General features: G+C 64.6%; 54 protein-coding genes and 3 pseudogenes (2 of these 57 cut by a window edge). 19 read left to right on the top strand and 38 right to left on the bottom strand.

The window, feature by feature from the left end; genetic code table 11:
• The 3 genes in view from ShzoTeo12_RS08365 to ShzoTeo12_RS08375 are tightly spaced (at most 43 nt apart) and all read left to right on the top strand, a layout consistent with a single transcriptional unit that may run on beyond the window.
• A protein-coding gene (locus tag ShzoTeo12_RS08365) for an adenosylcobinamide-GDP ribazoletransferase (protein ID WP_413251125.1) crosses the window boundary here: on the top strand, positions 1-647 show its 3' portion. 187 nt of this gene lie to the left of the window's left edge; the window shows 647 of its 834 coding nt (coding positions 188-834); its start codon lies off the left edge, out of view; the stop codon is at positions 645-647.
• Positions 648-690: 43 nt separating this feature from the next.
• On the top strand, positions 691-885 hold the full coding sequence (locus ShzoTeo12_RS08370; protein ID WP_318912176.1) for a DUF1289 domain-containing protein: 195 nt from the start codon (positions 691-693) through the stop codon (positions 883-885).
• A complete protein-coding gene (locus ShzoTeo12_RS08375) occupies positions 882-1580 on the top strand; it encodes a TIGR02281 family clan AA aspartic protease (protein WP_119256157.1) in 699 nt (232 codons plus the stop codon). Before ShzoTeo12_RS08370 ends, ShzoTeo12_RS08375 begins: the two co-directional genes overlap by 4 nt.
• Before the next feature lie 52 nt (positions 1581-1632).
• Here ShzoTeo12_RS08375 and ShzoTeo12_RS08380 read toward each other — a convergent pair whose 3' ends face one another.
• From ShzoTeo12_RS08380 to ShzoTeo12_RS08405, 6 genes are all read right to left on the bottom strand, one after another.
• Positions 1633-2010, bottom strand: coding sequence for a VOC family protein (locus ShzoTeo12_RS08380; RefSeq protein ID WP_318912179.1), 378 nt, complete (start codon positions 2008-2010; stop codon positions 1633-1635).
• A 141-nt stretch (positions 2011-2151) separates the two neighbouring features.
• Positions 2152-2913 (bottom strand): ABC transporter permease, encoded by a 762-nt coding sequence (locus tag ShzoTeo12_RS08385; protein ID WP_313192930.1) that lies wholly within the window; start codon positions 2911-2913, stop codon positions 2152-2154.
• Positions 2910-3836, bottom strand: a complete 927-nt coding sequence (locus tag ShzoTeo12_RS08390) for an ABC transporter ATP-binding protein (protein ID WP_318912181.1) — start codon at positions 3834-3836, stop codon at positions 2910-2912. Before ShzoTeo12_RS08390 ends, ShzoTeo12_RS08385 begins: the two co-directional genes overlap by 4 nt.
• Positions 3837-4253: 417 nt before the next feature.
• Positions 4254-5030, bottom strand: a complete 777-nt coding sequence (locus tag ShzoTeo12_RS08395) for an aminoglycoside adenylyltransferase domain-containing protein (RefSeq protein ID WP_318912418.1) — start codon at positions 5028-5030, stop codon at positions 4254-4256.
• 5 nt (positions 5031-5035) lie between these two features.
• Positions 5036-6202: an extensin family protein gene (locus ShzoTeo12_RS08400; protein WP_413251126.1), complete on the bottom strand. Its 1167-nt coding sequence runs from the start codon at positions 6200-6202 to the stop codon at positions 5036-5038.
• Positions 6203-6451: 249 nt separating this feature from the next.
• Complete coding sequence (locus ShzoTeo12_RS08405) at positions 6452-8272, bottom strand: methyl-accepting chemotaxis protein (RefSeq protein WP_318912183.1); 1821 nt, start codon at positions 8270-8272, stop codon at positions 6452-6454.
• Positions 8273-8461: 189 nt separating this feature from the next.
• Between ShzoTeo12_RS08405 and ShzoTeo12_RS08410 the strand changes: the two genes are divergently transcribed.
• Both ShzoTeo12_RS08410 and ShzoTeo12_RS08415 read left to right on the top strand, forming a co-directional pair.
• The gene (locus ShzoTeo12_RS08410; protein WP_119256151.1) at positions 8462-8848 is read left to right on the top strand and encodes an acyl-CoA thioesterase; all 387 of its coding nucleotides are present in this window, start codon (positions 8462-8464) and stop codon (positions 8846-8848) included.
• 15 nt (positions 8849-8863) lie between these two features.
• On the top strand, positions 8864-9454 hold the full coding sequence (locus tag ShzoTeo12_RS08415) for a hypothetical protein (RefSeq protein ID WP_119256394.1): 591 nt from the start codon (positions 8864-8866) through the stop codon (positions 9452-9454).
• A 5-nt stretch (positions 9455-9459) separates the two neighbouring features.
• Here the strand turns inward: ShzoTeo12_RS08415 and ShzoTeo12_RS08420 are convergent, their stop codons facing one another.
• Entirely contained in the window at positions 9460-9813 is a 354-nt protein-coding gene (locus ShzoTeo12_RS08420) for a DMT family protein (RefSeq protein ID WP_318912186.1), read from the bottom strand.
• 174 nt (positions 9814-9987) lie between these two features.
• Between ShzoTeo12_RS08420 and ShzoTeo12_RS08425 the strand changes: the two genes are divergently transcribed.
• Both ShzoTeo12_RS08425 and uvrB read left to right on the top strand, forming a co-directional pair.
• A complete protein-coding gene (locus tag ShzoTeo12_RS08425; protein WP_318912188.1) occupies positions 9988-11976 on the top strand; it encodes a putative bifunctional diguanylate cyclase/phosphodiesterase in 1989 nt (662 codons plus the stop codon).
• A gap of 95 nt (positions 11977-12071) precedes the next feature.
• Positions 12072-15113 (top strand): excinuclease ABC subunit UvrB, encoded by a 3042-nt coding sequence (gene uvrB, locus ShzoTeo12_RS08430; RefSeq protein ID WP_318912189.1) that lies wholly within the window; start codon positions 12072-12074, stop codon positions 15111-15113.
• Between the two features lie 53 nt (positions 15114-15166).
• On the opposite strand, the gene ShzoTeo12_RS08435 is transcribed toward uvrB, so the two are convergent.
• Both ShzoTeo12_RS08435 and ShzoTeo12_RS08440 read right to left on the bottom strand, forming a co-directional pair.
• Positions 15167-16240, bottom strand: a complete 1074-nt coding sequence (locus ShzoTeo12_RS08435) for a DUF262 domain-containing protein (RefSeq protein ID WP_318912191.1) — start codon at positions 16238-16240, stop codon at positions 15167-15169.
• Positions 16237-16812: a hypothetical protein gene (locus ShzoTeo12_RS08440; RefSeq protein ID WP_318912193.1), complete on the bottom strand. Its 576-nt coding sequence runs from the start codon at positions 16810-16812 to the stop codon at positions 16237-16239. The genes ShzoTeo12_RS08435 and ShzoTeo12_RS08440 overlap by 4 nt, the downstream gene beginning before the upstream one ends.
• A 793-nt stretch (positions 16813-17605) precedes the next feature.
• Here ShzoTeo12_RS08440 and ShzoTeo12_RS08445 point away from each other — a divergent pair.
• The gene (locus tag ShzoTeo12_RS08445; RefSeq protein WP_318912195.1) at positions 17606-18028 is read left to right on the top strand and encodes a hypothetical protein; all 423 of its coding nucleotides are present in this window, start codon (positions 17606-17608) and stop codon (positions 18026-18028) included.
• Between the two features lie 21 nt (positions 18029-18049).
• Here ShzoTeo12_RS08445 and ShzoTeo12_RS08450 read toward each other — a convergent pair whose 3' ends face one another.
• Both ShzoTeo12_RS08450 and dusA read right to left on the bottom strand, forming a co-directional pair.
• Positions 18050-18625 carry a J domain-containing protein gene (locus tag ShzoTeo12_RS08450; protein ID WP_318912420.1) on the bottom strand — a complete coding sequence of 192 codons (576 nt, stop codon included), beginning with the start codon at positions 18623-18625 and terminating at the stop codon, positions 18050-18052.
• A gap of 181 nt (positions 18626-18806) precedes the next feature.
• Entirely contained in the window at positions 18807-19880 is a 1074-nt protein-coding gene (dusA, locus tag ShzoTeo12_RS08455; protein WP_318912196.1) for a tRNA dihydrouridine(20/20a) synthase DusA, read from the bottom strand.
• 102 nt (positions 19881-19982) lie between these two features.
• Here dusA and ShzoTeo12_RS08460 point away from each other — a divergent pair, with 102 nt between their 5' ends.
• Positions 19983-20513, top strand: a complete 531-nt coding sequence (locus tag ShzoTeo12_RS08460; RefSeq protein ID WP_242223427.1) for a gamma carbonic anhydrase family protein — start codon at positions 19983-19985, stop codon at positions 20511-20513.
• Here the strand turns inward: ShzoTeo12_RS08460 and ShzoTeo12_RS08465 are convergent.
• From ShzoTeo12_RS08465 to ShzoTeo12_RS08475, 3 genes are read right to left on the bottom strand one after another with little or no spacing between them, the layout of a single operon-like run.
• The gene (locus ShzoTeo12_RS08465; RefSeq protein ID WP_318912197.1) at positions 20510-20905 is read right to left on the bottom strand and encodes a Fur family transcriptional regulator; all 396 of its coding nucleotides are present in this window, start codon (positions 20903-20905) and stop codon (positions 20510-20512) included. The genes ShzoTeo12_RS08460 and ShzoTeo12_RS08465 overlap by 4 nt on opposite strands.
• Positions 20902-21723, bottom strand: coding sequence for an iron chelate uptake ABC transporter family permease subunit (locus ShzoTeo12_RS08470; protein ID WP_318912199.1), 822 nt, complete (start codon positions 21721-21723; stop codon positions 20902-20904). The genes ShzoTeo12_RS08465 and ShzoTeo12_RS08470 overlap by 4 nt, the downstream gene beginning before the upstream one ends.
• Complete coding sequence (locus ShzoTeo12_RS08475; RefSeq protein WP_413251127.1) at positions 21716-22639, bottom strand: ATP-binding cassette domain-containing protein; 924 nt, start codon at positions 22637-22639, stop codon at positions 21716-21718. Before ShzoTeo12_RS08475 ends, ShzoTeo12_RS08470 begins: the two co-directional genes overlap by 8 nt.
• A 98-nt stretch (positions 22640-22737) precedes the next feature.
• On the opposite strand from ShzoTeo12_RS08475, the gene znuA reads away from it, so the two are divergent.
• The gene (gene znuA, locus ShzoTeo12_RS08480) at positions 22738-23772 is read left to right on the top strand and encodes a zinc ABC transporter substrate-binding protein ZnuA (RefSeq protein ID WP_318912200.1); all 1035 of its coding nucleotides are present in this window, start codon (positions 22738-22740) and stop codon (positions 23770-23772) included.
• 96 nt (positions 23773-23868) lie between these two features.
• A complete protein-coding gene (zigA, locus tag ShzoTeo12_RS08485; RefSeq protein ID WP_318912202.1) occupies positions 23869-25074 on the top strand; it encodes a zinc metallochaperone GTPase ZigA in 1206 nt (401 codons plus the stop codon).
• Positions 25075-25079: 5 nt separating this feature from the next.
• On the opposite strand, the gene mgrA is transcribed toward zigA, so the two are convergent.
• Complete coding sequence (mgrA, locus tag ShzoTeo12_RS08490) at positions 25080-26111, bottom strand: L-glyceraldehyde 3-phosphate reductase (RefSeq protein ID WP_318912203.1); 1032 nt, start codon at positions 26109-26111, stop codon at positions 25080-25082.
• Between the two features lie 213 nt (positions 26112-26324).
• A pseudogene (locus ShzoTeo12_RS08495) lies at positions 26325-26803 on the bottom strand (Gfo/Idh/MocA family oxidoreductase); the annotation flags it as partial.
• Between the two features lie 188 nt (positions 26804-26991).
• On the opposite strand from ShzoTeo12_RS08495, the gene ShzoTeo12_RS08500 reads away from it, so the two are divergent.
• Positions 26992-27924, top strand: a complete 933-nt coding sequence (locus ShzoTeo12_RS08500; protein WP_318909409.1) for an IS110 family transposase — start codon at positions 26992-26994, stop codon at positions 27922-27924.
• Positions 27925-27939: 15 nt separating this feature from the next.
• On the opposite strand, the pseudogene ShzoTeo12_RS08505 reads toward ShzoTeo12_RS08500, so the two are convergent.
• Together ShzoTeo12_RS08505 and ShzoTeo12_RS08510 are read right to left on the bottom strand one after the other, a co-directional pair.
• A pseudogene (locus ShzoTeo12_RS08505) lies at positions 27940-28182 on the bottom strand (gfo/Idh/MocA family oxidoreductase); the annotation flags it as partial.
• Positions 28183-28431 (bottom strand): annotated as a pseudogene (locus ShzoTeo12_RS08510) (glycoside hydrolase family 2 protein); the annotation flags it as partial. It lies immediately after the preceding pseudogene.
• A 419-nt stretch (positions 28432-28850) separates the two neighbouring features.
• Here ShzoTeo12_RS08510 and ShzoTeo12_RS08515 point away from each other — a divergent pair.
• Positions 28851-29885 carry a LacI family transcriptional regulator gene (locus ShzoTeo12_RS08515; RefSeq protein ID WP_413251128.1) on the top strand — a complete coding sequence of 345 codons (1035 nt, stop codon included), beginning with the start codon at positions 28851-28853 and terminating at the stop codon, positions 29883-29885.
• Positions 29886-30019: 134 nt separating this feature from the next.
• Entirely contained in the window at positions 30020-31273 is a 1254-nt protein-coding gene (locus ShzoTeo12_RS08520) for an MFS transporter (RefSeq protein WP_318912206.1), read from the top strand.
• Positions 31274-31347: 74 nt separating this feature from the next.
• Here the strand turns inward: ShzoTeo12_RS08520 and gndA are convergent, their stop codons facing one another.
• The 5 genes from gndA to ccoG form a co-directional block, all read right to left on the bottom strand.
• Positions 31348-32778 (bottom strand): NADP-dependent phosphogluconate dehydrogenase, encoded by a 1431-nt coding sequence (gndA, locus tag ShzoTeo12_RS08525; protein WP_318912207.1) that lies wholly within the window; start codon positions 32776-32778, stop codon positions 31348-31350.
• Positions 32779-32946: 168 nt separating this feature from the next.
• Positions 32947-33102: a cbb3-type cytochrome oxidase assembly protein CcoS gene (gene ccoS, locus ShzoTeo12_RS08530; protein ID WP_313192907.1), complete on the bottom strand. Its 156-nt coding sequence runs from the start codon at positions 33100-33102 to the stop codon at positions 32947-32949.
• Positions 33099-35393: a cation-translocating P-type ATPase gene (locus tag ShzoTeo12_RS08535; protein WP_318912209.1), complete on the bottom strand. Its 2295-nt coding sequence runs from the start codon at positions 35391-35393 to the stop codon at positions 33099-33101. The genes ccoS and ShzoTeo12_RS08535 overlap by 4 nt, the downstream gene beginning before the upstream one ends.
• Positions 35390-35890, bottom strand: coding sequence for a FixH family protein (locus ShzoTeo12_RS08540; protein ID WP_413251129.1), 501 nt, complete (start codon positions 35888-35890; stop codon positions 35390-35392). Before ShzoTeo12_RS08540 ends, ShzoTeo12_RS08535 begins: the two co-directional genes overlap by 4 nt.
• Positions 35887-37458, bottom strand: a complete 1572-nt coding sequence (ccoG, locus tag ShzoTeo12_RS08545; protein ID WP_318912213.1) for a cytochrome c oxidase accessory protein CcoG — start codon at positions 37456-37458, stop codon at positions 35887-35889. Before ccoG ends, ShzoTeo12_RS08540 begins: the two co-directional genes overlap by 4 nt.
• A gap of 213 nt (positions 37459-37671) precedes the next feature.
• On the opposite strand from ccoG, the gene ShzoTeo12_RS08550 reads away from it, so the two are divergent.
• From ShzoTeo12_RS08550 to ShzoTeo12_RS08560, 3 genes are all read left to right on the top strand, one after another.
• The gene (locus tag ShzoTeo12_RS08550; RefSeq protein ID WP_318912215.1) at positions 37672-38088 is read left to right on the top strand and encodes an SRPBCC family protein; all 417 of its coding nucleotides are present in this window, start codon (positions 37672-37674) and stop codon (positions 38086-38088) included.
• The gene (locus tag ShzoTeo12_RS08555; RefSeq protein WP_318912217.1) at positions 38085-38441 is read left to right on the top strand and encodes a VOC family protein; all 357 of its coding nucleotides are present in this window, start codon (positions 38085-38087) and stop codon (positions 38439-38441) included. Before ShzoTeo12_RS08550 ends, ShzoTeo12_RS08555 begins: the two co-directional genes overlap by 4 nt.
• A gap of 214 nt (positions 38442-38655) precedes the next feature.
• Positions 38656-39393: a GGDEF domain-containing protein gene (locus tag ShzoTeo12_RS08560; protein ID WP_318912219.1), complete on the top strand. Its 738-nt coding sequence runs from the start codon at positions 38656-38658 to the stop codon at positions 39391-39393.
• 310 nt (positions 39394-39703) lie between these two features.
• Here the strand turns inward: ShzoTeo12_RS08560 and ccoP are convergent, their stop codons facing one another.
• Genes ccoP through ccoN form a run of 4 tightly spaced genes read right to left on the bottom strand, consistent with a single transcriptional unit; the run spans position 39704 to position 43100 of the window.
• Positions 39704-40567: a cytochrome-c oxidase, cbb3-type subunit III gene (gene ccoP / locus ShzoTeo12_RS08565; RefSeq protein ID WP_318912221.1), complete on the bottom strand. Its 864-nt coding sequence runs from the start codon at positions 40565-40567 to the stop codon at positions 39704-39706.
• A 2-nt stretch (positions 40568-40569) separates the two neighbouring features.
• A complete protein-coding gene (locus ShzoTeo12_RS08570; protein WP_119256127.1) occupies positions 40570-40722 on the bottom strand; it encodes a cbb3-type cytochrome c oxidase subunit 3 in 153 nt (50 codons plus the stop codon).
• 12 nt (positions 40723-40734) lie between these two features.
• Positions 40735-41466, bottom strand: a complete 732-nt coding sequence (gene ccoO, locus ShzoTeo12_RS08575; protein ID WP_119256126.1) for a cytochrome-c oxidase, cbb3-type subunit II — start codon at positions 41464-41466, stop codon at positions 40735-40737.
• Between the two features lie 11 nt (positions 41467-41477).
• The gene (gene ccoN, locus ShzoTeo12_RS08580) at positions 41478-43100 is read right to left on the bottom strand and encodes a cytochrome-c oxidase, cbb3-type subunit I (protein ID WP_318912225.1); all 1623 of its coding nucleotides are present in this window, start codon (positions 43098-43100) and stop codon (positions 41478-41480) included.
• Positions 43101-43310: 210 nt separating this feature from the next.
• Between ccoN and ShzoTeo12_RS08585 the strand changes: the two genes are divergently transcribed.
• Positions 43311-43793, top strand: coding sequence for a hemerythrin domain-containing protein (locus ShzoTeo12_RS08585; protein WP_318912227.1), 483 nt, complete (start codon positions 43311-43313; stop codon positions 43791-43793).
• A 3-nt stretch (positions 43794-43796) separates the two neighbouring features.
• Here the strand turns inward: ShzoTeo12_RS08585 and ShzoTeo12_RS08590 are convergent, their stop codons facing one another.
• The 8 genes from ShzoTeo12_RS08590 to hemN form a co-directional block, all read right to left on the bottom strand.
• Complete coding sequence (locus ShzoTeo12_RS08590) at positions 43797-44507, bottom strand: PAS domain-containing protein (protein WP_318912228.1); 711 nt, start codon at positions 44505-44507, stop codon at positions 43797-43799.
• A 237-nt stretch (positions 44508-44744) separates the two neighbouring features.
• Positions 44745-45674, bottom strand: coding sequence for a lipid A biosynthesis lauroyl acyltransferase (locus ShzoTeo12_RS08595; RefSeq protein ID WP_318912230.1), 930 nt, complete (start codon positions 45672-45674; stop codon positions 44745-44747).
• A gap of 11 nt (positions 45675-45685) precedes the next feature.
• Positions 45686-46714, bottom strand: coding sequence for a zinc-binding dehydrogenase (locus tag ShzoTeo12_RS08600; RefSeq protein WP_160784505.1), 1029 nt, complete (start codon positions 46712-46714; stop codon positions 45686-45688).
• 13 nt (positions 46715-46727) lie between these two features.
• A complete protein-coding gene (locus ShzoTeo12_RS08605) occupies positions 46728-48014 on the bottom strand; it encodes a beta-ketoacyl-ACP synthase (protein WP_119256120.1) in 1287 nt (428 codons plus the stop codon).
• Between the two features lie 10 nt (positions 48015-48024).
• Complete coding sequence (locus ShzoTeo12_RS08610; RefSeq protein WP_318912233.1) at positions 48025-49224, bottom strand: beta-ketoacyl-ACP synthase; 1200 nt, start codon at positions 49222-49224, stop codon at positions 48025-48027.
• Between the two features lie 2 nt (positions 49225-49226).
• Positions 49227-49709, bottom strand: coding sequence for a 3-hydroxyacyl-ACP dehydratase FabZ family protein (locus tag ShzoTeo12_RS08615; RefSeq protein WP_318912235.1), 483 nt, complete (start codon positions 49707-49709; stop codon positions 49227-49229).
• A 112-nt stretch (positions 49710-49821) separates the two neighbouring features.
• Positions 49822-50106, bottom strand: coding sequence for an acyl carrier protein (locus tag ShzoTeo12_RS08620; protein WP_119256117.1), 285 nt, complete (start codon positions 50104-50106; stop codon positions 49822-49824).
• 123 nt (positions 50107-50229) lie between these two features.
• Positions 50230-51579, bottom strand: coding sequence for an oxygen-independent coproporphyrinogen III oxidase (gene hemN / locus ShzoTeo12_RS08625; protein WP_318912241.1), 1350 nt, complete (start codon positions 51577-51579; stop codon positions 50230-50232).
• Between the two features lie 208 nt (positions 51580-51787).
• Between hemN and ShzoTeo12_RS08630 the strand changes: the two genes are divergently transcribed.
• Positions 51788-52513, top strand: coding sequence for a Crp/Fnr family transcriptional regulator (locus tag ShzoTeo12_RS08630; RefSeq protein ID WP_119256115.1), 726 nt, complete (start codon positions 51788-51790; stop codon positions 52511-52513).
• A 9-nt stretch (positions 52514-52522) separates the two neighbouring features.
• Here ShzoTeo12_RS08630 and ShzoTeo12_RS08635 read toward each other — a convergent pair whose 3' ends face one another.
• The 3 genes from ShzoTeo12_RS08635 to cobD all read right to left on the bottom strand — a co-directional run.
• Positions 52523-52951, bottom strand: a complete 429-nt coding sequence (locus ShzoTeo12_RS08635) for a L,D-transpeptidase (protein ID WP_119256114.1) — start codon at positions 52949-52951, stop codon at positions 52523-52525.
• 141 nt (positions 52952-53092) lie between these two features.
• Positions 53093-54073 (bottom strand): adenosylcobinamide-phosphate synthase CbiB, encoded by a 981-nt coding sequence (cbiB, locus tag ShzoTeo12_RS08640; protein ID WP_318912245.1) that lies wholly within the window; start codon positions 54071-54073, stop codon positions 53093-53095.
• On the bottom strand, positions 54070-54670 hold the 3' portion of the coding sequence (gene cobD, locus ShzoTeo12_RS08645) for a threonine-phosphate decarboxylase CobD (RefSeq protein ID WP_318912246.1). The gene runs 410 nt beyond the window's last position; the window shows 601 of its 1011 coding nt (coding positions 411-1011); the start codon falls outside the window, past its right edge; the stop codon is at positions 54070-54072. The genes cbiB and cobD overlap by 4 nt, the downstream gene beginning before the upstream one ends.

Genomic DNA, 54670 nt, shown 5'->3' on the forward strand with positions numbered 1-54670 from the left:
TGCTGATCGCCCTGCCGGCGGCGGCCCTTGCCGCCGTGCTTTCCGCCATCCATGCTCCGCCCGCGCTGCTGGCCTTCGCCGCCCTCGCCCTACAGGTGCTCGTCACCGGCGCGCTGCATGAAGACGGGCTTTCCGACAGCGCCGACGGCATCGGCGGCGGGCGGGACCGCGACAGCGCGCTGGCGATCATGAAGGACAGCCGCGTCGGCTCCTACGGCGCCGTGGCGCTCATCCTCTCCTTCGGCCTGCGCTCTTCCGCCATCGCCGCGCTTGCGACGGTGCTCACGCCCTCCGGCCTCGGCATGGCGCTGCTTGCGGTCGCCGCCGCCAGCCGAACCGCCATGGTCTGGCACTGGTCGCTGCTGCCGCCCGCCCGCCGCGACGGCGTCGCCGCCTCCGTCGGCGAACCGGACGGCAGCGCCACCATCTTCGCGCTGGCAAGCGGCATCGCGATCGCCACGCTCCTCCTCCTGCCGCACGGCACGGTCCTCGCGCTGCTCCTCGCGCTCGCCGCCGCCGTCGCCGCCGTGCTGGTCTTCAACCGTATCACCGGCCGCAAGATCGGCGGACATACGGGCGACACGATCGGCGCGACCCAGCAGCTCGCGGAAATGTCAGTGCTCTTCGCCCTTGCCCTGGCGCTCTGAGCCGCCGATATAGAACCGAAACGCAACGAAGCCCGGAGCCGCGATGGAATCGCCCTGCATCCTCGTCTGTTCGATCGATACGGAGACCGGCTATTGCCTCGGCTGCGGACGCACGCGCGAGGAGATCGGCGCCTGGTCGCGCTACACCTCCGACGAGCGCCGAAGCCTGATGGCGACATTGCCGGCCCGACTCGCCGCGATGCCCCGGCAGGCCCCGATGACGGAGCGCAGCGCATGAGGCTCTATATCCTTCTTGCCATCCTCGCCGGGGGCCTTGCGCTCCTCATCCTCAACCATGACGGCGGGCGCACGCTCGGCCTTGCCAACGACGATTTCGGCCGGCTCGTCTCGCTCTCCGCCATCGGCGCGATGCTCGCCGCCGGCATTCTGGCCGGCCGCCGGCAATGGGGCGAAAGCCTGCGGCAGGCGGCGATCTGGCTGGTGATCATCATGGCGCTGGCGACGGGCTATCTCTATCGCTTCGACCTGCAGGAGGTCGGCAACCGGCTGACCGCCGGCCTCATCCCCGGCCGCGCCGTGGTGACGACGAATGCCGAGGGCGAGCAGATCCTGGTCATCCACAAGGGCGTCTCCGGCCATTTCGAGGCGGATGTGAGCATCGACGGCATCCCCATGCGCATGCTGGTCGATACCGGCGCAAGCTCGGTGGTGCTCTCCTACGAGGACGCCATGCGCCTCGGCATCAACCCGGACAACCTCGTCTTCTCCATCGACGTCTCCACCGCCAACGGCCGGGCGCTCGCCGCGCCCGTGACGCTGCGCCAGATCGCCATCGGCCCCATCCTGCGCGGCACGATCCGCGGCATGGTCACCGAACAGGGCCGGCTCGACCAGAGCCTCCTCGGCATGAGCTTCCTGGAAACCCTCGGCTCCATCGAGATCACCCGCGACGAGCTGCGGCTGAAGGACTGACGTTTCGCGACAGACGAAAACGGGGCGGACCATGCCGCCCCATTCATTCGCCTCAGATCGGCTGCCCCACATCGATGCGGTTGCCGTCCGGGTCCTCGAACACGAAGGCCCTGAGGCCGTAGCCCTTGTCCTGGAGGCGCTTGATGATCCTCAGGCCGTGGCGCTGGCACAGGGCATGCAGCGCATCGGCATCGTCCACCATCAGATGGGCGACGTTGAAATTCGCCGCCTCGTGCGAGGGCTGCAGGGTGAGGTGCAGCTCCCCCGCATCGCGCTTCAGGATCATGAAGCCGACGGGATTTCCGTTCTCGAAGACTTTCGTGAAACCGAGAACGCGCGTGTAGAAGTCGTGGGCCTTGCCCATGTCCCTGACCGGCAGCATGGCCGCAATCCGTCCGAACCGGACACCGTGATCGGCGATGTCGTTCATCGCAGAACCTCCGTTTGCAACGACGCGACACCGTGCCGGACGGTGCCGGCGGAAGGTGTGCCCGTTGATGTTTGGGTCAGCAGGACGGTGCCCACGATGCCGAGACTAGCGCGGCCGGGACCGCAAGGAAATGGGGCGGTCTCAGTTCTTCAGCTTGTATCCGGTCTTGAAGATCCAGGCCGTGATCGACAGGCACGCGACGAGGAAGCCGAGCACGATCACGAGGCTGACGACGGGATTGACGTCGGCGATCTCGTAGAAGCTCCAGCGGAAGCCGGAGACGAGATAGAGCACCGGATTGAAGTGGCTGACGGTCTGCCAGAAGGGCGGCAGCATCTCGATGGAATAGAAGCTGCCGCCGAGGAAGACGAGCGGCGGGACGATCAGCATCGGGAAGAGGTTGAGCTGCTCGAAGTCCTTCGCCCAGATGCCGATCATGAAGCCGAACAGCGAGAAGCTCACCGCCGTCAGCACGAAGAACAGCACCATCATGAAGGGATGCTTGATCGATATGTCGACGAAGAGCGAGGCTGTTATGAGGATGATCGTGCCGACGATCAGCCCCTTGGTCGCCGCCGCCCCGACATAGCCGATGACGATCTCGATCATCGAGATCGGCGAAGAAAGGATCTCGTAGATCGTGCCGGTGAATTTCGGGAAATAGATGCCGAAGGAGCCGTTGCCGATACACTGGTTGAGCAGCGTCAGCATGATGAGGCCGGGCGCGATGAAGGCGCCGTAGGAAACGCCCCCCACCTCCTGCATGCGCGAGCCGATGGCCGCTCCGAAGACGATGAAATAGAGCGAGGTGGTGATGACCGGCGACACGACGCTCTGCAGCAGCGTGCGGCGCGTGCGCGCCATCTCGAATGCGTAGATGGACCTGATGGCTTCGAAGTTCATGCGCCGGCTCCCACCAGTTCCACGAAAATGTCCTCCAGCGAGCTCTGCTCGGTGGAAATGTCCTTCACCCGCAGGCCGCATTGCGAGAGGGCGGTGATCAGCGAGGAGATGCCGGTGCGCTCGCCGGTGGAATCGAATTCGTAGACGAGGCGCGCGCCCTCGCCCGAAAGCGTCAGCCCGTAGGCCGACAGCGCATCGGGAATTGCGGCGATCGGCTCGGCGAGCTCGACGGTCATCTGCTTGCGCCCAAGCTTGGCCATCAGCGCCTTCTTGTCCTCCACCAACAGAATCTGGCCGTGGTTGATGACGCCGATGCGGTCCGCGATCTCCTCGGCCTCCTCGATATAGTGCGTCGTCAGGATGATCGTGACGCCGGCGGCGCGCAGGCGCTCGACGAGCTGCCACATGTCCTTGCGCAGCGACACGTCCACGCCCGCCGTCGGCTCGTCAAGGAACAGCACCTTCGGCTCGTAGGAGAGCGCCTTGGCGATCAGCACGCGCCGCCGCATGCCGCCGGAAAGGTGACGCAGCATCGTGTCCTTCTTGTCGAAAAGCGAAAGGTCCTTGAGGATACGCTCGATCAGCGCCGGATCCGGCTTGCGCCCGTGCAGGCCGCGCGAGAAGGCCACCGTGTTCCACACCGTCTCGAAGGCGTCGAGCGTCAGCTCCTGCGGCACCAGGCCGATGATGGAGCGCGTCTCCCGATAGTCGCGCAGAATGTCGTGGCCCGCAACGGTCACGCTGCCGCCACTCGGCGTGACGATACCGCAGATGATCGAGATCATCGTGGTCTTGCCGGCGCCGTTCGGCCCGAGCAGCGCGAGAATCTCGCCCTCCTCGATGTCGAGATCGACGCCCTTCAGCGCCTGGAACCCCGAAGCATAGCTCTTGGTAAGGTTGCGAATGGAAACGATGGGCGCCATGGGAGGGTCCGGAAAGAGGAAATTCATGCGGAAGGACACCCTATATGGCGTGTTCCTCCTCAATTTTCACCCGTGCCGCGGAAAAAATTCGCCCCGCCCGGCTCTCGCAAAATCTTCATGCGACGGGACAGCGCCTGTCATCAAACCGTGACCGATTTCAGGGAAGCTCTCATCGAGGCCGAAGGGAACGGTTTGCACCCCCGCTCACCCCATCGCTCCCCTGCCTGCGCAGCGGCCTTGCTCCCATACCCTGCGGGAGCCTCCGGCGGCCCCATCCGCCCGCTTCCTTACGGAAGCCCGCATGCATCCTCGCCGGACGCCCCGGCGCGGGTGGTGGAATGTGACAGTTCCGGGCAGCCGCCCCTCCGCGTGCCTGCCACCCCTTTCGACCGGCGTCCCGCCGGTCTTTTTTTGCCTTCAATCCGGCTCCAGCAGCGCGGATATCTCCATGGACATGGCATCCGCCGCGCGACGGGCAGCCTCTCGCCGGTCCAGCCAGACGTCCTTCGCCTTGCCGATATAGCCGTCCCGCGCAAGGAGCAGCGTCCCAGCTTCGCCTGCGGCCATCAGCGGCGCGGCCCAGGCGGCAGCCACGTCCTTGGCGACGAAATCGCCGAGGGCCGCGGTCCGCCACATCCGGGCAAAGGTCAGCAGCACATTGCGTTCATCGCCTTCAAGGCTCGCCAGAAGCGCGGGGAGCGCCTCACGCATCGCCCGGCGCACATGTTTCGCCGGGATTTCCGGCAGATGCGTCCGCGCATCCGGCCCGAGGAGCGTCATCGCCTCCCGGCGCGCCTGCGCCAGCACCAGCGTATTCTCCGCATCGCATGACGGTCCGGGAAGAACCCCGGTCTCGAATGCATCGCGCAGCCATTCGCCGTAAAGGAATTCGACCCGCGCCGGAAAGGCCGGACTTGCGAGATCCGCCTTCACGAAAATCATCACCTCAAGGCATCGGGGTCCGCCCGGCGGGGCCGGATGCGGACCCGACAGGGCAAGCAGCGCCGCAAGAAGCGCCCGCCGCTCCCCCTCTGTCATGCGCCGCTCGATGACGGCGATCAGATCGACATCGCTTTGCGGCCGCAATCCGCCGGAAACCGCCGAACCATGGAGGTAGACGGCCAGGAGGGCGTCGCCGAGCACGTCGCGCAACGCATCGCACGCCGCCCTCGCCTGTTTCAGCCCGTCGGCCATCACGCTCACAGGCTGCAATGCCGGTAGCCCGATTTGCGCGCGCGCAGGTCGAAGTGGAAATGGTCCTTGTGGAAGCGGTCGCTGCCGGGACCGAGCACGGTCGAGAAATACTTGCAGCTGTCGCCACGCACCGATTTCAGAAGCCCCTTCTCGCGGAAGGCGAAGAAGCCCTTCTTCTCGATGGCGATGGCCTTGCCGGAGGTCAGCACGATCTTGCCGACGTCGATGGCATTGCCCTTGGCATGTTCCGACATCGCCGCGCCGCGCTGCGAATTCATGGTGCGGCAGGAATAGGACGACATCTGGTGGATGGCCGAGACGCCGGAGAGGTAACGCATGCGCGTGGAGGGCACGAGCTCCTGCTTCACCCAACGCGCGAAGGCCTCGGTGATCTGGCAGTTGACCTGCGCCGCGGGCTTGATCTGGATGCCGCCGGAAAGGCCGGAAAGCTCCACCGGCCACTCGATGCCGCAGGAGCGGCCGCGGGAGATGCGCGGCACGTCGCGGAATTTCACGCCGAGCTTCTGCAGCCGCTGCCGACAGGCCCGTTCGGAGGCCGGCATGCCGCCCATCGCTTCGGGCATCTGCATCGGGTTGCTCATCCGCGGCAGGAAGGCGACCTGCTCGCCGTCGCTCGCCTGCCGCCGGCGCGTCGCCGCCTTGTCCGGCACCCGGAGATAACCGTCTCCTTCGCCGCCGAGTTCCGCACTCCCGTCCGACATCGGGATCGACGCCGGCTCACCGACCTGCCGCGGCATATCCGTGCCGACACCGTCGACCACGACCTGGCTGGCATTGCCCTCGGCAATCTCGTTCGCCTGCGCCTCGGCCAGCCCCTCGACGCGCCCGACGCCGAGCCCTTCGTCCATGTTGACGCCGCCTTCGGGAACGGTGAGCACGCCGGAAGAGGCCTGCACCGGCTGCGTGACGCCCATCGCCTCGTCGCTGTCGATCATCGGCAGGCGCTTCTTCTGCCGCGCCGGCACGGCCATCGCGGTCTCGACCGGCTCGCCGCCCGTATCGCCCATGTCCATGACAGGCGTGACCGCGCTGACGCCCGCACCGTCGATATCGTCAGGCGGCGTCATGCCGCCGGAACAGGCGGCCAGCATCGCCGGGATCAACAGGAGCCCGAGCGGCCTTCGAAGACGAGAAACAAACGCAATACTCATGGTCACATCCGCCCGGCGCCCGCCTCCGCCCGTTGCGGATTCCCGGTTGCACACAGTTCTGTCCGGCGATGGTGCAGGCCGCTTTTGTCCGCATTCGGACGAGACGGGCCTGAAAGCCGGACGGCAGGCCGACTTGCCTGCTTTCCCTTGGGATTTTGTCGCAACAGGGTAAACGAAGCGTTCCCGGCGGAAACGAAAAACCCCGGCGCGGGGGCGCCGGGGCAAGGCATTCCGGAGATGGTCTTCTGATTATGCCGCGCGGCGCCGGTGGTCCGCCGCTCCGGCTGCATCCAGCCGGAAATTCCCGAGCAGCGCTTTCAGCTGCTCGCTTTCGCGGGTCAGCGTCTGGCCGGCGGCATTGGTCTCCTCGACCATGGCGGCGTTCTGCTGCGTCATCTGGTCCATCTGGTTGACCGCCGTGTTCACCTCGGCAAGGCCCGTCGCCTGCTCGCGGGCGGAGGTGGCGATAGAGGTCACCTGATCGTTCACCCGGTTGACGAGGGTCTCGATCTCGGTGAGAGCATCGCCCGTCGAGCGCACCAGCGCCACGCCGTTGCCGACTTCGGCGGCCGAATTGCCGATCAGCCCCTTGATCTCCTTGGCGGCATTGGCCGAGCGCTGGGCAAGCTCGCGCACCTCCTGTGCCACGACCGCAAAGCCCCGCCCCGCCTCGCCCGCCCGCGCCGCCTCGACGCCGGCATTGAGGGCAAGCAGGTTGGTCTGGAAGGCGATCTCGTCGATCACGCCGATGATCTGGCCGATGCGGTTGGAGGCATCCTCGATGCGGCTCATGGCGGTGACGGCGTCGCGCACGATGGCGCCCGACCGGCCGGCCGACTGCTTGGTCTCGACCACCATGCGGCTCGCCTCCGCCGCGCGGTCGGAGGCGTTGCGCACCGTCGCCGTGATCTCGTCGAGCGCCGCGGCAGTCTCCTCGAGCGAGGCCGCCTGCTGCTCGGTGCGATGCGATAGGTTGTTGGCCGCCTCGGCAATGCCCGATGCGCTGCCATGCACGATGTCGGTGGACCGGGCGATGGCATGGACGACGCCGGAAAGCGCGTCCACCGCGCTGTTGAAATCGTCGCGCAGCTTGGCATATTCCGGCGCGATCGCAGAGATGGAGACCGTCAGGTCGCCGCCCGCCAGCCGTTCCAGCGCCTCTCCGACGGTCTGCATGGCATCCGACTGGCTCTGGCTGACGGCGCGCTGGCGGCGCTCGCCGTCCGAGCGCTCGGCATCGAGGCGGGCCTGCTGCTCGCCCTCACGGACACGCAGCTCCGCCCGCTCGGCGACCGACTGGCGCAGGATCGAGACCACCTTCGCCATCTCGCCGATCTCGTCCTTGCGGTCGGTCTCCGGTACTGCGCCGGAAACGTCCTCCTCGGCGATGGCCTGCATGGTCGCCTTGAGGCGCACGATGGGGCCGGTCACGCTCTTCACGATAGCATAGGCGGCAAGGATGATGACGAGGCCGCCGGCGGCGAGGATCACCGCCATGCCGATGGCGTTGCGGCGGAACAGGGCGGCGAGGTCGTCCGCATAGACGCCCGTGCCGACGACCCAGCCCCAGGGCGCGAAGCCCGCGACATGCGAATATTTCAGCACCGGCTCCTCGAAGCCGGGCTTCGGCCAGTAGTAATCGACGAAATCCTGCCCGGTCGGGCTCGCCTTCACGGCCTTCACGAATTCGGTGAAGATGTGCTTGCCCGTCGGGTCGGCCATGCCCGACTGGTCGGTGCCGTCGAGCGCCGGCTTGATCGGGTGCATGACGATCACGGCATTCATGTCGTTGATCCAGAAATAGCCGCTGTCCTCGTAGCGCAGCGCCCGCACGGCGTCCTTTGCCCGCGTCTGCGCCTCCTCGCGGGTCAGCGTGCCGGCAATCTCCAGCTCGTGGTAATGCTTGAAGAGCGTCAGCATGCTCTCGTCCATCGCCGCGAGCTTCGACTTGCGCTCGGCGACCATCGCCTCCTGGTAATGGTAGAGGCTGTAGACGAGCGCGACGGCGAAGATGGTCAGGGCAAGGCCCACAAGCAACGACAGGCGCGTGGATATTCTGTAATTCTTCACCGGGCTCTCCTCGACTTCGGCAGGCGCAATACGCCTTGTCGACGAAGCTGCGGGAAACCCTTTAAAATGATCTAAAATTGCAATCGTCAATTTTTAGAGGTTGAAAATACTCGAAAATGCGCCTGCCCTTCCCCCTTTCTCCATGGCCCGCATTCGGCTAGACCTGAAGGAAAGTTGGAGAGGCCCCGCATGACCGATACGAAAATGCCGAACGGACAGCTCACCCTTCGCACGCTCGCCATGCCGGGCGATGCCAATGCCGCAGGCGACATCTTCGGCGGCTGGGTCATGGCGCAGATGGACCTTGCCTCGGGCATCCGCGCCGCCGAGCGGGCGCGCGGCCGCGTCGTCACCGCCGCCGTCAAGGAAATGGCCTTCGAACTGCCGGTGAAGATCGGCGACACGCTCAGCATCTATACCGACATCGCCCGCGTCGGCAGAACCTCGATCACGCTGGCAGTGGAGGCCTGGGCGCAGCGCTATCTCACCACGACGCTGGAAAAAGTGACGGGCGCCACCTTCGTCATGGTGGCGCTCGACCAGCAGGGCCACCCGACGCCCGTACCCGTCGAATAGAAGGTGGAGGGCGCCATGGAGCATGTCCAGCACGATCCCGCGCTCTTCGGCCATGTTCGCGTCGTCATCGGCATGGTGGTCAGCCTCAGCGTCGCGCGCATCCTCACCGGCGTCGCGCTCTTCGTCCAGCACCCCGGCAAGGTGAAGGCCTATCCGGTCCATCTGGCCTGGGCGGGCTTCCTGCTGCTGTTCCTCCTGCATTTCTGGTGGTGGGAGTTCCGCCTGCAGGCGCTGGCGACCATCGGCTTCGGCGTCTATCTCTTCCTGATCAGCTATTGCTGCCTGTTCTTCCTGCTCGCCGTCTTCCTGTTCCCGACCACGCTCGACGACTATGCCGGCTATGAGGACTATTTCTATTCGCGACGCAAATGGTTCTTCGGCGCCTTCGCGCTCGTCTTCGCGGTGGATCTCCTGGACACGGCGTTGAAGGGAAAGGCCTATTTCGGCTCCTTCGGCTACGAATATCCGGCACGCAACGCCGTCTTCATCGTGCTGTGCCTTCTGGCGGCGTGGACGGCGAGCCGCCGCTACCACACCACCTTCGTCAGCCTCGGCATCCTCTACCAGCTCAGCTGGATCTTCCGCGCCTTCGACATGCTTGAGTAAGCCGCTCAGCCCTTGAAGACGAAGGCAGCGCCGGCGGCGATCAGCATGAAGCCGACCGCATGGTTCCAGGTCAGGCTTTCCTTCAGCCAGAACACCGAGAAGCCGGCGAAGACCAGGAGCGTGATCACTTCCTGGATCGTCTTGAGCTGCGCGGCCGAATAGACCTCGTGGCCGATGCGGTTGGCCGGCACGGCAAGGCAATATTCGAAGAAAGCGATGCCCCAGCTCGCCAGCACCGCGACGAAGAGTGGCGCCGACTTGAACTTGAGGTGCCCGTACCAGGCGAAGGTCATGAAGACGTTGGAGAGGCAGAGCAGCACGACCGGCCACACGGCCGCGGGGTTGAGGCTGAAGGGCATCGGCGAATCCTGAAAGGAAGGGAATATGCCGATGGCATAGCTCAGCCGACGGCCACGTCAAGCCGGACGTCATGGATTCTCGCGATCCCCCGTTAAGACTATCTTATGCCCCCCGCCCCACCCTCTGCGCAGACCGCGAAAAAGGCGGCACGCGCTTCTGGGCGGGGACAGAGAATGACCGATGCAGCCCGGCTGATGCCGGCGGACGAAACGACAAGACGACAGATTCTTTCCGCGCAGGCCCTGTCCGTGCTGGACGGCATCGTGCTGTCGCTTAACGCCAACAGCTTCATCGCCGCCACCACCGCTGCCGTGCTGTGGCTCGACGGGCCGGCCTTCGGCATCCTCCTCTGGCTCGCCGCCGTGCTGGCGATCAACCTTGCGCGCTATGTCGCCGTGCGCATCGTCCGGCGGATGAACTGCGCCGTCGAGCGGCCGGAGCGCGCGCTCGGCGTACTCTCCTTCGGCGCGCTCGGGAGCGGCCTTGCCTGGAGCCTGCCGCCCTTCATCGGCGCCGCCCACGGCGCGAACGGGCTCAATCCCTATCTGATCTTCATCATCTGCGGCATCTGCGCGGGTTCTCTCATGCAGAGCACCGCCTATGCCCGCACCGCGCTCCTCTTCGCCGGTCCACCGCTTGCCGCGGCCTTCGCCTCGCTGCTCTTCGCCGGCACGACGGAAGCCTACGTCATCGCCGCCGACGCGCTGCTGCTCGCCGTGATGATGCTGCGCGCCAGCCAGTTCAGCGAGGCGAGCTTCATCCGCAGCCAGATGGACCGGCTGAAGGCGGTGGCGCTCGCCGCCTCGCTGTCCGACGCCAATGCGGAGATCCGCCAGTCCTACCACCAGCTCGCGTCGCTGGCGAACCGCGACCCGCTGACCGGCCTCGGCAACCGCGCCCTCTTCAACGAGCGCCTGCGCAACCTTCTGGCGAGCGGCCTGCCCGCCGATACGCTCGCGCTGCTCGCCATCGACCTCGACCGCTTCAAGGCGATCAACGACACGATGGGCCACGGCGCGGGCGACGCGGTGCTGGTCGAGATCGCCAGCCGCCTCGTCAGCCTCACCGGGCCGACCGACCTCGTCGTGCGCCTCGGCGGCGACGAGTTCGCCGTCATCGTCGAGGGCGAGAAGGCGGAAGCGCGCGGACGCGCCATCGGCGACGGAATCGTGCGCCTCGCCGGCGATCCCGTCCTCATCGGCGAGCGCCCCGTCACCGTCGGCGCCAGCGCGGGCCTCGCCCTCTATCCGCAGCACGGCGACACGGCCGACGACCTCTTCGCCAGCGCCGACATCGCCCTCTATGCCGCCAAGGAAGGCGGGCGCCGCCGCCTCGGCCTGTTCAACCCGGTGCTGAAGGCCCGGATCGAGCACCAGCGCCTCATCGAGGCGACATTGACCGAGGCCATCGAGCAGCGCCAGTTGCAGGTCGTCTTCCAGCCGCAGGTGGAGCTTGCCACCGGCGCCGTCACAGGATTCGAGGCGCTGCTGCGCTGGACGCATCCCGAGCTCGGCGCCGTCGCCCCGCCCGATATCGTCCGTGCCGCCCAGGCCCTGCACATCTCGACGGCGCTCACTGGCTATGTCGCCACCCGCGCCGCGGAGTTCCTGCGCACCCTGCCCCGCCTCGGCCTGCCGGAGGCGGCCGTCGCGGTGAACGTCTCGCCGCGCGAATTCTCCGGCGACACGCTCTCGCGCCTCCTGACCGGCATCGCAAAGGAACACGAGGTTTCCCCCGGCCTGATGGAGATCGAGATCACCGAGGAGGCGACGCTCGACACGCAGGCGGCCGGCGCCGAACTCACCCGGCTGGAAGCCGCCGGCTTCCGCCTCGCCGTCGACGATTTCGGCATGGGCCATTCCTCCCTCGCCTATCTCGTCAGCCTGCATATCGACCGGCTGAAGATCGACCGCAGCTTCGTTTCGGGGATCGCCACCAGCCGCGAGAACCAGGCGCTCATTTCCGCCCTCATCGGCATCGGCCACGCCCTCTCCATCGACATCGTGGTGGAAGGCGTCGAGAAGGAGGAGGAGGCCGAGATCCTGCGCATGCTCGGCTGCCGCCATGCCCAGGGCTACCTCTTCGCCCGCCCCATGCCCGCCGCCGAAATCCCGCGCTGGCTGAACGAGCATGCCGCGCGCACCCGACCGTCCGCACGATAGCACCCGCCGCCCAAGCGGCATGAGACGACAGATTCGTTTCCCTTTTGTACTCGTCACCCCTTCCCTTTCGCGGTGACTCTCTCCATATTCCCCGCATGGCCAGATCACCGAAAAAATCCACCGCCCCGAACCCCGGTTTCGAGGAAGCCCCGCAATCGCCTTTCGAGGGAGAACCGCTTAGCGGCAGCGTCTCCGACTGGGTGAAGCAGCTCGAGGCCGAGGCGGAGGCCGCGAGCGTCGAAAGCCGCCGCGAGGTCGCCTCCAAGGCCGGCAAGCACCGCAAGACGGTGGAGAACGCCGCGCGCCGCCACACCGAGCAGGTGACGGTCTCGAAAACCTCGCGCGGCGTCTCCATCGGCGGTTCGTCCGATCCGAAGACCCGCGCCGCTGCCGGCCTCAATCCCGTTTCCGGCCTCGATGTTTCGCTGGAGGACGCCGCCACCCTCAGCGCCGGCACGGCCGTCACCGCCACGGTGGAGGCGCTTTCGGCGCTCATCGAGAGCGGCAATCCGCTGTTCAAGGACGGCAAGCTCTGGACGCCGCACCGCCCCGCCCGCCCGGAAAAGTCGGAGGGCGGCATCCCCATCCGCATGGTCAGCGAATACAAGCCCGCGGGCGACCAGCCCACCGCCATCGGCGATCTCGTCGGCGGCCTCTCCTCCGGCGAGCGTAGCCAGGTGCTGCTCGGCGTCACCGGCTCGGGCAAGACCTTCACCATGGCCAAGGTGATCGAGGAAACCCAGCGCCCCGCCGTCATCCTCGCGCCGAACAAGACGCTGGCCGCGCAGCTCTACAGCGAGTTCAAGAACTTCTTCCCCGACAACGCGGTCGAATATTTCGTCTCCTACTACGATTATTACCAGCCGGAAGCCTATGTGCCGCGCTCCGATACGTTCATCGAGAAGGAAAGCTCGATCAACGAACAGATCGACCGCATGCGCCACTCCGCGACGCGCTCGCTCTTGGAGCGCGACGACTGCATCATCGTCGCCTCGGTCTCCTGCATCTACGGTATCGGCTCGGTCGAGACCTACACTGCCATGACCTTCCAGATGGAAGTCGGCGAAAGGCTCGACCAGCGCCAGCTCCTCGCCGACCTCGTCGCCCAGCAGTACAAGCGCCGCGAGATGGATTTCCAGCGCGGCAGTTTTCGCGTGCGCGGCGATACCATCGAAATCTTCCCCGCCCACCTTGAGGATGCCGCCTGGCGCATCTCGATGTTCGGCGACGAGATCGACGCCATCACCGAGTTCGACCCGCTGACCGGTCAGAAGACCGGCGACCTGAAATCGGTGAAAATCTACGCCAACAGCCACTACGTCACCCCGCGCCCCACCCTCAACGGCGCCATCAAGGCCATCCGCGAGGAGCTGAAGCACCGCCTCGTGGAGCTGGAAAAGGCCGGCCGCCTGCTGGAGGCCCAGCGCCTGGAGCAGCGCACGCGCTACGACCTAGAAATGCTGGAGGCCACCGGCTCCTGCGCCGGCATCGAGAACTATTCGCGTTACCTCACCGGCCGCCGCCCCGGCGAACCGCCGCCGACCCTCTTCGAGTACATCCCCGACAACGCCCTGATCTTCATCGACGAAAGCCACGTCACGATCCCGCAGATCGGCGCCATGTACCGGGGCGACTTCCGCAGAAAGGCGACGCTGGCCGAATACGGCTTCCGCCTGCCCTCCTGCATGGACAACCGCCCTCTGCGCTTCGAGGAATGGGACGCCATGCGCCCGGACACCATCGCCGTCTCGGCGACACCGGGCGGCTGGGAGCTGGAGCAGTCCGGCGGCGTCTTCGCCGAGCAGGTCATCCGCCCGACCGGCCTCATCGACCCGCCGGTCGAGGTGCGCCCGGCGAAAAGCCAGGTGGACGACGTGCTGGGCGAGATCCGCGAGACCGCCGCCGCCGGCTACCGCACCCTCGTCACCGTGCTCACCAAGCGCATGGCCGAAGACCTCACCGAATACCTGCACGAGCAGGGCGTTCGCGTGCGCTACATGCACAGCGACATCGACACGCTGGAGCGCATCGAGATCATCCGCGATCTTCGTCTGGGCGCCTTCGACGTGCTCGTCGGCATCAACCTGCTGCGCGAAGGCCTCGACATTCCCGAATGCGGCTTCGTCGCCATCCTCGACGCCGACAAGGAGGGCTTCCTGCGCTCCGAGACCTCGCTGGTCCAGACCATCGGCCGCGCGGCGCGAAACGTCGACGGCAAGGTCATCCTCTATGCCGACCAGATCACCGGCTCCATGCAGCGCGCCATGGACGAGACGACCCGCCGCCGCGAGAAGCAGGTCGCCTACAACCAGGCGAACGGCATCACCCCGGAATCCGTGAAGGCAAAAATCTCCGACATCCTCGACAGCGTCTACGAGCGCGACCACGTCCGCGCCGACATTTCCGGCGTCTCCGGCAAGGGGTTTGCGGATGCCGGCCACCTCGTCGGCAACAACCTCAAGGCCCATCTCGAAGCGCTCGAAAAACAGATGCGCGACGCCGCCGCCGACCTCGACTTCGAAGCCGCCGCCCGCATCCGCGACGAGATCAAGCGCCTCAAGGCCGCCGAACTCGCCGTCATGGACGACCCGATGGCGCGGGACGAAGCACGGTCGCAGGAAGGTGGAGGAAAGGGCAAAAGCTCGGCGAAGCCGCAAGGCCAGGCGACCGTCGCCGGTCGTCCGGCGCCCCGTGCGGCGGCCGGCCCGAAGGGCGCTGCGGCCGTGGGCGCAGAAGAGAATGGCAAAAGCTATTTTGCCAAACCCTCGCTCGACGACATGGGTCCGGGCACCGACACCGAACGCCCGCTCTTCCGCAAGCCCGCCCTCGATGAGATGGGCCGCGACGTCGCCACTCCGGCCGGCAAATCCCTCTTCCGCAGGAACACCCTCGACGAAATGACCGTCGGCCGCACCGAAAAACCCGTCACCGGCGACCTCCCCCAACGCCCGGACGAAACCCTCTCCACCAAGAAACGCACCGCCCCGGCAGCCGAAGGCCAGCCGGAGCGGACGAGCGGCGCGGACGATGCGAAGCCGGTTCGACGGGGGAAGATTGGCGCCGGGAGCTATGAGGACCCGGCGGAGGCGAAGCGCAAGGGGCGGACGAAGGGGAAGACGGGGCGGCCGGGGCGATAAACAAAAATAGAAAACTTCCCGCCAAGCAGCGACGTGAAGTTTTTCTCGCAAAACTATGTCAATAAGAACTCACGAACGGCCTTATATCTAAGATCACGCTCCTTTTTATTGTTAACACCTTCTCTAGCCGCATTACTGTATTCTGGAGATATTTTTTCGGGAAAATCCTTCAGTTTTTCGACCAGCGCCCCAGAGAAAACACCATCACGAATACTTTCATTATCCATCAAAACGCAAAACAACGTGTATGCATTTGACTTAGTATTCCAAAATTGAACTTCATTTATCTTAGATTTATTTATTGCACCCGCAACTTTATTGAAGGAGCTGACAAGCTGATCCTTATATTCGAAGATACTATTATACTCTTCCAAGCAATCTTTAACTTTTTCATTTCTATTGTACCCTCCCTTCATGCGGTAAGCCATTAAATTCAGCGTATACATGAGGTGATTCATTCGCTGAATTTCATACTGACTAAATAGTTTACTCTCTAATATCCACTTTCTAAAATCATCTACGTCTTGCTTTGAGGCCCAAATCAAAAAATCTCTAGGAATATTTGGATCATAGACGAATGATTTCTCCTCAAATTCAGCTCCGTCAGGATCGTCTATTTCAAGCTGCCCATTGAGGAGCTTTGCAGCGAGCATGAACTCCCCAGAGGAATATTCCGACGAAAGCTTCTCAATTGCCGTCATCGAATAGTACGTCCTATTCAACCTTTTGAATATTTCAAAAAGCGCTGGATCGTTTTCTCCTAAATCGAGGTCAATTATACTCACCTCGTACTTAAGGAAATCCTCCTGCTGTTGTTGCGGAAGATTATCGAAAACTCTCCCATCATACTCAAATTTTCCATCAATATAGTCAATTATCGTAGTTAGTCTCTGCTGACCATCCACAACACAAGAGGTGCTCTGCTTTGTCTCCACATTGATCGTTCCTTTCGCAACAAAAATCTGCGGAAAAGGAAACCCTCTAATTATAGTATCAATAAAGTCCGTCTTGTGTATATCTCTCCACACATAATTCCTTTGAAAATAAGGAGACAATATAAGTCTATCAGAGTTAACCTCATTATAAAGATCGACAATTTGCTTTGTTCTTGCATTATACCTAATCATTTTCGCATCTCCCTTACGGTCGGAACCTGTTTTTCCACAAAACAATCCTCTGTAATATATATTGCAGCAGAAATATTTTTACAGAAACCTTCATATTCAGAACTTATTTCCCGAAAAAAATCGATCCACTCAGTCTTAAATTTTCCAGCCGGGAGCAAGTCTGGCCGTATCATCCCTTTTTCACTTACGTACTGCTTAAAGCTTTCGACTCCGCTTTTCCCGTCCCGTAGACGCGGGAAGTTACTAAGCCGCCGAAACGATTGCGTACTCACAATTACCCAGCCGAGATATTTAGCAAACAGGTTCGGCGATATTATTGCCAAATCCAAATCTGAATCTCTCGATTTAAAAGAGGTTTTCTTAAACGCGCTCACACCTAAGTGCCCCGAGCCAGCAAGCCTAATAGATGAAACATCTACCTGAAAATTTTTTGCAACTCGTGTTCGCAGACCATGCCAATGGGCTTCTTTTCCTATAAAGCAGGCGGGATAATTTGAGAGATATATGGCTCCACTTTTAAAAGCGTCATCAAAATCTCCATTCAATACTACCTGATGACATGCAGTAAGCATTAAAACCTTCCAGGTATCTAATATACGGAATCATTCTCCATTGCTGGAGAGACTTTTGCGGAAATTTCGCAATCATGCCAACCTAAAATAGCAGAGCGCAGTTTAATGGTCACATCACACGACATAGCGCCCTGTGAGCGTAGGGCTCGTACAAATCAAATATCACTTAATTTTTCCCCGCCCCCAAAACCCATGCGATACTCCCCTCATCCCGCCGCGGATACACCGCAAGGCGTTGTGGCGAGGCGGGGTCGGTGCTTTGGGTGGAGGAAGGACGTAGGCCTTCGCCCAGGGGGCCTGCGGAAAATGGTCTCCCTCCGGCGACACGGGGGAAACGGCGGGGCGTCGGACCGGTCCCGTGGTTTCATCCCCGAACGGCGCGCCGGGCGTGCCTGTGCGGCACACAAGGGGGCAGGAGATGGCGGATGCGTCGGCATCGTCCGCCGGGGTGACGTTTTTCCGGGAAAGGTGAAAGCCTTTCCGCCCGGAGCGGGAGCGAACGAGCGCCCGGTCCGGCGCGCCAAAACCGGAAGGAGCCCGCCCCGGAAACCGACGGCCAACCGCCGCCGGACCCGGCCTTTGCAGAGAGACCCAAGTCGCGGGCAAAAACCACCGAACGGGGCGCTGAAAGGTGCCATTTCTACTTCTGACCCGGCAGCTTTCAGCGCCCCGTCCGAAGTTTCATGCGCAAGCCCCGGCGACGTTTTTCGCGCGGGAACGCTGGCGCATGTCCGCCACCGGCGCGGCCGGCGCGATGCGCCTCCCTCACCTCTCTCCAGCACAAGGAGTTTCCATGTTCGATCGATCCAGACTGCCCCCGCTCGACGCCGCGCTGCTCGCCCGCACCGCCGAGATGCTCGCCATGCCGGAGCGCATCTGCCGCCACCGCTCCTGCCGGCGGCAGAAACGCTGCGCCTGGTTTTTCCGCAAGACGCAGCAGCCCTGCTGCCTCGCCAATCTCGACGCCGGCCAGCGCGCGCTTTTCGACCAGCTTGCCGAGCAGGTCCGCGATGTGCGCGATTACGGCCGCCGCGACAGCAAGCTGTTCTTCGCCTCCTCCTGGCGCGACGAGCGGGCGCTTCAGGACGCTGCCGTGGAGATCACCCGCCCGCTCCTGCGGGGCGAAAGGCTGCGCGAGTTCCGCCGCTTCGCCGGGATACGCGAAAAGCGGCCGCCGGCGGAACGGGACGGGTTTTCGCCACCGCTGAAATGGTGATGTCCGGAATGGTGGGGCGGCCTATTCCGCCGCCTCGCCCTTCAAGGGCTCCAGTGCCGCGGCCAGTTCGTAGGAATAGCCTTCCAGCATGGTATAGGCCTGCTCGATGGCCTGGATCTGCCCTTCCGCATTGCGGATCGCCTCGGTGATCGACTGCGAGCGGGCTCGCAGCATGGAGCCCAGAAAATCCGTGCCGGCCTTGCGGCCGAGGCGGTCGATATGCTGGCGCACGCGGTTGCGGTGGCGCTCCAGTTCGAGGATGTGGAAGCGGCTCTTGACGATGTCGTCGGAGAGTTTGCGGCGCATCGCCGCCAGCGGATCGAAGCTGCCCGGCTCGCGCTCGTCGAGGATGACGTCGTTGACCAGCGGTTCGAGCAGCATCAGGCCCTTGAGGTCGCGCGGATCGGCAAGCTGCGGGTCGAAGCCGGTGTCGTCGAAGACCTTGCGGCGCACGGGGTCGCGCAGGAGGTCGTAACAGGCCTGCAGGCGGGCAAACTGGTCGGCATCGCCGCCCGAATCGGGATGCATGCCCTTGGCGGCCTTGCGGTAGGCGGTCTTGACCGCGCCGTCGTCGGCATCGCGCTCAAGTCCGAGCATGGCGTAGGGATCGATCACGCGGCCACCTGTCTGTTTCTGCCTGTCTTTCGCAAGTCCGGACGCAAAACCGCTACGCACTTTTGCTGGACCTGCTTCTGCATTGCGTCGTTCGTTGTTTACGCCGTTTTCCGACCCGGAGGGGACGAAATTGTGGTGACGCCGCGACGATGCACAGAAAGCGCTATTCCGCCGCCTCGACCTCGCCCCGCGCCGCCAGCACCGCCGCAAAAGCCGCCGCGATCACCTCCGGCCCCGCGCCCGGCTTCGTGGCGTCGGCCGAAAGGATCTGCCGATAGCGCCGCGCGCCCGGAAACCCCTGGAACAGCCCGACCATATGCCGCGTCACATGCGCCACCCGGCCGCCGCGCGCGATCACCTCGCCCGCATAGGCCATCATGCCGTCCCGCACCGCCTCCCAATAGGCGACCGGAAGCGCCTGCGGACCGGAAGACATGCCGGAGGGCTGGCCGCCCAGAAGCGGATGCGGAAAAAGTTCGTCCACGCCCGTCAGAACGCAGCTATCCTGATAGACAGCCCTTCCGAGCATCACACCATCAAGGCCATCCATCTCTTCAACAGCCTGATTCAAACTATGAAGCCCACCATTGAGACCGATGAAAAGATTCGGGTTTTCCGCCTTCAGCCGCCGCACCAAAGCATAGTCGAGCGGTGGGATATCGCGGTTCTCCTTCGGCGAAAGCCCCTGCAGCCAGGCCTTGCGCGCATGAACCCACACGGCGTCCGTCCCGGCGGCTTTCACCCGCGAAACGAGATCGCGCAGCGCCACTTCCGGATCCTGGTCATCGACGCCGATGCGGCACTTCACGGTCACGGGAACGGCAACCGCCGCCTTCATCGCCGCCACGCAATCGGCCACCAGGTTCGGCTCGCGCATCAGGCAGGCGCCGAAGGTACCGGATTGCACCCTGTCCGAGGGGCAGCCGACATTGAGGTTGATCTCGGCATAGCCGAACCCCTCGCCGATCCGCGCCGCTTCCGCCAGTTTTTCCGGGCTGTTGCCGCCGAGCTGCAGCGCCACCGGCTGCTCCACCGCGTCGAAGCCGAGCAGCCGGTCGCGGTTGCCCCGCAGGATCGCGTCCGCGACGATCATCTCGGTGAAGAGCAGCGCGTTCCTGGTGAGCTGCCGCGCGAAGACGCGGTACGCGCGGTCGGACCAGTCGATCATCGGCGCGGTGGCGAAGATCTTCGTCCCCGTCTCCACAGCCTGCCGGTAGAATGTGCCTGTCTTCGTCATGGCGCGGCTCATACTCCATATGGCCGGGAAAAACCACCCTCGGCCTTTCCCCGCCCGGCGGGATGGGTGCTAGACTGCCCCGAGGATTCGAAGGAGGAACCCATGCCGCTCTACGCCCTTGACGACCGGACGCCCACGCTTCCCGCCGACGACCGCTACTGGGTGGCGCCGGATGCCAATGTCATCGGCAAGGTCATTCTCGGCGAAGATGTCGGCATCTGGTTCGGCGCGACGCTGCGCGGCGACAACGAGCCGATCATCGTCGGCGCGCGCTCGAACATCCAGGAAGGCGTCGTCGTGCATACCGATCCCGGCAAGCCCGTCATCATCGGCGAAGGCTGCACCATCGGCCACAGCGCCATCATCCACGGCTGCACCATCGGCAACAATTCGCTCATCGGCATGGGCGCGACCGTACTGAACGGCGCGGTCATCGGCAACAACTGCCTCGTCGGCGCCAATGCGCTGGTGACGGAAGGCAAGGTCTTTCCGGACAATTCCCTGATCGTCGGCTCGCCGGCCAAGGCCATCCGCACGCTGGATGCGGAAGCCGTCGAAGGCCTGAAGAAATCGGCCGAAAGCTATGTGCGCAACTGGCAGCGCTTCAAGAGGGGTCTCAAAGCGATCGTCTAGGCGCAACCGGCGCAGGTGCCGCGGATCTCGATCGTCGTCTTGCCGGTCTTGAAGTTGCGGTCTTTCGCAAAGCCCTTCAGCCGGTCCTCGATCATGTGATCGTGGAATTCGACGACGTCGCCGCAGGTCTCGCAGATTATGAACGCCGTCAGGCCATGGGCATGGCAGCCCTCGTCCGGATGGGCGCAGGCGACGAAGGCGTTCATGCTTTCGAGGCGATGCACGAGGCCGAACTCCAGCAGCTTGTCGAGTGCCCGATAGACCTGCAGCGGCGCGCGAAAACCGCTGTCGCGCAGCTTGTCGAGGATGGAATAGGCGCTGAGTGGGCCTTCGGAATGCGTCAGCACGTCGAAGACGAGGCCCTGGTTGCGCGTCAATTGCTGCATGGTCATGCACGACCTCCTTCGCTTGCCGCCACTGCGCTCATCCTCGGCTTCGTCAACAGGCTTAGAATGAAAAGGCCAAGCGCTGCGACCACGATGGAGGGACCGGAAGGCGTGTCGAATTTCAGGGAACCGAACAGCCCGCCGACAACCGCCAGCGCCCCGATGACGGAGGCGAGCACGGCCATGATCTCCGGGCTGGTGGAGAACCGCCGCGCCGTCGCGGCGGGAATGATCAGCAGCGAGGTAATCAGCAGGATGCCGACGATCTTAATGGCGATGGCGATGACGAGCGCCATCAGCAGCATGAAGACGAGCCGCGTCTTCTCCGGCTCCATGCCCTCGGCCTCCGCCAGTTCCGGATTGACCGTCGAGGCGATCAGCGGACGCCACATCCAGATGATCGCGAAGGTGACGAGGATGCCGCCGCCCCAGACGAGGTCCACATCGGCGCGCGAGACCGCGAGGATATCGCCGAAGAGGAATCCGACGAGGTCGATACGCACCCAAGTCATGAAGGAGACCATGACGAGGCCAATGGCGAGCGTCGCATGGGAGAGGATGCCGAGCAGCGCATCGGTGGACAGCGTGCCGCGCTTCTGGAGCAGCAGCAGCAGCACGGAAACCGTCGCCGCGACGATGAAGACGCTGAGCAGGAGATTGAAATCCATCAGCAGCGACAACGCGACGCCGAGCAGCGCCGAATGGGCCATCGTATCGCCGAAATACGCCATGCGCCGCCAGACGACGAAGCAGCCGAGCGGCCCGGCGGTCAGCGCAAGGCCGATGCCGGCGACGAGGGCGCGGATGAAGAAATCGTCAAGCATCGCACGGCTCCTTGCTGCTTGCCGCCTCTTGGTCGCAGCCACAGTTCGGTCCATGCACATGCCCAAGGCGCATCCGCCCCGCCCGCCCGCCGGAAGGCAGGATATCGACGGCATGGTGGCCGTCATCCGGCCGGCAATTGTCGGTGATCGAGCCGTCGGCATGCAGCACGCGGCCGTCGGGCAGGTGCGTATGGTCGTGATTGTGGTTGTAGAGGGCGAGCGTCTGGCCGGCGCGAGCACCGAAGAGGCGCAGATATTCCGGGCTTTGGCTGACGATATCGGGCGTGCCGCGGCAGCAGACATGACCGTTGAGGCAGATGACGGTGTCCGTCTCGGCCATCACGACATGCAGGTCGTGCGAAATGAGCAGGATGCCGCAGCCGGTCGCATTGCGGATGGTCTTGATGAGATCGTAGAGCGCGATCTCGCCGGAAAAATCGACGCCCTGTACCGGCTCGTCGAGCACGAGAAGATCAGGCTTGCGGGCGATGGCGCGGGCAAGCAGCGCGCGCTGGAACTCGCCGCCCGAAAGATGCTGCACCTCGGCACGCGCAAGATGGCGGATACCCGTCGCCTCAAGCGCGGCATCGATCTCTGCGCCCTTCAGCGGGGAGGTCAATGTCATCAGCCGGTCGACGGTGAGCGGCATGGTCCAGTCGACGGCGAGTTTCTGCGGCACATAGCCGACCTTCAGCCCGGCCTTGCGCTCCACCCTGCCCTCGTCCGCCTTCATGACGCCGATCGCCGTCTTGGCGGTGGTCGATTTGCCGGAGCCGTTCGGGCCGATCAGCGTGACGATCTCGCCGGGCGCAATCGAGAATTCCACGCCGCGCACGAGCCAGCGGCCCTGGCGGCGCACGCCGACGCCGGAAAGGGAGACGAGCGGCGGAGCGGTCCTGTTCGGGGTCTGCAGCATGATTTTTCCAAAAGCCTGTTGCCACTCGATATGGCACACGTTATAGCATAACGCAATTGATGTAATAACATTACATTCCCATTCAAGACGGAGATCCCATGCAAAAGGCCGTTCGCACCCTCCTTCTTTCCACCGCCCTTTTCGCCGCCGGCGCAGCCGCGGCGCGGGCCGAAGCGCCCAGCGTGGTCGTCTCGATCAAGCCGATCCATTCGCTTGTTTCCGCGATCATGCAGGGCGTCGGGGAGCCAAGCCTCATCGTGGAGGGAGCGGCCTCGCCGCATACCTATTCGCTCAAGCCCTCCAATGCGGCCGCCCTGCAGGATGCCGACGTGATCTTCTGGGTCGGCCACGGACTGGAGGCCTTCCTGGAAAAGCCGCTGGAATCGCTCGGCGGCAAGGCAACCGTCGTCGAACTGGAGGACGCGCCAGGCCTCGAAAAGCTGCCGTTCCGCGAGGGCGGCCCCTTCGAGGCGCATACGCATGAGGGCGAGGAAGGCCACGATCACGCCCATGAAGGCCATTCCCACGACACGGATGGCCACGACCACGCCAAGGAGGCCGAAGGCCACGGGCACGGCGAGGAAGCCGGACATGAGGGCCATGAGCACGGCGAATTCGACATGCACCTCTGGCTGAGCCCGGAAAATGCCCGCGCCATCGCCGCCGAGGCCGCCAAGGTTCTGGCCGAAAAGGACCCCACCAATGCGGAGACCTACAACAAGAACCTCGCCAGCCTGAATGAGAAGCTCGTCGCGCTCGACAAGGAGCTTGCGGAGACGGTCGCCCCGATCAAGGACAAGCCCTTCATCGTCTTCCACGATGCCTATCAATATTTCGAACACCACTACGGCGTGCTCGCGGCCGGCTCGATCACCGTCAGCCCGGAAACCCTGCCCGGCGCGGAGCGCCTGACCCAGATCCGCGACAAGGTAAAGACCCTCGGCGCCACCTGCGTCTTCGCCGAACCGCAATTCGAGCCGAAGCTGGTGAACGTGGTGATCGAGGACACGCCGGCAAAGTCCGGCACGCTCGACCCCGAAGCGGCCACGCTCGATCCCGGCCCGGACCTCTACTTCACCCTGATGAAGAGCATCGCGACATCCCTGCGCGATTGCCTCGGCAAGGACGGCTGAGCACTCGGCCTCCCAACAAGCGCACAGGAAGGCGGGAATTTTCCCGCCTTTTTCAGCCAATCAAATGTAATAGTATAACATTAAAGGCAAATCCCGATGGACAACCGCCTCCCCGTCACCGTCCTCTCCGGCTTCCTGGGCGCCGGCAAGACGACGCTGCTGAACCACGTCCTCAACAACCGCAGCGGCCTGCGCGTCGCCGTCATCGTCAACGACATGAGCGAGGTGAACATCGACACCGCCCTCATCCGCGACGGCGGTGCGGACCTGTCGCGCACGGATGAACAGCTCGTCGAGATGACGAATGGCTGCATCTGCTGCACGCTGCGCGACGACCTCCTGAACGAGGTGCGACGCCTGGCGGAAATGGACCGCTTCGACTATCTGCTGATCGAATCCAGCGGCATTTCCGAGCCGCTGCCCGTCGCCACCACGTTCGACTTCCGCGACGAAGATGGCCGCAGCCTGTCGGATGTCGCCCGTCTCGATACGATGGTGACGGTCGTCGACACCGCCAACCTCCTCAAGGACTATGGCTCGCAGGATTTCCTCGCCGATCGCGGCGAAACCGCCGGCGAAGGCGATACGCGCACGCTGGTGGAACTGCTGGTCGAGCAGATCGAATTCGCCGACGTGGTGGTGCTCAACAAGGCGGGGGCTGCAAGCCCCGCCGATCTCCTTGCTGCCCGCCAGATCGTCGGCGGCCTCAATGCGAGCGCCCGCGTCATCGAGACGGATTTCGGCCGTGTCGAACTCGCCGATATCCTCGGCACCGGCCGCTTCGATTTCGAGCAGGCGAGCGAACATCCACTCTGGTTCAAGGAACTGCACGGCTTCCGGGATCATGTGCCGGAGACCGATGAATACGGCATCCGCTCCTTCGTCTACCGGGCAAAACGCCCCTTCCACCCTGCCCGCTTCAAAACCTTCCTTGATGAGAGCTGGCCGGGCGTCATCCGCGCCAAGGGCTTCTTCTGGCTCGCCACCCGCCCGCACCATGTCGGGGAGATGAGCCAGGCGGGTGCGCTGGTCAGGAGCGGCCGGCTCGGCCTCTGGTGGGCTTCCGTGCCGCGCCAGCACTGGCCGGAGGATCGGGCGGCGCAAGACGCCATCACCCGCCATTCAGATCCAATATGGGGCGACCGGCGGCAGGAGCTCGTCTTCATCGGCGCGGACCCGATGGACGAAGCCGATATCCGTCGCCGGCTCGATGCCTGTCTCGTGGAAGCTGATGGTTTCGAGCCTGCCCGGTGGGCGAACCTGCCGGACCCGTTTCCTGTCTGGGTCCGGCAGGTGAGCTGAAAATGTCAGTCGCGTTCCGCGGAGCTGGCCCAGAGGTTGATGTCGGCTTCCTTGGCGTAGACATCGATCTCGGCCAGTTCCGCGGCCGTGAAATCGGGCTTTTCCAGCGCCTTGACGCAATCGACGATCTGCGCGGAACGGCTCGCGCCGATCAGTGCCGAGGTGATGCGCCCGCCGCGCAGCACCCAGGCGAGCGCCATCTGCGCCAGCGTCTGACCGCGCTTTTCGGCGATGGCGTTCAGCTTGCGGATATTGTCGATGATCTCGGGGCGGATGAAATCCTTCTTGAGGAAGTGGTTCAGCGCCGCGCGGCTGTCGCCCGGAATGCCGCCGAGATATTTCGTGGTCAGCATACCCTGCGCCAGCGGCGAGAAGACGATGGAGCCGATGCCGAGGTCTTCCAGCGTATCGACGAGACCGTCCTCCTCGACCCAGCGGTTGAGCATGGAATAGCTCGGCTGGTGGATGAGGCAGGGCGTGCCGAGATCCTTCAGGATCGCGGCGGCCTCGCGGGTGCGCTGCGAATTGTAGGAGGAGATGCCGACATAGAGCGCGCGGCCCGAGCGCACGATATGGTCGAGCGCGCCGCAGGTCTCTTCCAGCGGCGTATCCGGGTCGAAGCGGTGGGAGTAGAAGATATCGACATAGTCGAGGCCCATGCGCTTCAGGCTCTGGTCGCAGGAGGCGATGAGATACTTGCGGCTGCCCCACTCGCCATAGGGACCCGGCCACATGTCGTAGCCGGCCTTGGAGGAGATGATCAGCTCGTCGCGCAGCGCCTTGAAATCGGTGCGCAGGATTTCGCCGAAGGCGATCTCGGCGGTGCCGGCCGGCGGGCCGTAATTGTTGGCGAGGTCGAAATGGGTGATGCCGAGGTCGAAGGCCGTGCGGCACATGTCGACCTTGCGGTCATGCGGCGTGTCGTCGCCAAAATTGTGCCAGAGGCCGAGCGAGATCGCCGGCAGCTTCAGGCCGGAGCGTCCCACGCGGTTATAGGTCATCGTGTCGTAACGGTTTTCCGCCGGCTGCCAGGCCATGGTCGCGTTCCTTTGCTGCATTCTGGTTGCGCCTGCATAACGCTCCCGTGCCGGTATTCACAAGGGGGAATTGCCCCTCACCCTAACCCTCTCCCCGCAAGCGGGGAGAGGGAACGTGCCCCACGAGGGTCACTGGTTGGGGAAACCAGCGCGGCATATCCCCTTCTCCCCGCTTGCGGGGAGAAGGTGGCCGGCAGGCCGGATGAGGGGCACTTACCGCAGCAACGCCCGCGCCTCTTCGATGCCCAGCGCCTCCGGCTGGGTGCAGGTCGTCACGATGTCGATCGCCCGCCCCTCTTCCGCCGAACGCAGGACGCCGTCAGCACGTCGATCGTGTGCAGCGAGCGGTCGAGCGAGCAGCGATAGTCGCGGCCGGTCGTAAGCGCTTCCATCATGTCGGCAAGGCCGATACCGCGGTAGTTCGCCTGCTTGCCCCAGTCGAACTGGAAGTTCTGCGCGGTCAGCGGATGATCCCAGACCTTCACGTCCTTCGGCTCCTTGTCGTCACCGGCGACCTCGACCTTCCCGCCGAAGAAGTTCGGGTCCGGCACGAAGACGGCGCCGTCCGTGCCGTAAAGCTCCATGTTCTGGTGGCGATGCGCCCAGACATCCCAGCTCGCCATCAGCGCCACCTGCGCACCGCTGGCGAATTCGAGGATGGCGTGGATATTCGTCGCGACCACGACCGGCACCTTGTAACTTCCCTTTATCCGCGAAAGCCGGTGTATTTGGCATTGCGGTGGCGGATGGCATCCCGCAGCACTTTTGGGACACCAAGCCCGCGGGAGAGCCCGGGTCTCCATCCGCCGTTCCATCGAACCCGAACAGTCGCCAGGGCCGCTCGACATTGCGAAGCCCGCTTAGGCAAGGATGGGATCGGATGGACAAGGTTGTCGTCGGTATCGACGTATCGAAGGACTGGCTCGACGTGCATGTCGCACCGTCGGGTGAACATTTCCGGGTCGGCAACGATCATGCCGGCGTGGAGGCGCTGATAGCCCGGCTGTCGTCGCACGGCCCCGCTCTGGTGGCGCTGGAGGCGACGGGCGGCTACGAGCATGTGGCGGTGGCGGCGCTTTCGGCGGCGGGGCTTGCCGTGGTGGTCGTCAATCCGGCACAGGTTCGCGCCTATGCGAATGCTCTGGGCAAACATGCCAAGACCGATCCGATCGACGCGGCAGTGATCGCGGCCTTCGTCGAAGCGGCCAAGCCCGACATACGTCCCTTGAAGGACGAGGCGGCGCGGGCCTTCGGCGAACTGGTGACACGGCGGCGCCAGATCGTGCAGATGATGGTGGCGGAAGAGAACCGCGAGCGGATGGCCGCATCCCCGCCCGCCCGCAAGAGCATCCGGCGCGTCCTGACGGCGCTGCGGCGCGAGCTGGAGAGCCTTGATGCCGATATGGACGACCGGATCCGCAAATCACCGTTGTGGCGGGTGCGCGAGAGGCTGTTGACCTCGGTGCCGGGCGTGGGACCGGCGGTGGCGCGCACGCTTTTGGCACATATGCCGGAACTGGGCAGCCTCGACCGGCGACAGATCGCGGCGCTGGCCGGGCTTGCACCGTGGACGCGGCAATCGGGCAAGTGGAAGGGCAGGAGCTTCATCGGCGGAGGCCGGAGCAACGTGCGGTCCGTGCTGTTCATGGCAGCCCTCGTGGCCAGTCGCCACAATGCGGTGCTCAAGGCCTTCCGCGATCATCTCGTGGCGGCCGGCAAGCCGAAGATCGTCGCCATCGTCGCAACCATGCGGAAGCTGCTGACCATGCTCAACGCCATCATCAGGGACCAAAGGCCATGGCAAAACACTTGACAACAAAGACAGTCGCTCTCCCCGCAAGCGGGGGCCGTTGCCGATCACGCGCTCCTCGCGCGCCCGGTTGGCAAGCGCCACGACGCGCTTCACCGGGCCGACGAGGTTGACGAGGTTGTTGACGTAATACGGCCCCATGTCGAGGATCGGCCCGCCGCCCGGCGCGAAGAAGAAGTCCGGGTTCGGATGCCAGCTCTCCATGCCCGGCCCCAGCACATGCGCCGTGCCCGACATGTTCTTGCCAAGCTTGCCGCTGTCGAAGCCGCCGCCCCAGACGCGGAGCATGCTCATATTGGCGTCGACGGCCGATTGCAGGAGATCGCGCACGCCGGATGGCGTAATGCGGGACGGCAGGGCGTCGGCCGGAATCCAGTTCGCGCCACGGCAGAAGATTTCGCGGCCGTTGACCATCAGCGCGAAACGGCTGCCCGCTTCGTCCTTATCGGTGATCAGCTCGACCTGCCGCAGGCCGATACAACGCACCACCATCTCGGCCGGCGTCTCGAGCAAATCTCAATGAGTCTCCTCCCCAACTAAAACGTTTCAGTGGAAAGTTAAGCCAATCGATTTGACCACGCAATCAGCCTGGGCGCCGCTCATGTGTTTTCCGTCGAGCAGTGGTCGCTTATGACTCGAGGCGAACCCGAAAGCACAAAGAAAAAGAGAAGCAATACACTGTATTTATTATATTTATATTGGAAAACGACGTTTTCCGTACCTCGCATTCGCAACCGCATGAATTATCGCTTTTTAGCGCAATGTCAGGCAAGCAGGACGAAAACTTGGAGTTTCCTGAAACTTCACCTCGACAAAACACCTGTATCGTTGCAGATTTATAGATACTTCCGGCAGGGAGTGGCGGGCGGAAGCAAAATCTGTATAACCGGCCGCTAATGCGAAGAGGTGGACAGGCGGGGATGGACAGAATGAAGAGCGGGGGCCGGGCGGCATCGACGCCCCCCTCCAGCGAGCGGCCGACGCTGAAGACCATCGCCTTCATGACGGGCCTCGGCATCACCACCGTTTCGCGGGCGCTGAAGGATGCGCCCGACATCAGCAGCGAGACGAAGGAGCGCGTGCGCCTCGTCGCCCGGCAGATCGGCTACCAGCCGAACCGGGCGGGTGTGCGCCTTCGCACCGGCAAGACCAATGTCATCAGCCTGATCCTCAGCCTGGAAGAGGAGATCATGGGCCTGACGAGCCCCATGGTCGTCGGCATCTCGGAAGTGCTCGCCGCAACGCAGTACCATCTCGTGGTGACGCCCTACCGCACACAGGGCAATGCGCTCGATCCGGTGCGCTACGTGCTGGAAACGGGCGCAGCCGACGGTGTGATCATCTCGCGCACCGAGCCGAAGGACCCGCGCGTCGCGCTGATGATGGAGCGCAACTTCCCCTTCGTCACGCATGGCCGCACCGAGATGGGCCTTGCCCATCCCTATCACGATTTCGATAACGAGCGCTTCGCCTATGAGGCCGTGCGCAAGCTGGCCGAGCTCGGCCGCAAGCGCCTGGTGCTGCTCCAGCCGCCGCCCTACCTCACCTTCTACCTGCACATGCGGGCGGGCTTCGAAAAGGGCATCCGCGATTTCGGCGCGACGGCCCTGCCCTTCAACACCGTCAACCTCGACAACAGCCTCCTCGATATCCGCAACGCCGCCGAGGCGCTGTTCGACGCCGCCGACGGGCCTGACGGCATCGTCTCCGGCAGCGGCTCGGGCGCGGTGGCGCTTATCGCGGCGCTCGAGGCCAGGGGCCGCAGGCTCGGCCAGGACATCGACATGGTCTCCAAGGAACCACACATGTTCCTGCAATGGCTGCGGCCGGAGGTCGTGACCATGCGCGAGGATATCCGCCTCGCCGGCCGGGAACTTGCAAAGGCCGTCATCGCCCGCATAGAGGGCATTCCGCCCGAAGAATTGCAGACGCTGAGCTATCCGATCCCGACGGACGAGGCCTGACGCATCACCCCATGCCGCTTCGGCATGCCGGCAACTGGGCGTAGCCATATATAGCCGTTGCAGGCCGCCCGTTTTTTAGGCATCGCAAAGCCGTCGCTGAATTGAAGCAGTCGCGACGGCAAGCAGGAGCGGCGATGGCCCACGAGAAACAAAGATTGAACTATGTGCTGTTCCTCATCGCAGGCGCCGGCCTCGTGAATGTCGCGAGGGCGATGACGCTCTCGTTCCTCGCCATCAAGCTGCAGCAGACCTTCGGCCTCGGGCCGGCGATGATCGGCATGCTGCTGGGTATCGGCCCGCTGGTGGGCGCGGTCGTAGCGCCCTTCGCGGGCTCCCTGTCGGACAAGGTGGGGCGCAAGACCGTGCTGACGCTCACGCTGCTTTCCATGGCCCTCGCTATGGTCGGCATGGGCGTCGCCGAAACCGTCATCGCATTCTGCATTGCCCAGGTGGTCGCGGCTGTTGCCGTCGCGATCAACGAGCCGGTATCCCGCGCCCTGATGAGCGACGTGTGCCCCGAACCGCTGCGCCTCAAATATTTCTCCTGGCGCTACATGGCGATCAATTTCGGCTTCGCCGTCGGCCCGCTGATCGGGATCGCGGCAGGCGCCGCATCCACGACGCTGTTCGTCATCGCCGGCATCGTCTACGCCCTCTTCGCGCTCGCCCTCTACATGCTGAAAGTGCCCGTGCAGCTTAGCGAGGCCGAGCACGCATCCGCGCCGAAAATATCGGTGCTCCAGAGCATCAAGATGGCCATCCGCGATCCCCGCCTCGCCTTCTTCGTCGGCGGCGGCACCATGCTGGTGGCGGTCTACGGCCAATGGTCGGCGACGCTTGCTCCCTACCTCGCCGGTAACATCGCCGGCGGCGTCGAGATCTTCGCCTATATCGTCTCCATCAACGGCGCCGTGGTCCTGATCGGAAACCCGTTCGCCCGCCGCTTCATCGAACGCGCCGGAGCGCTGAATGCACTTGTGACCGGCTGCCTGCTGTTCCTCGTCGGCGAGCTCGGCTTCCTTGCCTCCAGCGGCCTCTGGGGCCTTGCCATCTCCATGGTCATCTTCACCATCGGGGAAATTCTGGTCGTCCCGTCCGAATACATGCTGGTCGACGGCATTTCGAACGACCGCAACAGGGGCAGCTATTTCGGTGCCCACTCCTTCTCGACGGTCGGCAATTTCGTCGGCCCCACTTTCGGCGGCCTCATGCTCGGCGCCTTCGGCGGGCCGGGCATGTTCCTTCTCTTCGCCGGCTTCTCGATCATCAGCGCCATCCTGTTCGCCATCGGCACCAGAATGCCGCCGCCGAAGGCTTCGGTCGAGCTTGCCCCGGCAGCCGCATCGAGCGGTGCCGTCGGCCCGCATCTCAGGGGCGCCTACGCCTGACGCCTCCAAATACCGTTCAAGCAAAAGGCCCGGTCTTGCGACCGGGCCTTTTCGTGTCAGGCTTCCGCCGGAGCTCAGCCGTTGAGGCCGGAGCCCCAGGGGCCGTGGTGGCTGTCCGCACCGTCGGTGCGGTCGAAGCCGTGTGCGCCGAAAAAGTCGCGCTGCGCCTGGATGACGTTCGCCGTGCCGCGGCCGCGGCGGTAGCTGTCGAAATAGCCGAGCGCCGAGGCGAGCGCCGGGACCGGCAGGCCGTGCAGGGCGGCGGCGGAGACGACGCGGCGCAGCGCCCCGTCCGTTTCCTTCACCATCTCGGCGAAGGCCGGGGTGACGATGAGGTTGGCCGCATCCGGCGTCTTGGTGAAGGCGCTGGTGATCGCGTCGAGGAACTGCGAGCGGATGATGCAGCCGGCGCGCCAGATTTTCGCGATCGTCGGCATCGGCAGGTTCCAGCCGTATTCCTTCGAGGCGGCGGACATCACGGCGAAGCCCTGCGCATAGGCGCCGATCTTGCCGGCGAGCAGCGCGCTTTCGAGGTCCTTGAGGAAGGCGGCCCTGTCGGCGACCTTGAGCTCCGGCACGGCCGGCAGGCCAAGGATCTTCTCGGCGGCCTCGCGCTCGCCCTTGAAGGAGGAGATCGAGCGGGCGGCGACGGCGGCCTCGATACCGGTCGCCGGCACGCCCATGTTCTGCGCCTCGATGGCGGACCACTTGCCGGTGCCCTTCTGGCCGGCCTTGTCGAGGATCATGTCGACCATCGCATTGCCGCTGATCGGATCCTTGGCGGCGAGCACCGTCGCGGTGATCTCGATGAGATAGGATTCGAGGCGCCCCTTGTTCCATTCGCCGAAGACGGCGCTGATCTCGGAGGCGCTCATCTTCAGGCCGTCGCGCAGGATACCGTAGATCTCGGCGATCATCTGCATGTCGGCATATTCGATGCCGTTGTGGATGGTCTTGACGAAGTGGCCGGCGCCGTTCTCGCCGAGCCAGGCGACGCACGGGTCGTCGTTGTACTTAGCGGCGATCGATGTCAGCACCTTCTCGACGCGCTTCCACGAATCTTCCGTGCCGCCGACCATGATGGAGGGGCCATGGCGCGCGCCCTCCTCACCGCCGGAAACGCCCATGCCGATGAAGGTGAGGCCGCTGTCCTTGAGGGCATCGAAGCGGCGCATCGTATCGCGGAAATTCGCGTTGCCGGCATCGATCATGATGTCGTTCTTTTCCAGATGCGGACGCAGCAGTTCCATCTGCTGGTCGACCGCGGCACCGGCCTGGATCATGATGATGATCGGGCGCGGCGGGCGGATGGCGGCGACAAACTCTTCAATCGTCTCGCAGGGCACGATGCGGCCCTTGAGGTCGCCCGCCTCCTCGTAGAATTCCTTCGTGCGCGCCGCCGTGCGGTTGAACACCGCGATCGTGTTGCCCTTTTCGGCAATGTTGAGCGCAAGGTTCGACCCCATGACGCCGAGACCGATAAGACCGATTTCCGCCTGTGCCACGATAATACCTCCGTAGAATGGCGCGGCGGGGATTGTTTCGGGCTCATGCCGGAAACGCCGCGCAAGAAGAGACTGAGGAGCTTAGCTCCAGCGGAGGTGTTTTGGCATTCAAATCGATTTACGACAAGCAATTGTTTGTTCGAACAGCGTTTTTAGAACCGCTCGAAATCACGTCCCCGGCTTGTCGTCGCCGTCGTCGAGCACGCGCCAGGCGGCGCCCTCGACATCGTCGTACTGGCCGCTCTTGAGCGACCAGAGAAAGGCCCCGAGGCCGAGCGCGCCGAGGAAGAGCGCGATGGGGATGAGGAAGATCAGCGTGTTCATGCGGCTCGCACCATAGTCTTGACCGGGCGCGCTTCGTCCGCGGCGCGGGCCGCGAAGGCCGGCATCCTGCCGCGCAGGCGAAGCGAGTTCACCACCACGATGATCGAGGAAGTGGACATGGCTATGGCGGCGATGAGCGGCGTGGCATGGCCGAGGATCGCGATGGGCACGGCGATGACGTTGTAACCGATGGCAAGCGCGAAGTTCTGCCGGATGAGCCGGCCGGCGCACCGCGCGGTTTCATAGGCGAAGGGCACGGCTTCCAGGCTCTCGTGCAGGAAGACGAAATCCGCCGCCTGCCGGCCGACATCGGCCGCCGTCGCGGGCGCGATGGAGACATGGGCGGCGGCGAGCGCGGGCGCGTCGTTGATGCCGTCGCCGACCATCAGCACGCGATGCCCGGCTGCCGCCCGCTCGGCCACCGACTCCGTCTTCTCGCGCGGCGAGAGCGCGGCGCGCCAGCGGCCGATGCCGAGAAGGCCGGCGATGCGCGAGACGGCGGGGGCGCGGTCGCCCGAAAGGATCGCCATTTCGATGCCGTCCTGCCGGAGGGCGGCGATGGCCTCGCCCGCACCGGCCCGCAGCGCATCCTCGAAGCGGAAGGTTTCGAGCACCTTGCCGTCGCAGGTGAGCACGACTTCGGAAAGACCATGCGCCTCCTCAGTGGTGGCCGCCCGGCCGCAGGCGAAGGCGCGGTTGCCGAGACGCAGCACGCCCTGCCCCGTCACGGCTTCGAGCCCGCCGCCGGCAACCTCCGTCACCGCGTCGATCACCGGCGCAGAGCCGGCATTGGCGCCGGCCAGCGCCATCGACAGCGGATGGCGCGAATGGGCGGCGAGCGCAGCGGCAAGGGCAAGATGCGCCCGGTTCAGCTTGTCCCGCTCGACGAGGCGCGGCTTGCCAAGCGTCAGCGTGCCGGTCTTGTCGAAGACGGCGGTGTCGATCTCGGCGAGGCGCTCCATCGCCGAGCCGTCCTTCACCATCACCCCGCCGGCAAAGAGCCGTCCGGCCGCGACCACCTGCACCACCGGCACGGCAAGGCCGAGCGCGCAGGGGCAGGTAATGATCAGCACCGCGATGGCGACGAGCATGGCATGCTTCCAGTCGCCGTCGAGAAAGCCCCAGCCGAGGAAGGAGGCGAGCGCCAGCAGATGCACGGCGGGCGAATAGATCTGCGCGGCCCGGTCGGCGATGCGGCGATAGCGGGCCCTGCCGCCTTCGGCGGCCTCCATGAGGCCGATAACCTCGGAGAGGAACGAATTGCGCGCGGTGGCGACGGCCTCGACGGTGAGCGAGCCGGTGAGGTTCATCGCCCCGGCCTCGAGCTCAGTGCCGGGCGCGGCGGCCAGCGGATCGCTCTCGCCGTTGACGATGGAGCGGTCGATATCGCTCACGCCCGAAAGCACGCGGCAATCGACCGGGATGCGCTCGCCGGCCGCGATGGAGAGATGTTCGCCGACCGCGATCTCCTCGACCGGGCGATAGTCGCGCGAGCCGTCCGGCCTCACGACCATGGCCCCGCGCGGCGAAAGGCGGGCAAGGCCGGTGATGGCCGAGCGGGCGCGATCACGCATGACGTGGTCGAGCGTGCGGCCGATGAGCAGGAAGAAGAGAAGGCTGACGGTCGCGTCGAACCAGGCATGCTCGGCGCTGTGCAGCGTCTCCCACAGCGAGACGGCATAGGAGAGCGTGATGGCGAGCGCGATGGGCACGTCCATGTTGGTGCGGCCGTGGCGCACGGCGTTCCAGGCGGACTGGTAGAAGAAGCGGCCGGAATAGATCAGCGTCGGCCCGGCGATGAAGGCGGAGATCCAGTGGAAGAGGTCGCGCGTGGCGTCTTCCGCGCCCGACCAGACGGAGACCGACAGCAGCATGATGTTCGTCGCGGCAAAGCCCGCGACGGCGACGGCGCGGATGAGCTGGTTGCGCAGCCTGTCGTCGCCCTCGGCGGCGAGCGAGAAGAGATGCGTGTCGTAGCCCGTGGCGCGGATGGCGGCGGCAATCGCCTGCGGATCGGTGCGGCGGCCCTCGACCTCCTCCCTCCAGACGACCGAGACGCGGCGCGTGGAGAGGTTGACGCGCGCCCGCGCGACTTCCGGCAGGGCGTTCAGAGCACCCTCGACGGTGGTGATGCAGGTACCGCAATGCACGCCCGGCACGCTGAGGTCGCTCTGGCGCAGCCCCTCACCCACCGTGCGGCTGGCGAGCATCAGCTCCTCCGAGGACGGCAGCGCGTGGCTGGCGCGCTCGGCCTCCATCGCGCCTTCCGTGCCGGGTGCGCAGCAGCTCACTTCGCGCCTCCCGCGACCACCGTGCGGACAGTCTGGTGGAATACCTTCCTGCCGTCCTTCCTCGTGGCGATGTCGACCACCCACTGGCCGGAGGCGATGTCGCGCTCGGCCGTGAAGAGGCCCTTCCCGTCCGGCTGGAGCGCGAGGGTGAAGTCGTCGCGTTCATCCACCGGGCGCTTGAAGACGGCGGAGACGTCGTCGGCGACGAGCGGCGCGCCCTTGGCGTCCACCACCCGATAGGCGACGCGGCCGCCCTCGATGGTCAGGCTGCCCTCGATGCCGCTGGCGGCGAGCGCCTTGGCCTCGGCGACCTTGCCGTTGAACTGCTGGCTGGCGACATAGGTGTTCGGCACAACGAGGCCGCTCCAGCTATGCGAGGCATTCCACGCCATGATGAGGTTCACGGTGATGATCGTTCCGAAGAACAGCACCATGACGCCCAGCATATGCCAGCCGGTGAAGACGAAGCCCTGTTCCTTGCGTTCTGCGGCCATCACTTTGCTCCCGGCGTGTTGAATTTGGCGGAATAGACGTCGCGCTCGTGACCCTGCCGGTCCTCGGCGACAATCTGGAAGCCTTCGGCGGCTTCCGCAAGCCGATCCTTGGGCAGGGTGACGAAAACACGCAGCGCCGTCACCTTGTCCGGGTCCGCCGGCACGTCGACGCTGCGGCCGTCCGCGCTGTCATGGCCCGCTATCTTCATCGTCGCGCCCGGCATGCCCTCGATGGAGACGGTGATGACGCGCGGCTCGGGAATCATGTTGAGCAGCTTCACGGCATAGCCGTTGCGGATCGAGCCGTCCGATTCGACGACGAATTGCGGGTTGCGGTCATGGATGACGTTGAGGTCGAGCCGGTCGCGCGACAGCAGCGCGAAGACGAGCGCAAGGCCGGCCAGCGACCAGACGCCGAAATAGAGCAGCGTGCGCGGGCGGAAGATGATGCGCCAGTCGAAGTGCCTGATCGCATCGATGAAGCGGCCGTCGGCATCGCGCACGCGATTCGGATCGACGGGAACCGTGCCGCCGGCGGTCGCCAGCGCCATGTTGGTCGAATAGTCCGAAAGGGTGGCATAGGCGATGAGGCCGCGCTCCTTGCCGAGCTTGTCCATCACGTTGTCGCAGGCGTCGATGCAGAGCGCGCAGGTGATGCATTCGAGCTGCTGGCCGTCGCGGATGTCGATGCCCATGGGACAGACGACGACGCAGGCATTGCAATCGACGCAATCGCCGACGCTCTCGCCGGCGGCGATGGCCTTCTTGGCGTGGCGGGTGCGCGGCTCGCCGCGCCAGTCGTTATAGGTGACGACGAGCGAGCTCTCGTCGAGCATCGCCGCCTGGATGCGCGGCCAGGGACACATATAGGTGCAGACCTGCTCGCGCATCAGCCCGCCGAAGACATAGGTCGTGGCCGTCAGGATGGCGACGGTGATATAGGCGACGGGCGGCGCCTGTAGCGTCACGAACTCGACGAGCAGGGTCGGCGCATCCGCGAAATAGAAGATCCAGGCGCCGCCGGTCGCCACCGCGATCACCAGCCAGGTGACGTGCTTGCTGACGCGCTTCCAGATCTTGTCGAGCGTCCAGGGGCCGGCATCGAGCTTCATGCGCGCGTTGCGGTCGCCCTCGATGGCGCGCTCCACGACGAGGAAGAGATCGACCCAGACGGTCTGCGGACAGGCATAGCCGCACCAGGCGCGCCCGACCGCCGAGGTGACGAGGAAGAGCCCGAAGCCCGCCATGACGAGCAGGCCCGCCACGAAGAAGAATTCCTGCGGCCAGATCTCGATGAAGAAGAAGTAGAACCGGCGACCGGCAAGATCGACCAGCACGGCCTGGTCCGGCGCGTGCGGGCCGCGATCCCAGCGGATCCACGGCGTCAGGTAGTAGATGCCGAGCGTGATCAGCATCACCAGCCACTTGAACTGGCGGAAGCGACCTTCGGCGCGCTTGGGGAAGATCTTCTTGCGCTTCTCGTAAAGCGGCTTGCGCACCTTCGCCGAATTGACGGGCTCCGCTTCGTGGCGCTCGACGGAATTATAGATCGTGGTGGAAGTCTGTTGCATGGGATGGGCCGCACCTGTCGTTGTGCCGGCACAATGACGCCAACAGGGGCCGCTATCGTTGATCTACGTCAAGTTTCGCGCATCGCATGGCGTGGCGGGTTGCCGCACAAGGCATTGTACGGCATGCGTGGAGCGCCGCTGCACGGCAATATGTTCACTTTTTGTTCGACACCTTCCTATAACTCACCTATGATCGGGAAAGAGGAGACAGCCATGACCACCCTTCCCGCCCGCATCGTCCATCGGACGATTCGACGTAACTGGCGCGCGGTCTACGATTTCGCGTCGAGGCCGGAGAACATGCCGCTCTGGGCGTCCGGTCTCGCCGCGGGGTTGACGCGCGACGGCGACGACTGGATCGCCGACGGCGGCCCCGTCGGCAATGTGCGCGTGCGCTTCGCCCCGCCGAACGAGTTCGGCGTCATCGACCATACGGTGACGCTGCCGGATGGGCTGCGGGTCGAAAATGCCCTGCGCGTCGTGCCGAATGGCGATGGCGCGGAGGTGATGTTCACCCTGCTGCGGCAGGCGGATATGGACGATGCGGCCTTCGCGGCGGACGCGGCGCATGTCGCTCGCGATCTCGACGCGCTGGCGCGATTGATGGAAAACGAGGAGAGGCCGCGATGAGCAGCAGGGGCGCCGATCGCAGGATCGACTATATCGAATTCAACGTTTCGGACATCGCGAGGAGCAAGGCCTTCTACGGCGGCGCCTTCGGCTGGACCTTCACCGATTACGGCCCGGACTATTGCGAATTCCAGGACGGCCGCCTCACCGGCGGCTTCACGACGACGGCGCCCGTGGCGGCTGGCGGCGGGCCGCTCGTCATCCTCTTTGCCGACGATCTGGAGGACGCCCTCGCACGCATCGAGACGGCCGGCGGAAAGATCGTCCGGCCGATCTTCGCCTTTCCCGGCGGCCGGCGTTTCCACTTCGCCGACCCCGACGGCTACGAACTGGCGGTCTGGTCGGACCGATAAAAACATGCCGTAACGTCAATATGATCGCGAGGTGACTTTTATCGAATGAATTCAGGCTTTTTCAATCATCGGCTCCTAGAGCATTTCCAGCAAAAGCGCGAAGCGGTTTTGCGTTCGGAAATGCGGCAAAGAAAGAGTTGGAGCGTTTTCGCGATTCGGCGAAAAGCGGAAATGCTCTAGCGAGTGCCGCGGTTGAAACGGACGGGCTCGTTCGATGTACAGGATCCTCGGCAAGACATTGGCGGTGGCGGCGCTCTCCGTGCTGGCCTCGCTCATGATCAGCTTCGCCTTCGTGCCGATGCTGGGCGGCAAGGTCGCCGGCGCGGGCCTCGTTATGACCATCGCCTGCCCCATCGCCATCTCCATACCGGCCTCCATGCTGCATTTCTGGCAGGCGGAAAGGCTGCGCACGGCCAACACCGCCCTCGCCCAGGCGCGCGACGCGCTGGCGGCGGCCTATGACCGCCTGCAGGACCAGGCCCGGCGCGATGCCCTCACCGGCGCCCTCAACCGCGCGGCCTTCATGGCGGGGCTGGACGAGCGCAACCGGGCCGGCGCGCATGGCGGCCTGCTCTTCCTCGACATCGATCATTTCAAGTCGGTCAACGACCGCTTCGGCCATGCGGCCGGCGACGAAGCGCTCGCCCGTGTCGGCACGGTGCTCTCGGGCCTTTCCGGCGACGGCGATCTGGTCGGGCGCCTCGGCGGCGAGGAGTTCGCCGTCTTCCTGCACGAAGCCGCGCCCGAGCGCATGCTCGACCACTCGCAGGCAATCCGCAAGGCGGTCGCGGCGATCGACCTGCGCACGCCCTCCGGCATCCGCATCGCCCTCGGCATCAGCATCGGCGCCTTCCACTGCGCGCCTCACTTCGACCCGGCCGAAGCGCTCGCTGCAGCGGACCGGAACCTCTATCGCGCGAAATCGGCGGGCCGGAACACGGTCGTGGCCTGAGCGATAGCCCTGCGGGGCAGCGACATCGTTGGCCTTGCCGCATAGCGGCAGCCGACCTGTTACGGGTGTAAGTGTCGACCCTCGGCTCAAGGCCGAGGGTGACGGAGGGGAGCAAAGGTGCGCGCCCATCAGGCGACGCGGCGGAGGAAACCATCGCCTCAGCGTCGAAACCTTCCTGCCGTCTTCATCCTCGGGCTCGACCCGATCCATGCCACCCGGCGCCTGCCCCGCCGATCCGGAACAACCCCTCGCCTCACAAACAGAAAGGCCGCGGTCTCCCGCGGCCTTCCGTCCTTGCATGTCCTGCTGTCTATTCGCCGCCACCGAGCGAATGCACGAAGATAGCGAGCTGCTTGACGGCCGGCTCTCCGAGGCGGGGGAGCCAGGCGGGCATGACGCCGTGCTTGGGCGCGCGGACCTGCGCGGCGATGGCGGCTTCGCCCTCGCCCTTCAGCCAGATGGCGTCGGCAAGGTCGGGGGCGCCCATCTCACGGTTGCCCTTGGCGTCCTCGCCATGGCAGGAAGCGCAATTGTCGGCGAAGACCTGCTTGCCGGGCTCGACCAGGCTCGCATCCGACGGCGTTCCCGTCAGGCTGACGACATAGGCGGCGACTTCCTTGATCTGCGCCGGCTCGAGGATCTCGCCGAAGGCCGGCATTTCCGAGACGCGGGTCTCATCGTCGCCGGGATGGCGGATGCCGTGGGCAATGGTCTGGTAGATGTCTTCCACCGTGCCGCCCCAGATCCAGTCGTCGTCGTTGAGGTTCGGGAAGCCCGCGCCGCCGGCCGCGCCCGAGCCGTGGCACTGGGCACAGTTGACCTTGAAGGCCGAGGCGCCGCCCGAGATCGCGAACTGCGAGAGCTGCGGATCGGCAAGGATCTCCTCCAGCGACGACTTGGCGATACGGTCGACATTGACGGCCTGTGCTTCCTTGGCGCTGGCAAGCTCGGCGGCGATGTTGGCGCGGCTCGACCAGCCGAGCATGCCCCGCGTCGCATCCGAGATCATCGGCCAGGCCGGGAAGGCGATGGTATAGCCGATGGCCCACAGGATCGTCAGGTAGAACGTCCAGACCCACCAGCGCGGCATCGGATTGTTCAGTTCCCTGATGCCGTCCCATTCGTGGCCGGTGGTTTCGACGCCCGAGATTTCGTCGATATGCTTCTCGGCCATGATCAGTCCTCCTTGAGGGGGATTTCAGCGGCCCGTTCGGCAGCCTTGCGGCCGCCGGGGCGAAGGGTGAAGGCGAGGACGGCCACGAAGAACAGCGTCATGGCGAGCAGGCCCCAGCTATCGGCGAAGTGGCGCATGGCGGTATAGGTTTCCATGAGACGTCCTCCTCAGCGGTAACCGCTGGCATCGTCATAGGTGGAGAAGTCCACCAGCGTGCCGAGCATCTGGAGATAGGCGACGAGCGCGTCCATTTCGGTGAGCCGCGCCGGATCGCCGTCGAAATCGCCGATCTTGGCCTTCGGGTAGCGGGCGAGAAGGCCCGCCGTGTCGGCGTTTGGATCGGCTTGCGCCTTCATGTCCGCCTCGGCGTTCTCGACCATCTCGTCGCTGTAGGGCACGCCGACGTCGCGGTTGGCCGTCAGATGCATGGCGACGTTCTTCACCTCGAGGTTCGTCTCCTTGAGGAAGGAATAGCTCGGCATCACCGATTCCGGCACGACCGAGCGCGGCTCGATCAGGTGCTGGACATGCCACTCGTTCGAGTAGCGGTCGCCGACGCGGGCAAGGTCCGGGCCGGTGCGCTTCGAGCCCCACTGGAACGGATGGTCGTACATGGATTCCGCCGCCAGCGAGTAATGCCCGTAGCGCTCCACCTCGTCGCGGAACGGCCGGATCATCTGGCTGTGACAGACGTAGCAGCCTTCGCGGACGTAGATGTCGCGGCCGGCGAGCTCCAGCGGCGAGTAGGGCCGCATGCCCTCCACCTTCTCGATGGTGTTTTCCAGGTAGAACAGCGGGGCGATCTCGACGATGCCGCCGATGGTGACCACGAGGAGCGAACCGACGAGGAGAAGCGTCGCGTTGCGTTCGAGGATGGCGTGTTTATCAAGAATGGACATTCTGTCCCCTCCTATTCGGCCGGCTGCAGGGCGGGCGCGGCGCCCGGGATCGGGGCCTCGTCACGCTGGTAGCCGAGGATTGTCATGGTCACGTTGTAGGCCATGATGATCGCCCCCAGGAGGAACAGCCCGCCGCCGACGGCGCGCAGCACGTAGTAGGGGAACATGGCGGCGACGGTTTCGGCGAACGAGTAGACCAGGAAGCCCTGCTCGTCGTATTCGCGCCACATCAGGCCCTGCTGGATGCCGGCGACCCACATGACGGCCGCGTAGACGACGATGCCGAGGGTTGCGAGCCAGAAGTGCCAGTTGACCATGCGGATCGAATAGAGCCGCTCGCGCTTCCAAAGCTTCGGGACGAGGAAGTAGATCGCGCCGAAGGTGATGAGGCCGTTCCAGCCGAGCGCGCCCGAATGCACGTGGCCGATGGTCCAGTCCGTGTAGTGGCTGAGCGAGTTGACCGACTTGATCGACATCATCGGGCCTTCGAAGGTCGCCATGCCGTAGAAGGCGACGGCCATGACCATCATGCGCACGATCGGGTCGGTACGAATCTTGTCCCAGGCGCCCGAGAGCGTCATCAGGCCGTTGATCATGCCACCCCACGAGGGCATCCAGAGCATGACCGAGAAGACCATGCCGAGCGTCTGCGCCCAGTCCGGCAGCGCCGTATAGTGCAGGTGGTGCGGGCCGGCCCAGATATACATGAAGATCAGGGCCCAGAAGTGGATGATCGACAGGCGGTAGGAATAGACCGGACGGTTCACCTGCTTCGGGATGAAGTAGTACATCATGCCGAGGAAGCCGGCGGTCAGGAAGAAGCCTACGGCATTATGGCCGTACCACCACTGCGTCAGCGCATCCTGCACGCCCGAGAAGGCCGAGTAGCTCTTCGAGCCGAGGAACGAGACCGGGATCGCCAGGTTGTTGACGATGTGCAGCATGGCGATCGTCACGATGAACGACAGGAAGAACCAGTTCGCCACGTAGATGTGCGGTTCCTTGCGCGTCATGATCGTGCCGAGGAAGGCGACCAGATAGGCGACCCAGACGATGGTCAGCCAGAGGTCGACATACCATTCCGGCTCGGCATATTCGCGGCCCTGCGTGACGCCGAGCAAGTAGCCGGTGGCAGCCATGACGATGAAGAGCTGGTAGCCCCAGAACACGAACCAGCCGAGATTGCCGCCGAAGAGGCGCGCCCGCGAGGTGCGCTGCACGACGTAGAAGGACGTCGCGATCAGCGCGTTGCCGCCGAAGGCGAAGATCACGGCCGAGGTGTGCAGCGGACGCGTGCGGCCGAAATTCAGCCAGGGCTCGATGTTGAGGTCGGGGAAGGCAAGCTGCAGCGCCACGAAGACGCCGACGAGGAAGCCGACGACGCCCCAGAACACCGTCGCGATGACGCCGTATTTGATGACCTCGTCGAAATAGCCGCCGTCATCCTGCGAAGATGGGGCTGGGCCGGCAGGCACGAAGGACACGCGCCGCACCATGACGAGCGTGCTGGCGAGCAGCACGAAGAAGAGGACCCACATATGGGCCTCGAAGAGCTTGTCCTGGGCAAAGGCCACACCGAGCAGCGCAAGGAAGGCGCCGACGGCCAGGACTATTGTTTCCGTTATGTATTTCATCGTTGGCATCCCCCAACCGGTCAAAGTACCGCGACGCCCGGTTCCCGCACGGAATCGGCCATTGCGCTCCATGGAGCCATCGCAGATGCGCGAGCCCGTATCCTTGACTTGGATCAAGGCGCGGATCGGAAGGTGGCGGCATCAAGGGACAGGTTGACGCAGCCGCGCGTCGAAAACACCGCGGCCCTCCCCTCAACGAGGAAGCACGACATGACGGATTATGCTGGCATCGCCCGGTTGCTCTCGGATCGCCCGACGGACACCGCTTCACTGGATTGGCTGAAAAAGGCCCATGACGCCCAGCTGGCGCTTTGTAGCGCATTGGAAGAAATCGCCGACAGCCTGCCGGCCAATATCAACCGGCAGAAATGCATCTACGCGGCCAAGTCCCTGATCCCGCTGATCAACGGCATCCATCGTTATGAAGAGGAAGCCCTGTTCCCCATGCTGGAAACGCAGGCATCGGGAGGCGAGGAAATGGCCGGGACGATCGCCCGCCTGAAATTCGAGCATGTCGAAGACGAGTGCTTCGCGGAAGAGCTGACCGACACGCTGACGCGTCTCGGCAGCGGCGACGGCAGCGTGAACGCGGAAGCCGCGGGCTACATGCTTCGCGGCTTCTTCGAATCGATCCGGCGCCACATCGCCTTCGAACAGCGGTTCATGCTGCCCGAAGCGGGCCTCGCGTCCTAGCGTTCAGGCCGCCATCGGATCGCGGAACTCCAGCATGTCCTGGAGCACGACGATGGCGCCCAGCACATGCCCGGCCACCGACATGCAGGGCGTCATCCGGCAACGGGTCATGCCTTTGCCCGGGCGGGTGGACATATAGTCGTATTCCACCGCCTCGCCCGTAAAACAGCGATCCAGGTGCCGTTTCAGCAGGTTTTCGAAACGCGGGCGGCCGATGAATTCGGCGATATGCCGCCCGACGAGATCGATGGGCTTGCCGCCGAAGCGCTCCGCATTCAACGGGTTGGAATAGATATAGCGATAGTCGGTGGTGACGACCGCCACACGATCCGGCAGGCTGTCGAGGATCGCCTCGTTGAGCAGCCCATCCTCCATGACGCGCGGCGCCGCAACGGGGCGAACTCCCGGGGACGGCCTGAAGCCGAGGAACGCGGCGCCCTCTTCGGTGCCGAAATAGCGGTCAAGCAGCAGCTTGAAATGGCGTGCCTGCCGGAGCACGCAGGCCTTGTCTTCCGCCTCCTCCCGCAAAAGATCCACGAAGAACTGGAATTGGGAGCGGAATTCGGAGGCGTCGCTCGCCTCCTTCAGCAGGACGGCCAGCAAGGCCGTTTCGATTTCCCTGTCCAGCATGGCGATGAGCTTTTCGTCTCCCGCCCTCACCGCATGCTGAAGTTGCGAATACTTAAACCAGAACAACCCTACAAGAGCTTTCAAATCATGCTCCATGAATTGCTGAGAACTACAGCAATTGCATCATCATTTTACTTATCGTGTCCGAATCGAAAGCTCTTTTTTGACTCTGCCCTCCGTCAAACCACTGCCAAAGCGGGCGGCTCGATAAAATCATATAAGCGGAGGGAGATATGTCAAACCCATAATGGGACAGAAAACACGTAAATGGCGTGGCCGGATATGCTCAGCCGGGGAAATGAAGAAAGGAATTGGAAGCCATCAAGTATTGAGACTGCGCTTGATGTTCCAGCGGTCGTGATACCACAGCCACTGGCCGGGATATTCGCGCACCCATTGCTCCACCTTGTCGTTGAGCATCTGGGCCGTCGCATCGACATCGACTGCGCCGTTCGCCTTGCGGGGGACCGCCATCGCCGGTTCCAGCTCCAGCCGGTAGCGGTTGCCCGGAAGGCGGATGCAGCGCGCCGGATAGACCTCGCAGTCGAACTGGCGGACGAGCTTGGCCAGCAGCGGATTGGTCCGCACGTCCTGACCGAAGAACTTCGTATAAAGCCCCTTGCCGAACTTCTGGTCGACAAGCACGCCAACCGGCTGTCCCGCCTCGAGCTTGCGGGCAAGCGTGAAGGAAGAACCGGCATGAGAGGGCACGAGCTGGCCCATCCGGGCCTTGCGGAACTCGAACACCTTCTCCGCGACGTAAGGGTTGTTCGGTGGGCGGAAGAGCACAGTCACGTCCAGCCCGAAGGCCGCGCCGGCAACCGGCAGAAGCTCGAAATTTCCGGTATGGGCGGTGAAGACGATGAAGGGACGCGGATTGTCGCGCAGATTCATGAAGAGCGGGATACCGGAGACTTCGATCCGGCCGGGCTCCGCCTTCTCCGGGTCGAAGTCGAACAGGCGGTCGAGGAAGACATACTCGGCGGCAAGCCGGCCCATATTGCCCCAAGCATCGAGCGCGATCGCCTCGATCTCCGCCTCGGATTTTTCCGGATAGGCATTGCGCAGGTTCGTCAGCGTCAGCGTGTGGCGGCTTGTCTTGGGCCCGATCCGACGCGCGACGCGGTCGGCGAAATTGATCGCGCCGTCCGCCGGCAGGAGCTTCAGGATATTGAGCAGGCCGAAGGCGAGCTGCGCAACGAACCAGTCCTTCGAATTGCGCAGCGCCAGGACGAGGCGGGTGATCAGCATCCGCAACGGCATCAATCCAGCTTCAGAACGATCTTGCCGAAGATCTGGCGCGATTCCATGCGCTCCAGCGCCGTCTCTATGCCGTCGAAGGTGACTTCCGTGTCGATGACCGGATGCACGATGCCGCGCGCCATCTTCTGCATGGCATCCGCCATGTTCTCCATGCGGCAGCCGAAGGAGCCGAGGAGCTTGAGCTGCTGCTGGAACAGCATCATCAGGTTCATGTCGGTGGAAACGCCCGAGGTGGAGCCGCAGGTGACGAGGCGGCCGCCACGCTTGAGGCAGAGCATGGAGCCGGCCCAGGTATCCTTGCCGACATGTTCGAAGACGACGTCGACGCCCTTCTTCTTCGTCAGCTTGCGCACGACGCCCTCGAAGCGGTCTTCACGGTAATTGATGACGTGGTCGGCGCCGAGGGCCTTCGCCTTCTCGATCTTGTCGTTCGAGCCGACCGTGGTGATGACGGTGCAGCCGATCTTCTTGGCGAGCTGGATCGCCGCCGTGCCGATGCCCGAGCCGCCGGCATGGACGAGGATCGTCTCGCCAGGTTCGAGCTTGGCGTTGTCGAACAGCATGTGCTCGACGGTGCCGAAGGTGACGGGCGCGAGCGCCGCGGCGACGGCATCGATGCCGGGCGGTGCCGGAACCAGCAGGCGGGCGGGAAGGTTCACCTTCTCTTGCGCGAAGCCGTCGAGATGGAAGCCGTAGACGCCGCCGACATGTTCGCACAGGTTGTCGCGCTTCTCGCGGCAGGGCTTGCAGAGGCCACAGGTGCGCGCGCCGTAGATCGAGACGAGCTGGCCGGGCAGAACATTGGAAACGCCGGGGCCGAGGGCCTCGACGACGCCGGCGGCTTCCGCGCCGATGACCAGCGGCATCTTGCGCTTGGCGAAGGCCATGCCGCGCCAGCCCCAGACATCGATATGGTTGAGGGCGACGGCCTTGACGCGCAGCGTCACCTCGCCGGGGCCGGGTGCTTCCGGTTCCGGGATATCGGTGATTTCGAGCTTGCGGTCGTCGAGAAGCTGGAGGGCGCGCATGGTAGAATTCCTATCAGGCCGGTTCGGCCGTCATCACGAGGCTGGCGTTCTGGCCGCCGAAGCCGAAGGAGTTGGACAGAACCGCCGTGACACGCGCATCGCGCTTCACGTTCGGCACGACGTCGAGTTGGATCGTCGGGTCGGGGTTCGTGTAGTTGATGGTGGGCGGCAGGGTGCCGGTCAGCATCGTCTGGATCGAGAACACCGCCTCGACCGCACCGGCAGCCGTCAGCGTGTGGCCGATCATCGACTTGTTGGACGAGACCGGGATATTCGCCAGCTTGTCGCCGAAAACGGTCGACATGGAGAGATATTCCATCTTGTCGTTCTCGGGCGTCGAGGTGCCGTGGGCATTGATATAGCCGATGCCGCTCTCGTCGATGCCGGCGTCTTCCAGTGCCGCGCGGATCGTCGCGATGGCGGGGCCGCCATCCGGCGAGGAGCGTGTGCGGTGGAAATGATCGGCCTTCTCACCGCAGCCCTTGAGGATACCGAGCACCTTGGCGCCGCGGGCAATGGCCGATTCCAGCGATTCCAGCACCAGCGTCGCCGCACCTTCGGCGATGACGAAGCCGTCGCGATCCTTGCTGAACGGCTTGGAGGCCTTGGTCGGCGGATCGTTCTGCGTGGAAAGCGCCGAGAGCAGCGCGAAGCGGATAAGCGCCTCGGCCGTCACCGAGCCGTCGGTGCCGACGGTCAGCGCGCGGTCGGTGCGACCCTGGCGGATCGCCTCGACACCGAGCTGGATCGCCGTCGCGCCGGAAGCGCAGGCGGTCGACAGCGTCACCGGAAGGCCGCGCGTGCCGTAACGGTCGGAAAGCCGCTCGGAAATGGAGCCGAAGGCCCAGGCTTCATGCAGCGCCGGGCTGGGATTGTCGCGCAGCACGGCGAGGAAGCGGTCATAGGCATCGCCCGGTCGCTGCGAGGCCGGCGCGCGGTCGGCAAGCGCGAATCGGTCGCGCCAGTCCGGCTCGATCGGCGGGGCAGCGAGGAAGAGCGGGCCGCCGAACTCGCCAGAGATGCCGGCCTGCGCCAGCGCCTCGTCCGTCGTCTCGCGGGCATAGGCATAGGAGCGCTCGACCGGGTTTTCGACCGGCACGTCGATGAAATCGACCGTGCCGGAAATGCGGGTGTTCAGCCCGTCGACCGGAAAGCGGGTGATGCCATGGATGCCCGAGACGCCGCCGGTGAGCGCGGCCCAGTTATCCTTGAGGCCCTGCCCGAGCGACGTGACGACGCCCATGCCTGTCACGGCGACGATGGGGCGACCGAGATGATCCCTGTAAGCGGCATTCGTCATGGCCGGAACCTCACTTCTCTGCGGAAAGGATTGCGACGCCCTCGCCGCGCGAATGGCCGACCGTCGTGACGACGGCGGTGGCGGCGGGAGCGCTCATGGCGGCCTCGACAGCCGTATCGAACGGCGCGACCTTGACACCCGCACCGAGCGTCAGCGCGGCAAGCGACAGGCCGAGCGGGAACTGCGCTTCGAGTGACTGGCCGATGACGGCGCTGTAGCCACGCACTGCGCTGCCGGCGAAACGCTGGTCGAGCCAGGCCTTTTCGCGCGCCGTCGCGTCATGCGCGCCGGATGCGCCGGAGAAGACGACAGTCTCGTTGCCCGCCGAAGCGCCTTCGGCAAGACGCTCGAGGCGCGCTTCCAGCCGGCCTTCGTCACGCGAGCCGCGGTCGCCGCCGATGGCGTCGATGGTCGCGTAGATGCGCGCGCCACGGGCTTCCGCATGTTCACGGGATTCCAGGATGAGGAAAGCAGCGGCCGAGCCGGTAATGATGCCGCCGCCGGCATTCTCGTCACGCGACCAGAGCGGCGCCCAGCCGCCCGTCGCATGCGCGCCGATGGCTTCATAGAGCAGGATGACATCCTGACGCTCGGCAACCAGCGCACTGCCGACAAGCGTATGGGTCGACTGGCCGGCACGGATGCGGTGGAAAGCGGTCTCGACGGCGCTGATGCCCGCGGCTTCCTCGCCCATGAAGGTGCGCGACGAGCCGGTGACCTTGTGCACGATGGAGATGTTACCGGCGAGCAGGTTCGAGAGCTGGGCAAGGAACAGCGTCGGGCGCAGTTCCGTTGTCAGCTTCTCATTGAGCAGGCGTTCGCGGTCGTTGCGCTTCAGGCCCTCGTCGACGATCAGCGAATCGACCGTGATGTCGCGCTCGCCGCCGCCGGCCGCCACGATCATGTCCATCGTGCCGCAGGCATCCGCGTCGTCCTTGAAGCCGGCATCGTCGAGCGCCAGGCCCGCGGCGAAGACGCCGAGACGCTGCCAGTTCTCCATCTGGCGCTGGTCGCCACGCTTGGCGATCTGCTGGTTCCAGTCGATCTCCGGCATCGGATGGACCGGATAGGGCGCGAAGCGCTCCGTATCGATCTTCAGTTCCGGAGCCTTTGCGCTTCCCAGAATCTGCACATGGGCCTCGGCCCCGACACCGTGACAGGTGACGATGCCGACGCCGGTGATGACCACATCGTTCTTCGCCTTCGCCATGCTCACTTCCCTTCAGCAGACGCTGCCAGCGCCTCGAACAAACCCACCTCGCCCGCGCGCTTGCCCACGATATCGGCCAGCGGCACCTCGGCAAACGGCATGGTGCGCAGCTTGAGCTGCGCGTCGCACACCTTCTTGCCGGCCGACGTAATCTTCGTCTTCGTCACGGCATAACCCGATCCGTCATGCTCCAGCACGGCCTCGATGTCGAGTACCGCGTCGGGCTCGACGAAGGTGCGCATCTTGGCCCCGTCGACGCTCATCAGGAAAGGCATGGCCGCAAAATCGGATGCCGCCAGCACGAGGAAGCCGGAAGCCTGCGCCATTGTCTCGATGAGCAGCACGCCCGGAACGAGCGGCATGCCGGGGAAGTGGCCCTCGAAGACCGGGCTCTTGGACGGAACGACGGAGCGGGCCTTCAGCACGCGGCGCGCGCCATCGACGGCTTCCACCCGGTCGATCATCTGGAAATATTCTAGCAGCATCGGATATGCCTCCGCCGAAAACCGAAAGGCCTGCCGAAGACGGCAGGCCGATAGCCCCTTGCGCCGGGATCGTCCGGAACAGCGCCGCCAGCGGCGGCCGGGCGCCGTATGATCAGGCCTTGGCGGCCCGCAGTTCGTCGATCTTGGCGCAGAGGTTCTTCAGGACGAAGTATTCTTCCGTCGCGACCTTGCCTTCGTTGACGTCCTGCGTCCACTTTTCCAGCGGGATCTTGATGCCGAATTCCTTGTCGATCGCAAAGACGATGTCGAGGAAGTCCAGGCTATCGATGCCGAGATCGTCGATCGTGTGGCTTTCCGGCGTGATCGTCTCGCGATCGATCTCGCTCGTTTCAGCAATGATGTCGGCAACCTTGTCGAATGTAGCAGTCACGCCCATACCTCATGAATCTATAGTTGGGCGATCCTATATGGAAATCCGATGCGATTGCCAATGGGGTTGATGAGGGCCCTGCATGATCTGCGCCCCTGTGTTGCGCAAAGAACATGCCCAAGCCCGCCATCAGACCGCGATGGAATGCCGTCCCCGACCACTTGAAAGATGCGCATCGAACGCTGCCGCGACCGTGCGGGCGAAGGGCTTGCCCGCCCCCGTCAGCATGAACCTGTCTCCCTCGATACGGCAAAGGCCGTCCCTGTCCGAAGCGGCGAAGCCGCAGGCCTCCGCCCGGATCGTCGCGGCGAAAAGCGGATGACGGATGGCAAGATCGGCAAAGGAAAAGCCGAAATCGCACATCACCCGTTCGATCACGAAGGCGCGGGCGCGGTCCTCGTCAGTCAGCGCATAGCCGCGGACGACGGCGACACCGCCCTCCTCCACCCGGCGCAGATATTCGCCGGTCGCCGGCATGTTCTGGAAATAGCCTTCCGGCAACTGGCCGATGGCCGATGCGCCGAGCCCGATCAGCGCATCGGCCTGGTCGTCGGTATAGCCCTGGAAATTGCGGCGAAGCGTGCCGTTGCGCGCAGCAACGGCGAGCCGATCGGCCGGCAGGGCGAAATGGTCGATGCCGACGGCCTCATAACCGGCAGTAACCAGCATTTCCCCGGCCATCGTCATCTGCTCAAAGCGGGCGACGACACCGGGCAGTGCAGCTTCGTCGATCATCGTCTGGTGCTTCTTCATCCACGGCACATGGGCATAACCGAACAGCGCGATACGGTCGGGGCTAAGCGAGATGACGGCGCGCACCGTCTCCGCCAGCGTCTCCATCGTCTGGTATGGTAGGCCATAGAGAATATCGCAGTTTACCGAACGCACGCCCCTTTGCCGCGCCGCTTCCACGACGCCGCGCGTCTGCTCGAAGGTCTGGATGCGGTTGATCGCCTTCTGCACCTTCGGATCGAAATCCTGGATGCCGAGGCTGGCGCGCGTCATGCCGATTTCCGCGAGCGCATCGTGTCGCGCCTCGTCCAGGTCGTTCGGATCCATCTCTACCGAGATTTCCGCCTCGGGCGAAAAGGCGAAGCCCTGCTCGAGACAGCGTTTCAGCGCCACCATGTCGTCCGGCCGCAGCAGCGTCGGCGAGCCGCCGCCGAAATGCAGCGCCGTGACAGGCGCCTCCGGCGAGACGCACCGGCCGACGGCCGCGATCTCCGCATGAAGGCCCTTGAGGTAGGCTTCGACCGGCTCGTAACGAAGGGTCTGTTTGGTGTGGCAGGCGCAGAACCAGCAGAGCCGGTCGCAATAGGGAACATGCGCATAGAGCGACAGGCGGTTCGCCTTTCCCAGCCGCGCCAATCCTTTCGTATAGACCTGCGGACCGATCCCCTCGTTGAAATGCGGGGCGGTCGGGTAACTTGTATAGCGCGGAACCGGGGAAGAAAGGCGTCTTACGAGTGCGTCCTGCATGGAATATCTCCTTCGCATACGCAAATAACCCCGAAAGGCGCGCCGCCATTTGATTTTGATCAAGTGAAAGCCGGCGGGACTGCGCTACGATTTGACAATAGTCAGGAAGCGCTATTTTGCCGCGAGGCGGCACGCTTTATGTTCATGCCTGCGTGGGCTAGCACGGCATCGTTGCGTCGTCTGCCGCGGGGCGAAAGGAAAAGCCGACATGGAAGTTCGCCGTCAGGATATCCATAATTCCGACATTCCGCTGGTCTGCCGCGCCTGCGAGGCGCGCCATGGCGGCGTGTGCGGCGCGCTGACGGCCGAACAGCTGACCGAGCTCAACAAGCACTCCTCCCGCCACCGGCTGGAGACGGGCGCCGAGGTGATCGGCCAGGGCGAGACGATCGTCAATTATTCCAACATCATGCGCGGCGTGGTGAAGCTGACGAAGGTCATGGCGGACGGCCGCCAGCAGATCGTCGGCCTGCAGTTCGCCCCCGACTTCCTCGGCCGCCCTTTCCTGGAGGAAAGCGCGATCACCGCGGAAGCTGCCACCGAAAGCGAAGTCTGCAACTTCCCGCGCAACGTACTCGACCGCCTCGTCAGGCGGACGCCCGAGCTGGAGCACAAGCTGCACCGCCAGGCGCTGAAGGAGCTGGACGAGGCGCGCGACTGGATGCTGACGCTCGGCCGCAAGACGGCGCAGGAGAAGGTAGCGAGCTTCCTTTACCTCATCGCCACCCATATCGACCCGGAAAGCGTCGACATGTCGTCCTTCGACCTGCCGCTCTCGCGCGCCGACATCGCCGACTTCCTCGGCCTCACCATCGAGACCGTCAGCCGCCAGTTCACCAAGCTGCGCAAGGAAAACGTCATCCGCATCGAGAACAACCGCCACGTCACCGTCCCCGACATGGACCGGCTGATGCGCTTTGCGGGCAACGACTGATCCCCGCCCTCAGCGCGAGATGACGATGCGGGTGTTCGAAAGCCCGCTGTTGTTCGCCAGCTGGAAGAACGTCGCAGCGTTCGAGGGATGCAGCCGCACGCAGCCGTGCGAGGCGGGGCGGCCGAGGCGTTTGGTGTCGAAGGTCGCATGCACCGCGTAGCCGCCGTTGAAGAAGATCGCATAGGGCATCGGCGCATTGTCGTACTTGCGCGAGCGGTGGTTGCGCGAGGCCCATTTCGCCTTCCACGCGCCCGTCGGCGTGCCGAAGCCCTTGCGGCCCGTCGAGACGCGCCAGCGGTGTTTCACGATACCGTTCTGAGTAACGATCATCGTCTGTGAAGAAAGGCTGACTTCCGCGACAAGGTTGGCGGAAAGTGCAGTCTCGGCCTGGAACAGGACCAGAAGGAATGCGACCGCGGTCGCAAGCAAGCCACGCATGATTTCCCCTCTATTCGTTCGCGCATGACATCGGCGCCATGTTTGACAGCAAGACAGACTATAGACGTTCCAGCCTTCCACAATATTGACGGGGGTGGAGAAAAGAAAACGAAGTTAAGACGTAAAATTTTATCGTTGCGCCTATATGGAGGCCACAAGACCTGCCGCCAGCAGCACCGTGACGGCAAGAACGGCGCAGGCGGCTGAGAAGATACGCAGCGACAGATCGATGTCGGCGACCGTCGCGACGGTGCGGCCGGCGGCGTTCATCATCGGTTCGTCGACGCGCGCGCCGCCATAGATGCGCGGACCTGCAAGGCCGATGCCGAGCGCGCCGGCCATGGCCGCTTCCGGCCAGCCGGAATTCGGCGAGCGGTGCAGGCCGGCATCGCGCAGCGCCGTGCCGATGGCCGCGCGCGCCGCCCGCCGGCCCTGCGCCAGCCATGCGCCGGCGGCGATGAAGAGGATAGACAGGCGCGCGGCGGGCCAGTTGGCAAGGTCGTCGAGCCGGGCGGAGGCCCAGCCGAAATCGAGATATTTCTCGCTCCTGTGACCGATCATCGAATCGGCCGTGTTGAGCATCTTGTAGGCAAGGAGGCCCGGCAGGCCGAGAAGCGCATACCAGAGTGCCGGGGCGACGACGCCGTCGGAAAAATTCTCGGCAAGGCTCTCGATCCCGGCGCGGCAGACCGCCGGCTCGTCGAGCGTCGCCGGATCGCGGCCGACGATCATCGACACGGCCCGCCGCCCGCCTTCGAGGCCGTCGTCCTTGAGGCCGGTCGAGACGGCGCGGACATGGTCGTGAAGGCTCTTCTGCGCGAGGAAGACGGCGACGATGACCACCTCGACAACCGCGCCGACAACGCCGAGCGGCGCGAAAAGCCGGTGCAGGACGAAGCCGGCGAAAAGACTGGCCGCAAGCAGCACCGCAATGCCGGCAGCGCCGTTGAAACGCCGCGTCCCGGGCGAAAGGCGCTTGCCGTTGAAAAGCGCATCCATTGCCCCGATCGCCCGGCCGAACAGCACGACCGGATGCGGCACGCGCTGCCAGAGCCTGTCCGGATCGCCGACGAGGCGATCCAGCAGCAGCGCGAAGAACAGGATCAGCAGCGTCTCCGTCATCGGCCCATCACATCCGCCAGCGCCGCGGCCAGCCGGCCGTCTCCCCTGGCGTCGGGGGAAAGGCCGAACCGCAGCCATCGCGGATTATAATCGAAAGGACGCACCAGCACATGATGGCGGCAAAGGCCTTCATGGATGGCCGCGGCGGCCGCATGGTCCACCAGCGAAAAGAGGCCCGTTCCACCGGCAACAGCGAGGCCGGCAGCCGCCAGCACCGCGTCGAGCGCGGCCTTACGCTCGTCGATGGCGCGGCGGATGGCGGACGTGTCGGAGGCCATGAGAGTGGTCGCGATCGTCAGCGCCGGGCCGGAGACGGCCCAGGGGCCGAGCCCGTCCTCGATGCGGTCGAGCACCGCCGCCTCGCCAATGGCGAAGCCGAGGCGAAGACCGGCAAGGCCGAAGAACTTTCCGAAGGAGCGGAAGACGAGAAGGCCCGGCCTGTCGTCGCCGGCAAGCGGCGCGATGCAACCTTCCGGGCGCATGTCGCCGAAGGCCTCGTCGACGACGAGCAGGCCGCCATTCGCGGCGACGCGCGCATGGAGCGACAGCAGCGCGTCGCGCGGGAAAAGCCGGCCGTCGGGATTGTTCGGATTGACG

This window comes from Shinella zoogloeoides, from assembly GCF_033705735.1.
In the GTDB taxonomy this organism is placed as follows: Bacteria; Pseudomonadota; Alphaproteobacteria; order Rhizobiales; family Rhizobiaceae; genus Shinella; species Shinella zoogloeoides_A.

Bases quoted from the DNA above. Each gene is read 5' to 3' on its own strand.
- ShzoTeo12_RS08370 (WP_318912176.1), top strand. From the start codon at position 691: ATGGAATCGCCCTGCATCCTCGTCTGTTCGATCGATACGGAGACCGGC.
- ShzoTeo12_RS08375 (WP_119256157.1), top strand. From the start codon at position 882: ATGAGGCTCTATATCCTTCTTGCCATCCTCGCCGGGGGCCTTGCGCTC.
- ShzoTeo12_RS08380 (WP_318912179.1), bottom strand. From the start codon at position 2,010: ATGAACGACATCGCCGATCACGGTGTCCGGTTCGGACGGATTGCGGCC.
- ShzoTeo12_RS08385 (WP_313192930.1), bottom strand. From the start codon at position 2,913: ATGAACTTCGAAGCCATCAGGTCCATCTACGCATTCGAGATGGCGCGC.
- ShzoTeo12_RS08390 (WP_318912181.1), bottom strand. From the start codon at position 3,836: ATGGCGCCCATCGTTTCCATTCGCAACCTTACCAAGAGCTATGCTTCG.
- ShzoTeo12_RS08395 (WP_318912418.1), bottom strand. From the start codon at position 5,030: ATGGCCGACGGGCTGAAACAGGCGAGGGCGGCGTGCGATGCGTTGCGC.
- ShzoTeo12_RS08400 (WP_413251126.1), bottom strand. From the start codon at position 6,202: ATGAGTATTGCGTTTGTTTCTCGTCTTCGAAGGCCGCTCGGGCTCCTG.
- ShzoTeo12_RS08410 (WP_119256151.1), top strand. From the start codon at position 8,462: ATGACCGATACGAAAATGCCGAACGGACAGCTCACCCTTCGCACGCTC.
- ShzoTeo12_RS08415 (WP_119256394.1), top strand. From the start codon at position 8,864: ATGGAGCATGTCCAGCACGATCCCGCGCTCTTCGGCCATGTTCGCGTC.
- ShzoTeo12_RS08420 (WP_318912186.1), bottom strand. From the start codon at position 9,813: ATGCCCTTCAGCCTCAACCCCGCGGCCGTGTGGCCGGTCGTGCTGCTC.
- ShzoTeo12_RS08425 (WP_318912188.1), top strand. From the start codon at position 9,988: ATGACCGATGCAGCCCGGCTGATGCCGGCGGACGAAACGACAAGACGA.
- uvrB (WP_318912189.1), top strand. From the start codon at position 12,072: ATGGCCAGATCACCGAAAAAATCCACCGCCCCGAACCCCGGTTTCGAG.
- ShzoTeo12_RS08435 (WP_318912191.1), bottom strand. From the start codon at position 16,240: ATGATTAGGTATAATGCAAGAACAAAGCAAATTGTCGATCTTTATAAT.
- ShzoTeo12_RS08440 (WP_318912193.1), bottom strand. From the start codon at position 16,812: ATGCTTACTGCATGTCATCAGGTAGTATTGAATGGAGATTTTGATGAC.
- ShzoTeo12_RS08445 (WP_318912195.1), top strand. From the start codon at position 17,606: ATGTTCGATCGATCCAGACTGCCCCCGCTCGACGCCGCGCTGCTCGCC.
- ShzoTeo12_RS08450 (WP_318912420.1), bottom strand. From the start codon at position 18,625: ATGCTCGGACTTGAGCGCGATGCCGACGACGGCGCGGTCAAGACCGCC.
- dusA (WP_318912196.1), bottom strand. From the start codon at position 19,880: ATGACGAAGACAGGCACATTCTACCGGCAGGCTGTGGAGACGGGGACG.
- ShzoTeo12_RS08460 (WP_242223427.1), top strand. From the start codon at position 19,983: ATGCCGCTCTACGCCCTTGACGACCGGACGCCCACGCTTCCCGCCGAC.
- ShzoTeo12_RS08465 (WP_318912197.1), bottom strand. From the start codon at position 20,905: ATGACCATGCAGCAATTGACGCGCAACCAGGGCCTCGTCTTCGACGTG.
- ShzoTeo12_RS08470 (WP_318912199.1), bottom strand. From the start codon at position 21,723: ATGCTTGACGATTTCTTCATCCGCGCCCTCGTCGCCGGCATCGGCCTT.
- ShzoTeo12_RS08475 (WP_413251127.1), bottom strand. From the start codon at position 22,639: ATGCTGCAGACCCCGAACAGGACCGCTCCGCCGCTCGTCTCCCTTTCC.
- znuA (WP_318912200.1), top strand. From the start codon at position 22,738: ATGCAAAAGGCCGTTCGCACCCTCCTTCTTTCCACCGCCCTTTTCGCC.
- zigA (WP_318912202.1), top strand. From the start codon at position 23,869: ATGGACAACCGCCTCCCCGTCACCGTCCTCTCCGGCTTCCTGGGCGCC.
- mgrA (WP_318912203.1), bottom strand. From the start codon at position 26,111: ATGGCCTGGCAGCCGGCGGAAAACCGTTACGACACGATGACCTATAAC.
- ShzoTeo12_RS08500 (WP_318909409.1), top strand. From the start codon at position 26,992: ATGGACAAGGTTGTCGTCGGTATCGACGTATCGAAGGACTGGCTCGAC.
- ShzoTeo12_RS08515 (WP_413251128.1), top strand. From the start codon at position 28,851: ATGAAGAGCGGGGGCCGGGCGGCATCGACGCCCCCCTCCAGCGAGCGG.
- ShzoTeo12_RS08520 (WP_318912206.1), top strand. From the start codon at position 30,020: ATGGCCCACGAGAAACAAAGATTGAACTATGTGCTGTTCCTCATCGCA.
- ccoS (WP_313192907.1), bottom strand. From the start codon at position 33,102: ATGAACACGCTGATCTTCCTCATCCCCATCGCGCTCTTCCTCGGCGCG.
- ccoG (WP_318912213.1), bottom strand. From the start codon at position 37,458: ATGCAACAGACTTCCACCACGATCTATAATTCCGTCGAGCGCCACGAA.
- ShzoTeo12_RS08550 (WP_318912215.1), top strand. From the start codon at position 37,672: ATGACCACCCTTCCCGCCCGCATCGTCCATCGGACGATTCGACGTAAC.
- ShzoTeo12_RS08555 (WP_318912217.1), top strand. From the start codon at position 38,085: ATGAGCAGCAGGGGCGCCGATCGCAGGATCGACTATATCGAATTCAAC.
- ShzoTeo12_RS08560 (WP_318912219.1), top strand. From the start codon at position 38,656: ATGTACAGGATCCTCGGCAAGACATTGGCGGTGGCGGCGCTCTCCGTG.
- ccoP (WP_318912221.1), bottom strand. From the start codon at position 40,567: ATGGCCGAGAAGCATATCGACGAAATCTCGGGCGTCGAAACCACCGGC.
- ShzoTeo12_RS08570 (WP_119256127.1), bottom strand. From the start codon at position 40,722: ATGGAAACCTATACCGCCATGCGCCACTTCGCCGATAGCTGGGGCCTG.
- ccoO (WP_119256126.1), bottom strand. From the start codon at position 41,466: ATGTCCATTCTTGATAAACACGCCATCCTCGAACGCAACGCGACGCTT.
- ccoN (WP_318912225.1), bottom strand. From the start codon at position 43,100: ATGAAATACATAACGGAAACAATAGTCCTGGCCGTCGGCGCCTTCCTT.
- ShzoTeo12_RS08585 (WP_318912227.1), top strand. From the start codon at position 43,311: ATGACGGATTATGCTGGCATCGCCCGGTTGCTCTCGGATCGCCCGACG.
- ShzoTeo12_RS08595 (WP_318912230.1), bottom strand. From the start codon at position 45,674: ATGCTGATCACCCGCCTCGTCCTGGCGCTGCGCAATTCGAAGGACTGG.
- ShzoTeo12_RS08600 (WP_160784505.1), bottom strand. From the start codon at position 46,714: ATGCGCGCCCTCCAGCTTCTCGACGACCGCAAGCTCGAAATCACCGAT.
- ShzoTeo12_RS08605 (WP_119256120.1), bottom strand. From the start codon at position 48,014: ATGACGAATGCCGCTTACAGGGATCATCTCGGTCGCCCCATCGTCGCC.
- ShzoTeo12_RS08610 (WP_318912233.1), bottom strand. From the start codon at position 49,224: ATGGCGAAGGCGAAGAACGATGTGGTCATCACCGGCGTCGGCATCGTC.
- ShzoTeo12_RS08615 (WP_318912235.1), bottom strand. From the start codon at position 49,709: ATGCTGCTAGAATATTTCCAGATGATCGACCGGGTGGAAGCCGTCGAT.
- ShzoTeo12_RS08620 (WP_119256117.1), bottom strand. From the start codon at position 50,106: ATGGGCGTGACTGCTACATTCGACAAGGTTGCCGACATCATTGCTGAA.
- hemN (WP_318912241.1), bottom strand. From the start codon at position 51,579: ATGCAGGACGCACTCGTAAGACGCCTTTCTTCCCCGGTTCCGCGCTAT.
- ShzoTeo12_RS08630 (WP_119256115.1), top strand. From the start codon at position 51,788: ATGGAAGTTCGCCGTCAGGATATCCATAATTCCGACATTCCGCTGGTC.
- ShzoTeo12_RS08635 (WP_119256114.1), bottom strand. From the start codon at position 52,951: ATGCGTGGCTTGCTTGCGACCGCGGTCGCATTCCTTCTGGTCCTGTTC.
- cbiB (WP_318912245.1), bottom strand. From the start codon at position 54,073: ATGACGGAGACGCTGCTGATCCTGTTCTTCGCGCTGCTGCTGGATCGC.